The 57,671-nt window shown below is 52.9% G+C and carries 54 protein-coding genes and 2 tRNA genes (2 of these 56 cut by a window edge); 21 read left to right on the top strand and 35 right to left on the bottom strand.

Annotated features, from left to right (window positions below):
• From mtr to ACHHZ7_RS09750, 12 genes are all read right to left on the bottom strand, one after another.
• Nucleotides 1–522: the beginning of a tryptophan permease gene (gene mtr / locus ACHHZ7_RS09805; RefSeq protein ID WP_003828642.1), read on the bottom strand. The gene continues 723 nt to the left of window position 1, outside the view; the window shows 522 of its 1,245 coding nt (coding positions 1–522); the start codon lies at nucleotides 520–522; the stop codon falls past the left edge of the window.
• Between the two features lie 146 nt (nucleotides 523–668).
• Complete coding sequence (locus ACHHZ7_RS09800) at nucleotides 669–2,597, bottom strand: DEAD/DEAH family ATP-dependent RNA helicase (protein WP_057067629.1); 1,929 nt, start codon at nucleotides 2,595–2,597, stop codon at nucleotides 669–671.
• Nucleotides 2,590–2,670, bottom strand: a complete 81-nt coding sequence (gene yrbN, locus ACHHZ7_RS09795) for a protein YrbN (RefSeq protein WP_010723222.1) — start codon at nucleotides 2,668–2,670, stop codon at nucleotides 2,590–2,592. The genes ACHHZ7_RS09800 and yrbN overlap by 8 nt, the downstream gene beginning before the upstream one ends.
• A gap of 106 nt (nucleotides 2,671–2,776) precedes the next feature.
• Nucleotides 2,777–3,661, bottom strand: a complete 885-nt coding sequence (gene nlpI / locus ACHHZ7_RS09790) for a lipoprotein NlpI (protein ID WP_003024982.1) — start codon at nucleotides 3,659–3,661, stop codon at nucleotides 2,777–2,779.
• 109 nt (nucleotides 3,662–3,770) lie between these two features.
• A complete protein-coding gene (pnp, locus tag ACHHZ7_RS09785; RefSeq protein WP_008785911.1) occupies nucleotides 3,771–5,903 on the bottom strand; it encodes a polyribonucleotide nucleotidyltransferase in 2,133 nt (710 codons plus the stop codon).
• A 246-nt stretch (nucleotides 5,904–6,149) separates the two neighbouring features.
• Nucleotides 6,150–6,419: a 30S ribosomal protein S15 gene (rpsO, locus tag ACHHZ7_RS09780; RefSeq protein ID WP_000059465.1), complete on the bottom strand. Its 270-nt coding sequence runs from the start codon at nucleotides 6,417–6,419 to the stop codon at nucleotides 6,150–6,152.
• A 273-nt stretch (nucleotides 6,420–6,692) separates the two neighbouring features.
• On the bottom strand, nucleotides 6,693–7,637 hold the full coding sequence (gene truB, locus ACHHZ7_RS09775; RefSeq protein WP_060683135.1) for a tRNA pseudouridine(55) synthase TruB: 945 nt from the start codon (nucleotides 7,635–7,637) through the stop codon (nucleotides 6,693–6,695).
• Entirely contained in the window at nucleotides 7,637–8,041 is a 405-nt protein-coding gene (gene rbfA, locus ACHHZ7_RS09770) for a 30S ribosome-binding factor RbfA (RefSeq protein WP_003024988.1), read from the bottom strand. The genes truB and rbfA overlap by 1 nt, the downstream gene beginning before the upstream one ends.
• 149 nt (nucleotides 8,042–8,190) lie before the next feature.
• Entirely contained in the window at nucleotides 8,191–10,881 is a 2,691-nt protein-coding gene (gene infB / locus ACHHZ7_RS09765) for a translation initiation factor IF-2 (protein ID WP_032945099.1), read from the bottom strand.
• Nucleotides 10,882–10,905: 24 nt separating this feature from the next.
• Entirely contained in the window at nucleotides 10,906–12,393 is a 1,488-nt protein-coding gene (nusA, locus tag ACHHZ7_RS09760) for a transcription termination factor NusA (protein WP_003024992.1), read from the bottom strand.
• Nucleotides 12,394–12,421: 28 nt separating this feature from the next.
• Complete coding sequence (gene rimP / locus ACHHZ7_RS09755; RefSeq protein WP_003024996.1) at nucleotides 12,422–12,874, bottom strand: ribosome maturation factor RimP; 453 nt, start codon at nucleotides 12,872–12,874, stop codon at nucleotides 12,422–12,424.
• Nucleotides 12,875–13,081: 207 nt separating this feature from the next.
• Nucleotides 13,082–13,158 (bottom strand) — tRNA-Met (locus tag ACHHZ7_RS09750).
• Nucleotides 13,159–13,491: 333 nt separating this feature from the next.
• Between ACHHZ7_RS09750 and argG the strand changes: the two genes are divergently transcribed.
• Nucleotides 13,492–14,835 (top strand): argininosuccinate synthase, encoded by a 1,344-nt coding sequence (argG, locus tag ACHHZ7_RS09745; protein WP_005131837.1) that lies wholly within the window; start codon nucleotides 13,492–13,494, stop codon nucleotides 14,833–14,835.
• Between the two features lie 196 nt (nucleotides 14,836–15,031).
• On the opposite strand, the gene ACHHZ7_RS09740 is transcribed toward argG, so the two are convergent.
• From ACHHZ7_RS09740 to ACHHZ7_RS09730, 3 genes are all read right to left on the bottom strand, one after another.
• A tRNA-Leu gene (locus ACHHZ7_RS09740) sits at nucleotides 15,032–15,118 on the bottom strand.
• Nucleotides 15,119–15,127: 9 nt separating this feature from the next.
• Nucleotides 15,128–15,460, bottom strand: coding sequence for a preprotein translocase subunit SecG (gene secG / locus ACHHZ7_RS09735; RefSeq protein ID WP_003025000.1), 333 nt, complete (start codon nucleotides 15,458–15,460; stop codon nucleotides 15,128–15,130).
• A 167-nt stretch (nucleotides 15,461–15,627) separates the two neighbouring features.
• Nucleotides 15,628–16,521, bottom strand: a complete 894-nt coding sequence (locus ACHHZ7_RS09730) for a LysR family transcriptional regulator (RefSeq protein WP_060683134.1) — start codon at nucleotides 16,519–16,521, stop codon at nucleotides 15,628–15,630.
• 148 nt (nucleotides 16,522–16,669) lie between these two features.
• Here ACHHZ7_RS09730 and iadA point away from each other — a divergent pair, with 148 nt between their 5' ends.
• Nucleotides 16,670–17,803 (top strand): beta-aspartyl-peptidase, encoded by a 1,134-nt coding sequence (gene iadA, locus ACHHZ7_RS09725; protein WP_192463944.1) that lies wholly within the window; start codon nucleotides 16,670–16,672, stop codon nucleotides 17,801–17,803.
• Nucleotides 17,804–17,813: 10 nt separating this feature from the next.
• The gene (gene dcuC, locus ACHHZ7_RS09720) at nucleotides 17,814–19,280 is read left to right on the top strand and encodes a C4-dicarboxylate transporter DcuC (RefSeq protein ID WP_060683132.1); all 1,467 of its coding nucleotides are present in this window, start codon (nucleotides 17,814–17,816) and stop codon (nucleotides 19,278–19,280) included.
• A 44-nt stretch (nucleotides 19,281–19,324) separates the two neighbouring features.
• Here dcuC and glmM read toward each other — a convergent pair whose 3' ends face one another.
• The 4 genes from glmM to rlmE form a co-directional block, all read right to left on the bottom strand.
• Nucleotides 19,325–20,662, bottom strand: a complete 1,338-nt coding sequence (glmM, locus tag ACHHZ7_RS09715; RefSeq protein WP_008785919.1) for a phosphoglucosamine mutase — start codon at nucleotides 20,660–20,662, stop codon at nucleotides 19,325–19,327.
• On the bottom strand, nucleotides 20,655–21,503 hold the full coding sequence (folP, locus tag ACHHZ7_RS09710) for a dihydropteroate synthase (RefSeq protein WP_048225717.1): 849 nt from the start codon (nucleotides 21,501–21,503) through the stop codon (nucleotides 20,655–20,657). The genes glmM and folP overlap by 8 nt, the downstream gene beginning before the upstream one ends.
• 98 nt (nucleotides 21,504–21,601) lie before the next feature.
• Nucleotides 21,602–23,536 (bottom strand): ATP-dependent zinc metalloprotease FtsH, encoded by a 1,935-nt coding sequence (gene ftsH, locus ACHHZ7_RS09705; RefSeq protein WP_003025013.1) that lies wholly within the window; start codon nucleotides 23,534–23,536, stop codon nucleotides 21,602–21,604.
• A 99-nt stretch (nucleotides 23,537–23,635) separates the two neighbouring features.
• Entirely contained in the window at nucleotides 23,636–24,265 is a 630-nt protein-coding gene (rlmE, locus tag ACHHZ7_RS09700; protein ID WP_003025015.1) for a 23S rRNA (uridine(2552)-2'-O)-methyltransferase RlmE, read from the bottom strand.
• 125 nt (nucleotides 24,266–24,390) lie between these two features.
• On the opposite strand from rlmE, the gene yhbY reads away from it, so the two are divergent.
• Entirely contained in the window at nucleotides 24,391–24,684 is a 294-nt protein-coding gene (gene yhbY / locus ACHHZ7_RS09695) for a ribosome assembly RNA-binding protein YhbY (RefSeq protein ID WP_003025016.1), read from the top strand.
• 153 nt (nucleotides 24,685–24,837) lie between these two features.
• Here the strand turns inward: yhbY and greA are convergent, their stop codons facing one another.
• Nucleotides 24,838–25,314 carry a transcription elongation factor GreA gene (greA, locus tag ACHHZ7_RS09690; RefSeq protein WP_003025019.1) on the bottom strand — a complete coding sequence of 159 codons (477 nt, stop codon included), beginning with the start codon at nucleotides 25,312–25,314 and terminating at the stop codon, nucleotides 24,838–24,840.
• 248 nt (nucleotides 25,315–25,562) lie between these two features.
• On the opposite strand from greA, the gene dacB reads away from it, so the two are divergent.
• Entirely contained in the window at nucleotides 25,563–26,996 is a 1,434-nt protein-coding gene (gene dacB / locus ACHHZ7_RS09685) for a serine-type D-Ala-D-Ala carboxypeptidase (protein ID WP_032945109.1), read from the top strand.
• A gap of 100 nt (nucleotides 26,997–27,096) precedes the next feature.
• Here the strand turns inward: dacB and cgtA are convergent, their stop codons facing one another.
• From cgtA to rplU, 4 genes are all read right to left on the bottom strand, one after another.
• Nucleotides 27,097–28,269: an Obg family GTPase CgtA gene (gene cgtA / locus ACHHZ7_RS09680; protein WP_003828732.1), complete on the bottom strand. Its 1,173-nt coding sequence runs from the start codon at nucleotides 28,267–28,269 to the stop codon at nucleotides 27,097–27,099.
• A 15-nt stretch (nucleotides 28,270–28,284) separates the two neighbouring features.
• The gene (locus ACHHZ7_RS09675) at nucleotides 28,285–29,250 is read right to left on the bottom strand and encodes a DMT family transporter (protein WP_032945110.1); all 966 of its coding nucleotides are present in this window, start codon (nucleotides 29,248–29,250) and stop codon (nucleotides 28,285–28,287) included.
• A gap of 127 nt (nucleotides 29,251–29,377) precedes the next feature.
• Nucleotides 29,378–29,635 carry a 50S ribosomal protein L27 gene (rpmA, locus tag ACHHZ7_RS09670; protein WP_003025030.1) on the bottom strand — a complete coding sequence of 86 codons (258 nt, stop codon included), beginning with the start codon at nucleotides 29,633–29,635 and terminating at the stop codon, nucleotides 29,378–29,380.
• A gap of 19 nt (nucleotides 29,636–29,654) precedes the next feature.
• Nucleotides 29,655–29,966 (bottom strand): 50S ribosomal protein L21, encoded by a 312-nt coding sequence (gene rplU, locus ACHHZ7_RS09665; protein ID WP_003025032.1) that lies wholly within the window; start codon nucleotides 29,964–29,966, stop codon nucleotides 29,655–29,657.
• 258 nt (nucleotides 29,967–30,224) lie between these two features.
• Here rplU and ispB point away from each other — a divergent pair, with 258 nt between their 5' ends.
• Both ispB and sfsB read left to right on the top strand, forming a co-directional pair.
• Nucleotides 30,225–31,196, top strand: coding sequence for an octaprenyl diphosphate synthase (ispB, locus tag ACHHZ7_RS09660; protein WP_003839953.1), 972 nt, complete (start codon nucleotides 30,225–30,227; stop codon nucleotides 31,194–31,196).
• A gap of 220 nt (nucleotides 31,197–31,416) precedes the next feature.
• Nucleotides 31,417–31,701, top strand: a complete 285-nt coding sequence (gene sfsB, locus ACHHZ7_RS09655; RefSeq protein ID WP_003025035.1) for a DNA-binding transcriptional regulator SfsB — start codon at nucleotides 31,417–31,419, stop codon at nucleotides 31,699–31,701.
• Between the two features lie 56 nt (nucleotides 31,702–31,757).
• Here the strand turns inward: sfsB and murA are convergent, their stop codons facing one another.
• The 7 genes from murA to mlaF all read right to left on the bottom strand — a co-directional run bounded on the left by murA (nucleotide 31,758) and on the right by mlaF (nucleotide 36,606).
• Nucleotides 31,758–33,017, bottom strand: a complete 1,260-nt coding sequence (gene murA / locus ACHHZ7_RS09650; protein ID WP_032945112.1) for a UDP-N-acetylglucosamine 1-carboxyvinyltransferase — start codon at nucleotides 33,015–33,017, stop codon at nucleotides 31,758–31,760.
• 53 nt (nucleotides 33,018–33,070) lie between these two features.
• The gene (ibaG, locus tag ACHHZ7_RS09645) at nucleotides 33,071–33,325 is read right to left on the bottom strand and encodes a BolA family iron metabolism protein IbaG (RefSeq protein ID WP_003025040.1); all 255 of its coding nucleotides are present in this window, start codon (nucleotides 33,323–33,325) and stop codon (nucleotides 33,071–33,073) included.
• 169 nt (nucleotides 33,326–33,494) lie between these two features.
• Nucleotides 33,495–33,788 carry a lipid asymmetry maintenance protein MlaB gene (mlaB, locus tag ACHHZ7_RS09640; RefSeq protein WP_003025045.1) on the bottom strand — a complete coding sequence of 98 codons (294 nt, stop codon included), beginning with the start codon at nucleotides 33,786–33,788 and terminating at the stop codon, nucleotides 33,495–33,497.
• Nucleotides 33,788–34,423, bottom strand: a complete 636-nt coding sequence (mlaC, locus tag ACHHZ7_RS09635; protein ID WP_008785928.1) for a phospholipid-binding protein MlaC — start codon at nucleotides 34,421–34,423, stop codon at nucleotides 33,788–33,790. The genes mlaB and mlaC overlap by 1 nt, the downstream gene beginning before the upstream one ends.
• A gap of 18 nt (nucleotides 34,424–34,441) precedes the next feature.
• Nucleotides 34,442–34,999: an outer membrane lipid asymmetry maintenance protein MlaD gene (gene mlaD, locus ACHHZ7_RS09630; RefSeq protein ID WP_003828747.1), complete on the bottom strand. Its 558-nt coding sequence runs from the start codon at nucleotides 34,997–34,999 to the stop codon at nucleotides 34,442–34,444.
• Nucleotides 35,000–35,003: 4 nt separating this feature from the next.
• Complete coding sequence (gene mlaE, locus ACHHZ7_RS09625; protein WP_003025053.1) at nucleotides 35,004–35,786, bottom strand: lipid asymmetry maintenance ABC transporter permease subunit MlaE; 783 nt, start codon at nucleotides 35,784–35,786, stop codon at nucleotides 35,004–35,006.
• A 7-nt stretch (nucleotides 35,787–35,793) separates the two neighbouring features.
• Nucleotides 35,794–36,606, bottom strand: a complete 813-nt coding sequence (gene mlaF / locus ACHHZ7_RS09620; protein WP_003828749.1) for a phospholipid ABC transporter ATP-binding protein MlaF — start codon at nucleotides 36,604–36,606, stop codon at nucleotides 35,794–35,796.
• A gap of 215 nt (nucleotides 36,607–36,821) precedes the next feature.
• Here mlaF and ACHHZ7_RS09615 point away from each other — a divergent pair, with 215 nt between their 5' ends.
• From ACHHZ7_RS09615 to npr, 11 genes are all read left to right on the top strand, one after another.
• A complete protein-coding gene (locus tag ACHHZ7_RS09615; protein ID WP_060683131.1) occupies nucleotides 36,822–37,799 on the top strand; it encodes a calcium/sodium antiporter in 978 nt (325 codons plus the stop codon).
• A 13-nt stretch (nucleotides 37,800–37,812) separates the two neighbouring features.
• Nucleotides 37,813–38,799, top strand: a complete 987-nt coding sequence (gene kdsD / locus ACHHZ7_RS09610; RefSeq protein ID WP_020996354.1) for an arabinose-5-phosphate isomerase KdsD — start codon at nucleotides 37,813–37,815, stop codon at nucleotides 38,797–38,799.
• Nucleotides 38,800–38,819: 20 nt separating this feature from the next.
• The gene (gene kdsC / locus ACHHZ7_RS09605) at nucleotides 38,820–39,386 is read left to right on the top strand and encodes a 3-deoxy-manno-octulosonate-8-phosphatase KdsC (protein ID WP_032945113.1); all 567 of its coding nucleotides are present in this window, start codon (nucleotides 38,820–38,822) and stop codon (nucleotides 39,384–39,386) included.
• Entirely contained in the window at nucleotides 39,383–39,958 is a 576-nt protein-coding gene (gene lptC / locus ACHHZ7_RS09600; RefSeq protein WP_008785932.1) for an LPS export ABC transporter periplasmic protein LptC, read from the top strand. Before kdsC ends, lptC begins: the two co-directional genes overlap by 4 nt.
• Entirely contained in the window at nucleotides 39,927–40,475 is a 549-nt protein-coding gene (lptA, locus tag ACHHZ7_RS09595) for a lipopolysaccharide ABC transporter substrate-binding protein LptA (protein WP_032945118.1), read from the top strand. Before lptC ends, lptA begins: the two co-directional genes overlap by 32 nt.
• 6 nt (nucleotides 40,476–40,481) lie before the next feature.
• Nucleotides 40,482–41,207 carry an LPS export ABC transporter ATP-binding protein gene (gene lptB, locus ACHHZ7_RS09590; RefSeq protein ID WP_003828761.1) on the top strand — a complete coding sequence of 242 codons (726 nt, stop codon included), beginning with the start codon at nucleotides 40,482–40,484 and terminating at the stop codon, nucleotides 41,205–41,207.
• A 46-nt stretch (nucleotides 41,208–41,253) separates the two neighbouring features.
• The gene (gene rpoN, locus ACHHZ7_RS09585; RefSeq protein WP_008785934.1) at nucleotides 41,254–42,687 is read left to right on the top strand and encodes an RNA polymerase factor sigma-54; all 1,434 of its coding nucleotides are present in this window, start codon (nucleotides 41,254–41,256) and stop codon (nucleotides 42,685–42,687) included.
• 22 nt (nucleotides 42,688–42,709) lie between these two features.
• Complete coding sequence (gene hpf / locus ACHHZ7_RS09580) at nucleotides 42,710–42,997, top strand: ribosome hibernation promoting factor (RefSeq protein WP_003025078.1); 288 nt, start codon at nucleotides 42,710–42,712, stop codon at nucleotides 42,995–42,997.
• Nucleotides 42,998–43,080: 83 nt separating this feature from the next.
• Nucleotides 43,081–43,572 (top strand): PTS IIA-like nitrogen regulatory protein PtsN, encoded by a 492-nt coding sequence (gene ptsN, locus ACHHZ7_RS09575; RefSeq protein ID WP_003025083.1) that lies wholly within the window; start codon nucleotides 43,081–43,083, stop codon nucleotides 43,570–43,572.
• Nucleotides 43,573–43,617: 45 nt separating this feature from the next.
• The gene (gene rapZ, locus ACHHZ7_RS09570) at nucleotides 43,618–44,472 is read left to right on the top strand and encodes an RNase adapter RapZ (protein WP_003025085.1); all 855 of its coding nucleotides are present in this window, start codon (nucleotides 43,618–43,620) and stop codon (nucleotides 44,470–44,472) included.
• The gene (npr, locus tag ACHHZ7_RS09565; protein ID WP_003828770.1) at nucleotides 44,469–44,741 is read left to right on the top strand and encodes a PTS phosphocarrier protein NPr; all 273 of its coding nucleotides are present in this window, start codon (nucleotides 44,469–44,471) and stop codon (nucleotides 44,739–44,741) included. Before rapZ ends, npr begins: the two co-directional genes overlap by 4 nt.
• Before the next feature lie 66 nt (nucleotides 44,742–44,807).
• Here npr and mtgA read toward each other — a convergent pair whose 3' ends face one another.
• From mtgA to ACHHZ7_RS09545, 4 genes are all read right to left on the bottom strand, one after another.
• Nucleotides 44,808–45,527: a monofunctional biosynthetic peptidoglycan transglycosylase gene (gene mtgA / locus ACHHZ7_RS09560; RefSeq protein ID WP_060683130.1), complete on the bottom strand. Its 720-nt coding sequence runs from the start codon at nucleotides 45,525–45,527 to the stop codon at nucleotides 44,808–44,810.
• Entirely contained in the window at nucleotides 45,524–46,177 is a 654-nt protein-coding gene (gene elbB, locus ACHHZ7_RS09555) for an isoprenoid biosynthesis glyoxalase ElbB (RefSeq protein WP_003828774.1), read from the bottom strand. Before elbB ends, mtgA begins: the two co-directional genes overlap by 4 nt.
• Before the next feature lie 229 nt (nucleotides 46,178–46,406).
• A complete protein-coding gene (gene arcB / locus ACHHZ7_RS09550; RefSeq protein WP_020996355.1) occupies nucleotides 46,407–48,743 on the bottom strand; it encodes an aerobic respiration two-component sensor histidine kinase ArcB in 2,337 nt (778 codons plus the stop codon).
• A 201-nt stretch (nucleotides 48,744–48,944) separates the two neighbouring features.
• A complete protein-coding gene (locus tag ACHHZ7_RS09545; protein ID WP_122973815.1) occupies nucleotides 48,945–49,874 on the bottom strand; it encodes a TIGR01212 family radical SAM protein in 930 nt (309 codons plus the stop codon).
• A 684-nt stretch (nucleotides 49,875–50,558) separates the two neighbouring features.
• On the opposite strand from ACHHZ7_RS09545, the gene gltB reads away from it, so the two are divergent.
• The 3 genes from gltB to codB all read left to right on the top strand — a co-directional run.
• On the top strand, nucleotides 50,559–55,019 hold the full coding sequence (gltB, locus tag ACHHZ7_RS09540) for a glutamate synthase large subunit (RefSeq protein ID WP_123969743.1): 4,461 nt from the start codon (nucleotides 50,559–50,561) through the stop codon (nucleotides 55,017–55,019).
• A 12-nt stretch (nucleotides 55,020–55,031) separates the two neighbouring features.
• Complete coding sequence (locus tag ACHHZ7_RS09535) at nucleotides 55,032–56,450, top strand: glutamate synthase small subunit (protein ID WP_032945128.1); 1,419 nt, start codon at nucleotides 55,032–55,034, stop codon at nucleotides 56,448–56,450.
• Between the two features lie 247 nt (nucleotides 56,451–56,697).
• On the top strand, nucleotides 56,698–57,671 hold the 5' portion of the coding sequence (gene codB, locus ACHHZ7_RS09530) for a cytosine permease (RefSeq protein ID WP_048225726.1). It continues 277 nt past the right edge of the window; only the first 974 of its 1,251 coding nucleotides appear in the window; it begins with the start codon at nucleotides 56,698–56,700; its stop codon lies off the right edge, out of view.

Raw genomic sequence — 57,671 nt, 5'->3', positions numbered from 1 at the left:
GTGTCCCAATAAGCTGCCGAAGGTCAGGAAAAAGGTAATCACCTTCGCGCCCAGCACAATTGCCGTCATGCGGCTCACCGCTTTGGTACTTAACCACACCACAAACGCCACCAGTAACGCAAAGCCAAGACCTGCCGCACGCGCCGGAACGTTCAACGACATCTCGGAGAAGGTGTGATGCAGGATCGACCCGCTCGCCGAGATATACGCGTAGGTCAGAATATAGAGAACGAAAGCAATCGAGATGCCGTTCACCACGTTCCAGCCTTTGCCCAGCAGATCTTTGGTAATGGTGTCGAAACTGGAGCCAATGCGGTAATTGAGGTTAGCTTCAAGGATCATCAGCCCGGAGTGCAGCATGCAGAACCAGGTAAAGATCAGCGCCGCCATTGACCAGAAGAACCACGCCCCGGACATGACCACTGGCAGAGAAAACATCCCCGCGCCAATAATGGTGCCGCCGATGATCACCACGCCGCCGAGCAGCGAAGGTGACGTTTGGGTGGTGGTTAGTGTTGCCATTTAGCCATCTCTCCAGTCATTTATATTGTGACTACATCTCAATGTGCTGCACTGTACCAGTACACGAGTACAATTGAAATAAAAAAAGCCCCGATTGTTGAGATCGGGGCCGTATATTTTACTTTACAGCTATAAAGCTAAAAGGCTTATGCATCACCGCCGAAACGACGACGACCAGCAGAGTCATCACGACGCGGAGCAGAAGAATCGTCACGACGCGGACCGCGGTTGCCTTCACGACGTTCGCCGCTGAAACGACGACCATCGCCACGACCGCCTTCACGACGTTCGCCGCTAAAGTTACGACCTTCACCGCGACCGCCTTCACGACGCTCACCGCTGAAACGACCACCGCCACGACGCTCACCACCGGTGTGCGGAACTGCATCGCCAACCAGCTGCATGTTCATCGGCTTGTTCAGGATGCGAGTACGGGTAAAGTGCTGCAGCACGTCGCCCGGCATACCTTTCGGCAGTTCGATGGTGGAGTGGGAAGCAAACAGCTTGATGTTACCGATGTAACGGCTGCTGATATCACCTTCGTTAGCAATCGCACCAACGATATGACGAACTTCAACACCGTCATCACGGCCCACTTCAATGCGGTACAGCTGCATGTCACCAACGTCACGACGTTCACGACGCGGACGGTCTTCACCACCACGGTCATTACGGTCACGAGGGCCACGATCGTTACGGTCACGCGAACCACGGTCATCACGGTCGCGGAATTCGCGTTTCGGACGCATCGGCGCATCTGGCGGCAGGATCAGAGGACGTTCGCCCTGAGCCATTTTCAGCAGTGCAGCTGCCAGCGTTTCGATATCCAGTTCTTCTTCCGGCTGCATTTTCGCCAGCAGAGCACGGTACTGATCCAGATCGCTGCTTTCCAGCTGCTGCTGTACTTTAGCGGCGAATTTTTCCAGACGGCGTTTGCCCAGCAGATCTGCGTTCGGCAGTTCTACTTCCGGAATAGTCAGCTTCATGGTGCGTTCGATGTTACGCAGCAGACGACGCTCGCGGTTCTCAACGAACAGCAGCGCACGACCCGCACGACCCGCACGACCGGTACGGCCGATACGGTGAACGTAAGACTCGGAATCCATCGGGATGTCGTAGTTAACAACCAGACTGATACGCTCAACGTCCAGGCCACGGGCCGCAACGTCGGTTGCAATCAGAATATCCAGACGGCCATCTTTCAGACGCTCCAGAGTCTGCTCACGCAGGGACTGGTTCATGTCGCCGTTCAGTGCAGCGCTGCTATAACCGCTACGCTCCAGCGCTTCTGCTACTTCCAGGGTCGCATTTTTGGTACGTACGAAGATAATCGCCGCATCAAAGTCTTCTGCTTCCAGGAAACGCACCAGCGCTTCATTTTTACGCATGCCCCACACAGTCCAGTAGCTCTGGCTGATGTCAGGACGGGTAGTAACGCTGGACTGAATACGTACTTCCTGCGGCTCTTTCATAAAGCGGCGGGTAATACGACGAATCGCTTCCGGCATGGTTGCAGAGAACAGAGCGGTCTGATGACCTTCCGGGATCTGCGCCATGATGGTTTCAACGTCTTCGATGAAGCCCATACGCAGCATTTCGTCAGCTTCGTCCAGTACCAGACCGCTCAGTTTGGAAAGGTCCAGAGTACCGCGCTTCAGGTGATCCAGCAGACGACCCGGCGTACCGACGACGATCTGTGGCCCCTGACGCAGGGCACGTAATTGCACGTCATAACGCTGACCGCCGTACAGGGCAACCACGTTCACGCCGCGCATGTGTTTAGAGAAATCCGTCATGGCTTCTGCTACCTGAACCGCCAGTTCGCGGGTCGGTGCCAGCACCAGAATCTGAGGTGCCTTCAGCTCAGGATCAAGATTGTTGAGCAGCGGTAAAGAGAACGCTGCAGTTTTGCCGCTACCTGTCTGGGCCATACCCAGAACATCGCGGCCGCCCAGCAGATGCGGAATGCACTCTGCCTGGATTGGAGATGGTTTTTCGTAACCCAGATCGTTAAGGGCTTCAAGGATAGGAGCCTTCAGGCCCAGATCTGCAAAAGTGGTTTCGAATTCAGCCATGTAGTACGTGTGCCTCAAAATTAATGGCGGCCAGTCTACATAACTCATCATGAAATTGATCTGCAATTTTCATTGAAAAGTGTGAACCGGCTCAAAGTAGGTGTATTAACGAACAACAACGCCCTCACCCGTGAAGGTGATGGCAATCAAAAAAGATTACGGGCTGATGTGTACGTCAGCTATTGCTGGTCCGATTCTGCCAGGTCATCTTGGTCCTGGCCCAGGAGCGATAATTCCAACAATGCGTATCGGTGCTCAACAAAGTTATGAACGTTGTTAGCCACCGCCAGTTTGAACAATGCCGTAGCGTTGTCCAAATCCCCCAGACTTAGGTAGTACTTACCTAAATAGAAGTTGGTTTCACTGAGATGCTCAGCGAGCGAGGTGTTATCCGTTGCGTCCGCCTTCAGGCGTTCCATCAGCGTTGCTTCGCTAATGTTGCCCAGGTAGAACTCGACAATGTTCCATCCCCATTGCTCTTTATCCGATTTCTCAAAGCGTTGCTTCAACGCTTCTTTAGCCTGCTTCTCATCGAGCTTCTGCTCGGCAAGATAAAGCCACAGACTACGGAAAGGATCATTGGGATCGTCTTGATAAAACGCTAGCAGATCATCTTGCGCTAACTTGTCGCGACCGCCGTAATACAATGCGATACCGCGATTTAAGTGCGCGTAGTTGTAAGTTGGATCAAGCTCAAGTACAGAATCAAACGCTTCATAGGCAGCATCAAAATTGCCTGCCTGCGTTAAATATATACCTAAGTAATTGAATACTTCAGGCATATCTGGTCGGATTGCCAGCGCTTGTGAAAAATCATTTCGCGCCAATGCCCTCAGACCGAGACTATCATACAACACTCCGCGCTCATATAAAAGCTGTGCGCGTTCGTCATCGGTTAAAGCCCGACTGGCAAGAATTTGTTCCATACGTGCCAGAATCACTTCCTGCTGCAAAGTCGGTTGCAATGGTACTGCGAGGACTTCACTCTTTCGCCAGGCGGAATTACTGCATCCAGCCAGCGTGAGTGCTGTCGCAACGAAACACCAGCGCAAAAAAGGCTTCATTTCCCACTCCCGAAGACAACGATTGAATGAACGTCCAGGTTCCCCGGTTGCTAACAAGGCATCCTGCCGGGTTAAAGGCCCTCCGCTTTCACGGAGGGCAATGGCAACCTTACTCGCCCTGGCTTGCCGGAGCTTCCGGTTCGCCTGCAGGCTGAGACTGCTCAGTTGCTTCTTTAATGCTCAGACGCACACGGCCCTGGCGATCAACTTCCAGAACTTTGACCGGTACTTCCTGGCCCATCTGCAGGTAGTCGGTCACTTTCTCAACGCGCTTATCAGCGATCTGAGAGATGTGTACCAGACCTTCTTTACCGCCACCGATGGCAACGAATGCGCCAAAGTCAACGATACGGGTCACTTTACCATTGTAGATACGGCCTACTTCGATCTCTGCGGTGATCTCTTCGATACGACGGATAGCATATTTCGCTTTCTCACCGTCGGTCGCAGCAATCTTCACGGTGCCATCATCTTCGATTTCAATGGTGGTGCCGGTTTCTTCGGTCAGAGCACGGATAACAGAACCGCCTTTACCGATAACGTCTTTGATCTTGTCCGGGCTGATCTTGATAGTGTGGATACGCGGAGCGAACTGAGAAATATCGCCACGCGGAGCGTTGATCGCTTGTTCCATCACACCCAGGATGTGCAGACGCGCACCTTTAGCCTGGTTCAGAGCAACCTGCATGATTTCTTTGGTGATACCTTCAATTTTGATATCCATCTGCAGTGCAGAGATACCGTCGCGGGAACCCGCCACTTTGAAGTCCATATCGCCCAGGTGGTCTTCGTCGCCCAGAATGTCAGACAGAACAACAAAGTTGTCGCCTTCTTTCACCAGACCCATCGCGATACCCGCAACGGCTGCTTTGATCGGCACGCCTGCGTCCATCAGCGCCAGGGAAGCACCACATACGGAAGCCATGGAAGAAGAACCGTTAGATTCGGTGATTTCAGAAACCACACGCACGGTGTACGGGAATTTATCCAGTTCCGGCATTACTGCCAGTACGCCACGCTTAGCCAGACGGCCATGACCAATCTCACGACGCTTCGGAGAACCGACCATACCGGTTTCACCTACGCAGTACGGAGGGAAGTTGTAGTGGAACAGGAAGTTGTCAGTACGCTCGCCCATCAGTTCGTCGAGGTTCTGCGCATCACGCGTGGTGCCCAGGGTCGCAGTAACCAGCGCCTGAGTTTCGCCACGGGTGAACAGTGCGGAACCGTGGGTACGAGGCAGAACGCCAGTACGCACGTCCAGGCCACGGATCATGTCTTTTTCACGGCCATCGATGCGCGGCTCGCCTGCCAGTACGCGGCTACGAACAACGTTTTTCTCGATAGCGTGCAGGATTTCACCCAGTTCGTTAGCGTCCAGGGTTTCGTCTTCAGCCACCAGAGTCGCGATGGTTTCAGATTTGATCACGTCAACCTGAGCATAACGCTCTTGTTTGTCAGTGATACGGTAAGCATCGCTCAGGCGAGCTTCTGCCAGTGCGGCAACGCGTGCGTTCAGCGCTTCGTTGACGGCTTCTGGCTGCCAGTCCCAACGCGGTTTGCCAGCTTCTTTCGCCAGCTCGTTGATCGCCTGAATCACAACCTGCTGCTGTTCGTGGCCGAACACAACAGCGCCCAGCATCTGATCTTCGCTCAGCAGTTCAGCTTCGGATTCAACCATCAGTACGGCTGCTTCAGTACCTGCAACAACCAGGTCCAGCTTGCTTTCTTTCAGTTCGTCCTGAGTCGGGTTCAGTACGTACTGGTCATTGATGTAACCAACACGTGCAGCACCGATCGGGCCGTTGAATGGGATACCAGACAGAGTCAGCGCAGCAGATGCACCAATCATTGCCACGATGTCCGGGTTAACCTGCGGGTTAACGGAAACAACGGTCGCGATAACCTGAACTTCGTTAACGAAGCCTTCCGGGAACAGCGGGCGAACCGGGCGGTCAATCAGACGCGCGATCAGGGTTTCGCCTTCGCTCGGACGGCCTTCACGACGGAAGAAGCTACCCGGGATACGGCCAGCAGCGTAGGTACGCTCCTGATAGTTAACGGTCAGCGGGAAAAAGTCCTGGCCTGGTTTCGCTTTTTTCTGGCCAACAACGGTAACGAATACCGCGGTGTCATCCATGCTAACCATAACAGCGGCAGTCGCCTGACGCGCCATCATGCCGGTTTCCAGCGTAACGGTATGCTGACCGTACTGGAATTTACGAACGATCGGATTAAGCAAAATAATATCCTTTCTCTATTTTTTGACGGCACATTTTTGCGCCATCGTTAATACCCGATCTTCTGCGCATCCTCGCGACTAATGACAACCCTAACCCATAAGCATGAGTAAAGCCTCTCATTAGCCGCGCGAACCTCTGCAACGGAAGATCATTCATAGCAACAATACATTAGTTTCCAGCGAATTGCTGCCATCTGCTGGAAAAAAGGGGCCATGAAGGCCCCCTCTTTCTGAAACTCGAAAGAATTAGCGACGCAGGCCCAGACGCTCGATCAGCGCGGTGTAACGTGCAACATCTTTACGTTTCAGGTAGTCGAGCAGTTTACGACGCTGAGAAACCATGCGCAGCAGACCACGACGGCTGTGGTGATCTTTTTTGTGCTCTGCAAAGTGGCCCTGCAGGTGGTTAATCTGTGCAGTCAACAGAGCAACCTGAACATCGGTAGAACCGGTGTCGTTTGCATCACGACCAAACTCAGAAACGATTTTAGCGGTAGCTTCAGTACTTAGAGACATTTTAAAACTCCAAAGTGATAAGAATGAAAGGATGCCGATCTCTAATTCAGCTATCCCAGTGTATACACTTTATCCTTCAAACTGGCTCTGCGTTGGCTGCGTCCGCTCACCTCAGTCACTTACCTAAGTAATCTCCTGAGGATCCTCAGACTTGCCGCCTTGATGCAGCTCGAATGATTTTGTGTATACGCCACGCAGATTGTTAAACAATTCACGCGACGTTAAGCGGCAGTATTCTACTCGCAGCGCCCTTTTATCGCAAGACAGAGAGCGCTATGCAGGATACTCAACCACCAGGCGGCGGGGGGCGACACGACCTTCATCGTCCATCTCCCCCATGCCAATAAACTTGTCGTCATCGCCTTCCGTCACACGTACCAGCCCTTCCAGCGGGTCGCCTGTCGTCCGTACCGGATTACCATTTTTAAAGTAAACCGACGATGTTAAAGGCAAATTAACAACAGGATAGTCCGATGCCGGACTGTCCATTGGCATCAGCAAAGGATCAAGCAGTTGAGCCGCCGGAATGTTCTGCTGTTCTGCCTGTTCGACCAGCTCACGCAGGTGTTCCAGCGTGACCATACGATCCACCGGATACTTGCTGACCGTCAGACGACGCAGATACGTTACGTGCGCGCCGCAGCCCAGCTTCTCACCGAGATCGTCAACGATGGTACGAATATAGGTGCCTTTGGAGCAGTGAACTTCCAGCTCCAGTTCGTTACCCTCGTGACGGATAAACAGCAGCTCATAGACGGTAATCGGGCGCGCTTCACGCGGCACTTCAATGCCCTGACGCGCATATTCGTACAGCTTCTTACCCTGATACTTCAGCGCCGAATACATCGACGGAATCTGCTCGATATCGCCGCGGAAAGTCTCCAGCGCGCTCGCCAGTTGTTCTGCGGTGAAGGTTACCGGACGCTCCTGCACGATCTGCCCATCGGCATCGGAAGTGTCAGTACGCTGGCCCAGACGGGCAACCACGCGATAGCGTTTGTCAGAATCCAGCAAATACTGTGAAAACTTTGTCGCTTCACCAAGGCAGATAGGCAGCATACCTGTCGCCAGCGGATCCAACGCGCCGGTATGTCCCGCGCGGTTGGCATTGTAGATGCGCTTTACTTTTTGCAGCACGTCATTGCTGGACATGCCCTGCGGCTTATCCAGCAGCAGGACACCATGAATATCGCGACCACGACGACGAGGACGACTCATCAGTCCTCCTTGCTGTCGTCCGCTGGGTTCACACGACGCTCATCGTCATGTTTCACCACGCTGGTCACCAGGTTGGACATGCGCATCCCTTCAACCAACGAGTTGTCGTAGAAGAAGGTCAGCTCAGGCACGATACGCAGACGCATTGCTTTACCCAGCAGAGAGCGGATAAAACCAGAGGCTTCCTGCAGTGCCTTAATGCCGTTTTTCACGGCAGCTTCGTCCTGATCGTTGAGGAAAGTCACGAATACTTTGGCATATGCCAGATCACGGGACATCTCAACACCCGATACGGTGGTCATCATGCCAACACGCGGGTCTTTGATTTCGCGTTGCAGGATGAGTGCGATTTCTTTCTGCATCTCCTGCGCGACACGCTGCGGGCGACCAAATTCTTTCGCCATAATAAATTCTCCAGACAAAAAAGGGGCATTCAGCCCCTTTTGAAAATAATTCGGTGATTAGGCTGTAGGCCTGATAAGCGTAGCGCCATCAGGCATTACATTGCCGGATGTCGGCGTAAACGCCTTATCCGGCCTACACCCGAACAACCTTAAGCAATTGTACGTTTGATCTCGATGATCTCGAACACTTCGATCATATCGCCAACGCGAACGTCGTTGTAGTTCTTAACGCCGATACCACATTCCATACCGTTACGGACTTCGTTGACGTCATCTTTGAAGCGGCGCAGGGATTCCAGCTCGCCTTCATAGATAACCACGTTGTCGCGCAGTACGCGGATTGGGTTGTGACGTTTAATCGTGCCTTCGGTAACCATACAGCCTGCGATAGCGCCGAATTTCGGTGATTTGAACACATCACGAACTTCAGCCAGACCAATGATCTGCTGTTTCAGTTCCGGAGACAGCATGCCGCTCATCGCTGCTTTCACTTCGTCGATCAGATGATAGATGACGGAGTAGTAACGCAGATCCAGGCTTTCTGATTCGATAACTTTACGTGCAGAGGCATCAGCACGTACGTTGAAGCCAACCAGAATCGCGTTGGATGCCGCAGCCAGGGTCGCGTCGGTTTCGGTGATACCACCTACGCCAGAACCGATGATCTTCACTTTTACTTCGTCGGTAGACAGTTTCAGTAAAGAGTCGGAAATCGCTTCTACAGAACCCTGTACGTCAGCCTTCAGCACGATGTTCACTTCGTGAACTTCGCCTTCGGTCATGTTGGCGAACATGTTCTCAAGTTTAGATTTCTGCTGACGAGCCAGTTTAACTTCACGGAATTTGCCCTGACGGTACAGTGCAACTTCACGCGCTTTCTTCTCGTCACGAACGACGGTCACTTCATCACCGGCAGCCGGAACACCGGACAGACCGAGGATTTCCACCGGAATGGACGGACCGGCTTCCAGTACTTCCTGACCCAGTTCGTTACGCATCGCACGAACGCGGCCATATTCGAAGCCACACAGAACGATATCGCCCTTGTTCAGGGTACCTTCGCGAACCAGGACGGTAGCGACCGGGCCACGACCTTTATCCAGGAAGGATTCGATAACCGCACCGCTCGCCATACCTTTACGGATAGCTTTCAGTTCCAGTACTTCGGCCTGCAGCAGGATAGCATCCAGCAGTTCGTCGATACCGGTACCCGCTTTCGCAGAAACGTGAACGAACTGGCTCTCGCCGCCCCACTCTTCCGGCATGATGCCGTACTGGGACAGTTCGTTTTTAACGCGATCTGGATCCGCTTCCGGTTTATCGATTTTGTTGACTGCAACAACTACCGGCACACCTGCCGCTTTCGCGTGCTGGATAGCTTCGATAGTCTGCGGCATCACGCCGTCGTCTGCTGCAACAACCAGAACAACGATATCCGTCGCCTGAGCACCACGAGCACGCATGGAGGTAAACGCGGCGTGACCCGGGGTGTCCAGGAAGGTGATCATACCGTTGTCAGTTTCAACGTGGTACGCACCGATGTGCTGAGTAATGCCGCCCGCTTCGCCAGAGGCCACTTTCGTTGAACGAATGTAGTCCAGCAGAGACGTTTTACCGTGGTCAACGTGACCCATGATGGTCACTACCGGTGCGCGCGGTTCAGCCGCAGCGCCGGTGTCACGGTCGCTCATTACTGCTTCTTCCAGCTCGTTTTCACGACGCAGGATAACTTTGTGGCCCATCTCTTCGGCAACCAGCTGTGCGGTTTCCTGGTCGATGACCTGGTTGATGGTCGCCATTGCGCCCAGCTTCATCATCGCTTTGATGACCTGAGAGCCTTTAACCGCCATCTTGTTCGCCAGATCGCCAACGGTGATGGTTTCGCCGATCACAACGTCACGGTTAACAGCCTGAGCTGGCTTCTGGAAGCCCTGCTGCAGAGCGGAACCTTTACGCTGCTTGCCGCCTTTACCACCGCGAACCGCTGCACGTGCTTCTTCACGGTCAGCTTTAGATTCAGCGTGTTTATTGCCTTTCTTCGCCGGACGCGCGGCTTTAGTGCTGCGAGTACGACCACGACCGCCTTCAACTTCACGATCGTTCTCGTCTTCAGCCTGGCGAGCATGCTGAGAGGTGGTGACGTGATAATCACTGGTGTCTTCGACAGGTTCAGCGTTATTCACACCATTTTTCTCGTTTTCTTCCGCCATACGGCGAGCTTCTTCCGCTACGCGGCGCGCTTCTTCTTCAAGCTTGCGACGTGCTTCTTCTTCCGCTTTACGCTTCAGTTCTGCGGCTTCATTTTCACGGCGGGCTTTTTCGGCCTGGGCGGTTTTAGTCATATCGTCGGTCTGTTGATTGCTCACTTTGTCTTTTTCCGCAGCTTCACGTTTCGCTTTATCAGCGGCTTCACGCTTAGCTTGTTCTGCGGCCTCACGTTCGGCTTTTTGTTGCGCCTCGCGTTTGGCAGCTTCTTCTGCCTCACGACGGGCTTGCTCTTCCGCTTCACGCTGCGCCTGCTCTTCCGCGGCAAGGCGTTCAGCCTCTTGCGGATCGCGTTTCACAAAGGTGCGTGTCTTGCGGACTTCGATTTGTACCGATTTGCTTTTTCCACCGGTACCTGGAATATTGAGAGTACTGCGCGTTTTACGCTGCAATGTCAACTTATCCGGCGCTGAGCCGTTTTCACGGTTCAAATGCGCCAGTAAGGTTTGTTTCTCTTGTGCGGACACAGAGTCGTCAGCAGACTTCGGGATACCGGCATCAGCAAATTGCTGTACCAGGCGATCTACGGAAGTCTGTATCTCTGCAGCCAGCGTTTTTACGGTTACATCTGTCATACTGTTCCTTCCTGCTACAGTTTATTACGCTTCGTCGCCGAACCAGCAAATATTACGGGCAGCCATAATCAGCTCACCGGCTTTTTCGTCGGTCAACCCTTCGATATCAGCCAGATCATCAATGCCCTGTTCAGCGAGATCTTCCAGCGTACAAACACCACGGGCCGCCAGTTTGAAGGCCATCTCACGATCCAATCCTTCCAGATTCAGCAGATCGTCAGCCGGTTTGTTATCACCGAGGCTTTCTTCCTGGGCCAGTGCCAGAGTGGTCAGTGCGTTTTTAGCACGCTCGCGCAGCGCTTCAACGGTCTGTTCATCCAGGCCGTCAATTTCCAGCAGTTCTTTCATTGGCACGTAGGCCAGTTCTTCCAGCGTCGCAAAACCTTCTTCCACCAGAACGGTCGCGAAATCTTCATCGATATCGAGATATTTGGTGAAGGTATCGATGGCTGCATGTGCTTCAGCCTGATGCTTCGCTTGCAGGTCATCAACGGTCATCACGTTGAGTTCCCAACCGCTCAGTTGTGAAGCCAGGCGGACGTTCTGACCATTACGTCCAATCGCCTGAGCCAGGTTACCGGCTTCAACCGCGATATCCATGGTGTGTTTGTCTTCATCCACCACGATAGAAGCGACGTCTGCTGGTGCCATTGCGTTAATCACGAACTGCGCCGGGTTATCATCCCACAGGACGATATCGATACGCTCGCCGCCCAGTTCGGTAGAAACCGCCTGAACGCGCGCACCGCGCATACCAACACAGGCGCCGACCGGATCAATACGCTTGTCGTTGGTCTTAACGGCGATTTTCGCACGCGATCCCGGATCGCGAGCAGCCGCTTTAATTTCGATAACTTCTTCGCCGATTTCCGGCACTTCAATGCGGAACAGCTCAATCAGCATTTCCGGCTTGGAACGGGTTACGAACAGCTGTGCACCGCGCGCTTCCGGGCGAACTGAGTACAGAACACCACGAATACGGTCACCAGGACGGAAGTTTTCACGCGGCAGCATGTCTTCACGCAGGATCACAGCTTCAGCATTGCTGCCCAGATCCAGTGAAATGTTGTCGCGGTTTACTTTCTTCACCACACCGGTGACGATTTCGCCTTCATGTTCGCGGAACTGATCAACAACCATTGCGCGTTCAGCTTCACGTACTTTCTGTACGATAACCTGCTTCGCGGTCTGGGTAGTGATACGGTCAAAGGTGACAGATTCAATCTGATCTTCAACATATTCGCCCACGTTCAGACTTTCGTCTTCGAAGCGTGCCGCTTCCAGCGTAATTTCTTTGGTCGGCTGAGTAACTTCTTCTACGATTACCCAACGACGGAAGGTATCGAAATCACCGCTTTTACGATCGATTTCTACGCGAACGTCGATCTCTTGCTCATATTTTTTCTTTGTTGCTGTAGCCAGCGCACTTTCCAGCGCTTCAAAAATTTTCTCGCGTGGCAGCGCTTTTTCGTTGGATACGGCTTCAACAACAGCCAAAATTTCTTTGTTCATCGCGGGCTTTTCACCTCAATCCAGACTGTTAAAAGTGGGGAACCAGGTTCGCCTTCTGGATATTACTCAGCGCGAACACTTCATCTTTGCCTTCGACTGTGACCGTGATCATCTCACCGTCCACCGCTTTGATAACGCCCTGCCATTTACGACGGTTTTGTACCGCCATACGAAGAACCAGCGTGACTTCTTCACCCAGGAAACGCACGTAGTGTTCAGCTGTGAACAGAGGACGGTCGAGACCCGGAGAGGAGACTTCCAGGTTATAGGCAACGGTGATTGGGTCTTCGACATCCATCACGGCGCTTACCTGATGGCTCACATCAGCACAATCATCAACATTGATGCCATCTTCACTATCAATATAGATGCGCAGTGTGGATGTGCGACCACGAATAAATTCGATGCCGACCAGTTCGTAGCCCAGGGCTTCAACTGGCGCTGTAATCATCTCTGTTAATTTTTGCTCTAATGTGGACAAGCCCACCCCCAAGACATAAAAAAAGGGCCTAAAGCCCAGTTATTCTGTAGTCAGATAACAAAAAACCCCGATAAATCGGGGCTTTAGATAACTGAACCCTATAACCGCACCTGCGGTTCGGAGAACCTTCCGAAAGAATTTTTTTCAAATCCAGCTACGAAGGCCTAAGTCTTCACAGTATATTTGAAAAAGAACTCTAAGGGAAAGTGGTTGCGGGGGCCGGATTTGAACCGACGACCTTCGGGTTATGAGCCCGACGAGCTACCAGGCTGCTCCACCCCGCGCCTGAAACGTGGCAAATTTTACTCGTTTTGGGTAAAAAATGCAAATACTGCTGGGATTTGGTACCGAGACGGGACGTAAAATCTGCGCACAGTATATTGATTCACTATGCGTTATGTCAACCTTGTTACGACTATGCAAATCAATGAATGCTGCCCAGCGCTAGCCCAGCAAGATAAATATGCCGCCCACGCCGTTATTTAACGAAATTATCACTAAACTCTTCCTGTCATCCAGAAAAGATGATTAAATGAAAACTCATTTATTTTGCATAAAAATGCAATTAGTATAATAAGCCGACCTCTTCACCAGTCTATCAAGCAGGGTTTTATTTTATGACGACGATTCTCAAGCATCTCCCGGTAGGTCAACGTATTGGTATCGCTTTTTCCGGCGGCCTGGACACCAGTGCAGCACTGCTGTGGATGCGACAAAAAGGGGCTGTCCCATATGCATATACTGCGAATTTGGGCCAGCCGGATGAGGATGACTATGACGCCATTCCTCGCCGTGCAATGGAATATGGTGCTGAGAATGCTCGCCTGGTAGATTGCCGTAAGCAGCTGGTTGCCGAAGGGATCGCTGCCATTCAGTGCGGTGCATTCCACAACACCACTGGCGGACTGACCTATTTCAATACCACCCCGTTGGGCCGCGCCGTGACCGGCACCATGCTGGTTGCCGCAATGAAAGAAGATGGTGTAAACATCTGGGGTGACGGTAGCACCTATAAAGGTAACGATATTGAACGTTTCTATCGTTACGGTCTGCTGACCAACGCCGAACTGCAGATTTACAAACCATGGCTGGATACCGATTTTATCGATGAACTCGGCGGTCGCCATGAGATGTCCGAATTTATGATTGCCTGTGGTTTCGACTACAAAATGTCCGTTGAGAAAGCGTACTCAACAGACTCCAATATGCTCGGTGCGACTCACGAAGCAAAAGATCTGGAATTCCTGAATTCCAGCGTCAAAATCGTCAACCCGATTATGGGCGTGAAGTTCTGGGATGAGAGCGTGAAGATCCCGGCAGAAGAAGTGACCGTGCGTTTTGAACAGGGTCATCCGGTTGCTCTTAACGGTAAAACCTTCAGCGACGACGTTGAGATGATGCTGGAAGCCAACCGTATCGGCGGCCGTCACGGTCTGGGTATGAGCGATCAGATTGAAAACCGTATCATTGAAGCGAAGAGCCGTGGCATCTACGAAGCCCCGGGGATGGCATTGCTGCATATCGCCTACGAGCGTCTGCTGACCGGTATTCACAACGAGGATACCATCGAGCAGTATCACGCGCACGGTCGCCAGCTGGGTCGTCTGCTGTATCAGGGCCGCTGGTTCGACTCTCAGGCGCTGATGCTGCGTGACGGTCTGCAGCGTTGGGTTGCCAGCCAGATTACCGGTGAAGTGACGCTGGAACTGCGTCGCGGTAATGACTACTCAATCCTCAACACCGTGTCTGACAATCTGACGTACAAACCAGAACGTCTGACGATGGAAAAAGGCGACTCCGTATTCTCTCCGGACGACCGTATCGGTCAGTTGACCATGCGTAATCTGGATATCACCGATACCCGCGAGAAGCTGTTCGGCTATGCGCAGTCTGGCCTGCTGACCGCCTCTTCCGCAACCGGCCTGCCGCAGGTTGAGAATCTGGAAAATAAGGCGAAGTAAAGATTCACTATCTTAAGGCCGCGAAAGCGGCCTTTTTTATGCGCGGAATATAGGATGTCTGTAGGCCTGATAAGCGTAGCGCCATCAGGCGTTGTAATAATGTCGGATGGCGGCGTTAACGCCTTATCCGACCTACAGGATAGCCACAAATAACAGACGAAAAAAAGACGCTTTGCAGCGTCTTTTTTTTGGAATTTGGTACCGAGGATGGGACTCGAACCCACAAGCCCGTTAGGGCACTACCACCTCAAGGTAGCGTGTCTACCAATTCCACCACCTCGGTACAGAATACTTAGCGTGGGATATCGCTGGTCGGCTGAGCCGGAGCAGCTGGCTGAGTTTGCTCGGTTTTCGCCGGTGCGCTCAGATTTTCCCACTCACTTCCTTTATTGGTCTTATTGCTGTTCATGTTACCCAGCACCAGACTGATGATGAAGAACAAGGTTCCCAATACAGCTGTCATACGGGTCATGAAGTTACCAGAACCACTTGAACCAAACAGAGTACCAGAAGCGCCTGCGCCAAAAGAGGCTCCCATATCAGCGCCTTTGCCTTGCTGCAGCATGATCAAGCCTACCAGGCCAATTGCCACAATAAGGAAAACTACTAAAAGAGCTTCGTGCATAATCAACCTGTTCCTTGCGGAGTTGCCGCGTACAATGCTTCGACCATTAAAGCGGGAATATTTACTGTTTCCCACTGAAGCGGGTGTGAATACTAACCAAAGCGAATAACCTTCGCAAGGGCAATTTGTTAGCATTGTATCAACTGCGGAAAAAATCGCCATATCAATCAAAAACGCAGCAACTTCTCCCAGCATCTCTGCATAACGGCACGTTGATCTTCAAGATTCGCCCATACCACAACGGGGATTTCACAAATCAGGTCTGTATTTTCTGGCCAGCAGTGAATAATTTGCTGATTCACCAACTCTTCCGCCACCATCGATTCAGGTAACCAGGCCATTCCCATATGGCGCAGTACCATTTCTCGTATCGTTTCGCTTAAACCACTCTCAAATACTTTTTTTAGCCGTGGGCGGACGCGTTGTTCTGCCGACTCAATAATACGTCTGACAAAGGTGTAGTCGCTGTAGCATAGCCACGGAATCGGAGCATGCGGATCATTAAGCGCATCAGCCAACCGGGATGAAATAACCGGTATAAATCGCTCATACCGCCATAGTGAACGTTTTAACCCTCCGGCGATCTCCAGCCCCGGCTGGGCAGACGGTAAATCGTAGGTCACCAGTAAATCAATTTGCCGGTTCATCAGGGCATTGAAGTGGTTGTCTATCCCCTGGATACTGGCGTTAACCGTAAAGTTTAACTGCGGCTCACTCTGTCGCAGGTAGTTGATCATATCCGGCAGGATATTCACCGACAGCGTATGCAGGCTGACCATCACCAGCGTGTTATCCGTTGCTGGCGTCATCGCCGACAGCTCATGGCGTGCCTCTGTTAACGTGCTGAGAACGTGCCGGGCATAAGGTTCAAAGCGTTCACCATAGCGCGTCAGCGTGACAGGGGTCGTTGTCCGGTCAAACAAAGGCACGCCCAGCACCTCTTCCAGCGCCTTTATACGCCGACTCAACGCAGGTTGAGTAATATGCCGCTGCGCCGCGGCCTGAGAGTAGTTTCCATGCTGGCTCAAGGCCAGAAAATCTTCCAGCCACTTACAATCCACGTTGTGCTCTCCGCCATGCCATAACCGCATCCTCCAATAACAAATCGGTAATAGTCATAGTTATAGTAATGGCTTTATGGTGGGCATCATAACAACAATATTTCGTTTCACCTGCCGACTCTCACCCTCGACGTTTGACAGGACCGCTATGTTTACTTTATTGACCAATGCCCGTGTTTTTTCTCCTGAGGATTTAGGCCTCTGCTCCCTGCTCATTCATGCCGACCGAATTGTGGCGGTAGAAAAAGATATTTCATTGTTTGATGGCATCAACGAGGTCATCGATTGTCGGGGTAAATGGGTTATCCCTGGTATCATCGATCAGCATGTTCATCTTACCGGTGGCGGTGGTGAAGCCGGATTTGCCAGTCGGACGCCCGCCGTCAAGCTGCACGACCTAATTCAGGCAGGTATTACCACGGTGGTTGGCGTGTTAGGCACCGATGCCATTTCTCGTTCACCCAAAGATCTCTACGCTAAAATGCAGTCTCTCAACCTTGAGGGATTACGCGCGTTTATGCACACGGGAGCCTACGCCGTTCCCAGCCCAACCATTACGCGATCCATCCGCGATGATATGGCCTTCATTCCGGCAATTCTTGGTGTAAAAATCGCCCTCGCCGATCACCGTGGCTCTTACCCCTCTTTCCAGGAGTTGCTGAGGATAGTGAGCGATATTCGCGTCGCTTCCCTGCTGGCTGGGAAAAAAGGCTTGCTGCATGTGCACCTGGGGAATCTGCCGGAAGGGATGTCGCAACTTATTGAGCTGTGTGATGCGGGTATTCCGATTCACCATATTTCACCGACGCATGTTGCGAGAACTGAACCCTTGTTCGAACAGGCGATTGCTTTCGCCCATCGCGGCGGCCATATCGACGTTACGTCTGGCGGCAGCCGCTTTACACCTCAGGAACAGGCGATCCTCCACGCCCTGGAAGCGCAGGTTCCGGCGGATCGCATCACGATCAGTTCTGACGGCAATGGCAGCGTTCCGCGCTTTAACGCTCAGGGTATCGTTGAAGGTTTAAGCGCGGCACCGGTCGCAGGCAATCTTAACCTGCTTCCTCGCCTGATTGATGTCGGGATTCCGGTGTCACAGGCCATCGCGATGCTGACGGCAAACGTTGCGCGCTCGCTGGGTATTTCCGGGGGCGTGCTCTGCGCCGGGGAACGTGCCGATATCTGTGTACTCAATGATGACCTCTCGCTGGCCCATCTGTTTGCCGCGGGTAAACCGTTGCTGCGGGATGGCGAGTGCCTGGTTACCGGCAACTTCGAGTAAGGGGGCAAGAATGTCATTGCTACTGGCGCTAATCGCCATCATTTTTGCCGGACGTCTGATCCTCAAAAAATATCACCCCCAGTCGGTACTGTTATTGACCGGGATTGTGCTGTTGCTTATCGCGCATTTTAGCGGAATGACCTCACTCAGTGGCCTGGTGAAAAAGAGCACCGGATTTGGCCCCTTTGACGCCTTTGAGTTTATTCGCGATACCCTGAGCGCGCGTCTCGGCGGCCTCGGACTGCAAATTATGCTGATTGGTGGTTTTGCCACCTACATGTCAGCCATTGGCGCAAGCCAGGTACTGGTTCGGGTGACGTCTCGTCCTTTGCAACGGCTGAACTCGCCATATCTGCTGCTGGGGCTGGCACTGCTATTGGGTCAATTCCTGTCGCTGTTTATCAGCAGCGCCACCGGATTGGGTCTGCTGCTGATGGCGACGCTTTACCCGCTGCTAACCCGTCTTGGCTGTAGCCGCGCCGCGGTTGCCGCCGTTATCGCCAGTACCTGTGCGGTTGAGTTTGGCCCCGGCTCCGGCAACTCTGTTCTCGCCGCCAAAACCGCAGGCATCGAGGTCGTGAACTATTTCGTGCAGGATCAGTTGCCGATCGTTGTGCCCGTCATTCTTTTCATCGCCCTACTGCATATTGTTGTGCAACGCTTTTTTGACCGTCGGGAAAGTGGCGACAATGCAGCTCAGCAAATGCAGACATTAACGGCGACTGATGAAGCCGACGCACCTATCGCCTGGCTGTTTCTGCCTATGTTGCCGCTGGTATTGATGCTGGTGTGCAGCGATTTAGTATTCAGCTCACTCAAAATCACGCTGGATACCGCCGTACTGATAAGCCTCGCTATTACGCTGGTTTGTGAGTACTGCCGTCATCGCAAGGCGCGCGAGGTTATGGCTGGCGTACAAAAGGTTTTTGACAGCATGGGCAGCGTTTTTGCCACCGTCGTGACGCTGATTATCGCCGGTGAAGTCTTTTCCGCCGGACTGAAAGCCATTGGTGCCGTTGACGCACTGTTGTCACTTTCCGGTGAATTTGGCCTCAGCGCCGCCTCTATTATCCTGCTGATGACCCTGATCACCTTCGCAATTTCAGCGCTGATGGGCTCCGGGAATGCGGCATTTTTCTCCTTCGCACCCATGGTGCCGGACATCAGCCGTCATATCGGTAGCGATATCGCTGTCATGATGTTGCCTATCCAGATCTCGGCGGGTATTGGTCGTACACTATCGCCCATCGCCGGCGTAATCATTGCTATCGCAGGGATTGCAGGCGTCTCGCCTGTGGATATTGTTAAGCGTACCGCGATTCCGATGCTGGGCGGTTGGCTACTGATGATTGCGTTAACTTTTGCCCGGTCTGGGCATCTGCTGGCGGTTCTGCCGTGGCTGGCAGTCCTTGTGCTACTGATGGTCGGTGGTTACTTCTGGCAGCGCCGACGTAAACAGCCGCTTGCCGTACAGTAAAAAAAAGCCGGAGTCTCAGACTCCGGCTTTCACTTTCTTCGGAATTACGCCGCTTTCACAGCATCGGCAATACGGTGGGCGAATTCAGTCACCTGCGCTTCGTCTTCACCTTCAACCATCACACGAATTAACGGTTCGGTACCAGACTTACGCAGCAGGACGCGTCCACGGTTACCCAGCGCCGCTTCCACTTCCGCCATCACCGCTTTCACGTTTTCATGTTCCAGTGGATCGCCGCTACCTGCTGTGTATCGTACGTTAACCAGCAGCTGTGGGAACATTTTCATGCCGCTGCACAGGTCGTGCAGGCTCATATGGTTGCGTACCATCGCCGCCAGCACCTGCAGACCCGCCACGATACCGTCACCAGTAGTGGTTTTGTCCAGCAGGATCACATGACCAGAGTTTTCGGCACCGATACGCCAGCCTTTTTCCTGCATTTTTTCCAGCACATAACGGTCGCCAACTTTTGCACGGGCAAACGGAATACCCAGCTGTTTCAGCGCCAGCTCGAGGCCCATGTTGCTCATCAGCGTACCTACCGCGCCACCGCGCAGCTGCCCCTGACGCAGGGCTTCACGGGCGATGATGTACATGATCTGATCGCCATCGACCTTATTACCTTCGTGATCAACCATAATGACGCGGTCGCCATCGCCATCCAGTGCAATACCCAGATCGGCTTTTTCCGCAATCACGCGCGCCTGCAGGGCACGGACGTCGGTGGCGCCGACTTCTTCATTGATATTCACACCGTTTGGCTCACAGCCAATGGCAATCACGTTTGCACCCAGTTCACGCAGTACATTTGGCGCAATGTGGTACGTCGCACCGTTAGCGCAATCCACCACAATTTTAAGCTCATTCAGACTCAGTTCGTTCGGGAAGGTGCCTTTGCAAAACTCGATATAGCGACCGGCAGCATCAACGATACGCGTGGCTTTACCCAGTTCAGCGGAATCCACGCAGGTGATCGCTTTTTCCATCTCGGCTTCAATGGCTTCTTCCACTGCATCCGGCAGTTTAGTCCCGTCGGTAGAGAAGAATTTAATCCCGTTGTCATAGTACGGGTTGTGCGAAGCGGAGATAACAATCCCGGCCTCAGCACGGAAGGCGCGCGTCAGATACGCAACGGCGGGTGTTGGCATTGGCCCTGTGAATGAGGCTGAGAGTCCGGCGGCAGCCAGGCCCGCTTCCAGCGCAGACTCCAGCATATAGCCGGAAATACGCGTATCTTTACCGATAATAATTTTACGTGAACCATGACGAGCAAGCACTTTCCCTGCAGCCCAGCCCAGCTTGAGCACAAAGTCAGGAGTAATTGGGGCATCGCCTACGCGACCGCGGATCCCATCAGTGCCAAAATATTTACGATTACTCATAGCGTTTTTTTTCCTTTGCAGACAATGTGGCTTCCACCACACGCATCGCTTCTACGGTTTCTTTGACGTCATGGACACGAACGATCTGCGCCCCCTGCATTGCGGCAATCACCGCGCACGCAAGGCTACCGCTCAGGCGTTCAGATGGCCCCACATTCAGTAACTGGCCAACCATTGATTTTCGTGACATCCCAACCAGCAATGGCAGATTAAAATGATGAAACTCAGACAAACGTGCCAGTAATGTGTAGTTGTGAGTGAGATTTTTACCGAATCCGAATCCGGGGTCGAGCAACAATTTATCTTTTGTGATTCCAGCCCGCTCGCAACGTGCTATTTGCTCAACAAAGTAACGGTTTACCTCAGCAAAAACATCCTCATACTTTGGTGCTTCCTGCATGGTTTTCGGCTGCCCCTGCATATGCATCAGGCAAACCGGTAATCCGGTCTCCGCTGCGGCTTCCAGCGCTCCAGGCTCCGAGAGTGAGCGAATATCATTGATGATATGCGCGCCAACTCTGGCGCATTCGCGAATCACTTCGGGTTTTGAGGTATCGACCGAAATCCACACTTCAAAACGCTGAGCAATCGCCTCGACCACTGGGATCACTCGCTGCAACTCTTCTTCCACACTCACATCAGCCGCGCCCGGACGCGTGGACTCACCGCCCACATCAATGATAGTCGCCCCGGCGTTAATCATCAGGTTTGCGTGTTTTACCGCCTCAACCAGAGAGTTGTGCGCTCCACCATCGGAAAATGAGTCTGGCGTGACGTTCAAAATCCCCATGACGTGCGGATGGCTGAGATCCAGTGAAGAACCCTGAGCAAAGAGTTTCATAGTTTTATCCCTGGTAAAATCTTGAATATGCAGATAAGAAAAACCCCGGAGCAAGCCCCAGGGTTTTCAATTAAAACACGGTCATCATCAACGATAACTTATTTGTCGCCCAGTTGCTCTGACATAGTGCCAGAGTCCGGCGCACGCGGTTCATCAACCGGACGCGGTGCACTCGGCTTGCCGGTGCTGCCAGAGTTGTTGTTAGAAGAACCCGGTTCTTCCCAACCCGCTGGCGGACGCACGTCGCGGCGAGCCATTAGATCGTCAATCTGCGGCGCATCGATGGTCTCATATTTCATGAGCGCATCTTTCATCGAGTGCAGAATGTCCATGTTTTCGTTCAGCAAACGACGAGCACGGTCATAGTTACGCTCAATCAGCAACTTAACTTCCTGATCGATAATGCGAGCGGTTTCATCGGACATGTGTTTCGCTTTCGCCACAGAACGTCCCAGGAACACTTCGCCTTCTTCTTCAGCGTACAGCAACGGACCGAGTTTATCGGAGAAGCCCCACTGAGTAACCATGTTACGCGCCAGGTTAGTCGCGACTTTAATGTCGTTCGACGCACCGGTAGAAACATGTTCAGCACCGTAGATGATCTCTTCCGCCAGACGGCCGCCGTACAGTGTGGAGATCTGACTTTCCAGTTTCTGACGGCTGGCGCTGATTGCGTCGCCTTCAGGCAGGAAGAAGGTCACACCCAGCGCACGACCGCGCGGGATAATCGTTACTTTGTGCACCGGATCGTGTTCCGGTACCAGGCGACCGATAATCGCGTGGCCAGCTTCGTGATACGCGGTAGATTCTTTCTGCGCTTCCGTCATCACCATGGAGCGACGTTCCGCACCCATCATGATTTTGTCTTTCGCTTTTTCGAACTCAACCATCGACACTACGCGCTTGTTGCCACGAGCAGCAAACAGCGCCGCTTCGTTCACCAGGTTCGCGAGGTCCGCACCGGAGAAGCCAGGCGTGCCACGTGCAATGATTGCCGCATCGATATCCGGAGACAGCGGTACGCGACGCATATGCACTTTCAGGATCTGTTCACGACCGCGAACGTCTGGCAGACCAACCACAACCTGACGGTCGAAACGGCCTGGACGCAGCAGCGCAGGGTCAAGAACGTCCGGACGGTTAGTTGCTGCGATAACGATAATACCTTCGTTACCTTCGAAGCCGTCCATCTCAACCAGCATCTGGTTCAGCGTCTGTTCACGTTCATCGTGACCACCGCCCAGACCTGCGCCACGCTGGCGACCTACGGCGTCGATTTCATCGATGAAGATGATGCACGGTGCCGCTTTCTTGGCTTGTTCGAACATGTCACGCACACGAGATGCACCGACACCCACGAACATTTCCACGAAATCAGAACCGGAAATTGTGAAGAATGGAACCTTCGCTTCACCTGCGATAGCTTTCGCCAGCAAGGTTTTACCCGTACCCGGAGGACCAACCATCAGGACGCCTTTCGGGATTTTACCGCCCAGTTTCTGGAAACGGCTCGGTTCGCGCAGATACTCAACCAGCTCAGCGACTTCTTCTTTTGCTTCGTCACAACCCGCAACGTCAGCAAAAGTCGTTTTGATCTGATCTTCCGTCAGCATGCGCGCTTTGCTCTTGCCGAACGACATGGCACCTTTGCCACCACCGCCCTGCATCTGACGCATGAAGAAGATCCAGACACCAATCAGCAGCAGCATTGGGAACCAGGAAATGAAGATAGAAGCCAGCAGGCTCGGCTCTTCAGGTGGTTCGCCAACAACCTTGACGTTTTTGGTCAGCAGGTTATCAAGCAGCTTCGGATCGTTAACCGGGATGTAGGTCGTGTAACGGTTACTATCTTTCTTGGTAACGTTAATCTCACGTCCGTTGATCTTCGCTTCACGAACCTGGTCCTGATTGACCTCTTGCAGGAAGGTAGAGTAATCAACCTTACGGCCATTAGACTCGCTGGGCCCAAAGCTCTGGAATACTGACATCAGCACAACGGCAATGACCAGCCAGAGAATTAGGTTTTTCGCCATGTCACTCAAGGGATTAACCTCATATTACAACTGTGTTAAAAACAGCGTCAGGATACTCTATATCCAGTTTCTTTCAAACTTTCGTTTGAAATCTGCCGGTTATGGTTTACGCCCGGTCGCTACAATATACACTTCACGCGAACGGGCGCGAGAAGAGTCCGGCTTACGAACTTTGACCTTCGTAAACAGGGAGCGAATCTCTCTTAGATACTCATCGAAGCCTTCGCCCTGGAACACCTTCACTACAAAACTACCACCTGGCGCTAATACATCACGAGCCATTCCAAGCGCCAGCTCTACCAGATACATGGCCCGGGGAATATCCACCGCCGGTGTTCCACACATATTTGGCGCCATATCAGACATGACAACTTGTACTTTACTGTCACCTACGCGTTCAAGTAACGCTTTCAGGACTAATTCATCACGAAAGTCGCCCTGAAGGAAGTCCACACCAACGATTGGATCCATAGGTAAAAGATCGCAAGCGATAATGCGGCCGGTGTTGCCGATCTGCGTAACTGCATATTGCGACCAGCCACCGGGTGCAGCACCGAGATCAACTATCGTCATCCCCGGTTTAAAAATTTTGTCACTTTGCTGTATTTCATCAAGTTTAAACCAGGCACGGGAACGTAACCCCTTTTTCTGCGCCTGTTGAACATATTTATCGCTAAAGTGTTCCTGAAGCCAGCGACTCGAGCTGGCAGAACGCTTTTTACCTGTCATTTCACATTCCCAAAGGGCAGTTCATCGTAACCAATGGTGTAAATTTCTACACAGCTATTTGGTGATATATGGGAGATGGCGGTAGAATGACCCGTTTTCAATCCCAACGTAAGCAAAAATATACGATGAATCTGAGTACTAAACAAAAACAGCACCTGAAAGGTCTGGCACATCCGCTCAAGCCTGTAGTTATGCTTGGCAATAATGGTTTGACCGAAGGGGTACTGGCCGAGATTGAACAAGCGTTAGAGCACCATGAACTTATCAAGGTGAAAATCGCCTCGGAAGATCGCGATACTAAAACCTTGATCGTGGAAGCTATCGTACGCGAAACCGGCGCCTGCAATGTACAGGTCATCGGCAAAACGCTGGTACTGTATCGCCCGACTAAAGAACGTAAAATCTCGCTGCCACGCTAAGAATATCCCAAAGTTGCACACGAAGTTTGTGTAAAACGCGGGGTTTTCCGCTAGCAGGAGAGCAAAATGCCACGCTCTCTTCGTTGATAAAAGGCCGCTATGCGGCCTTTTTCCTTTCTTTACAATGTATCAACATCTTAACCAAGATGCGAATTACAGGTATTCTACCTTCGTCACTTCATATTCCACTTCGCCGCCCGGCGTTTTGATAACTACGACGTCATCCTGCTCTTTACCGATCAGGCCACGAGCGATAGGCGAGTTCACTGAAATCAGGTTCTGTTTAAAATCGGCTTCATCATCGCCGACAATACGCCATGTCTGCTCTTCATCGTTATCGAGATTCAGAACGGTAACCGTCGCACCGAAAACAACGCGGCCATTGTTCGGCATTTTAGTAACGTCGATTACCTGCGCGTTGGACAGTTTAGCTTCGATATCTTTAATGCGTCCTTCGCAGAAACCCTGCTGTTCGCGCGCCGCGTGATACTCCGCGTTCTCTTTCAGGTCACCGTGCTCACGCGCTTCAGCGATAGCGGCAATAATTTCAGGACGGCGCACAGATTTCAGAAAATCCAGCTCTTCGCGCAGTTTTTCAGCACCACGTAAGGTCATCGGGATAGCTTGCATTTGTTATACCTCTTGAACATTCCTGTAGGGGGTAGTTGCTCTCACCCCGGCTGCTAAGCCCACCCTGGCGTGTGTCATGCCAGAGTCAGAAGCAAAAAAATACCGACCCGGGGCTCAAGGTCCCAGGTCAGCTACAATTCTCTATTTGATGATCATTTTAACCTGGAGTTCCTTATGGGTCATCGTTTACTTTTTGGGGCGTTGCGCCGTAGTATGACGGCCTGTTTCCAGGTTGTTAGCGCGAGATTATGCGATTTTCCAGATTTACCATCGGATTGACTGCCAGTATAGCGTTCAGCGTTCAGGCTGCGAACGTCGACGAGTATATCAATCAGCTCCCTGCCGGGGCCAACCTCGCCCTTATGGTACAGAAGGTTGGCGCACCTGCACCCGCGATTGATTTTCATAGCCAGCAGATGGCGCTGCCCGCCAGTACCCAGAAAGTAATCACCGCGCTGGCAGCATTGATTCAGCTCGGGCCTGACTTTCGTTTTACCACCACGCTTGAGACCAAAGGCAGCGTGGAAGGCGGCGTATTGAAAGGTGACTTAGTGGCACGATTTGGTGCCGATCCGACGCTAAAACGCCAGGATATTCGCAATATGGTGGCAACCCTGAAAAAATCAGGTGTGACGCAAATTGCCGGAAATGTCCTGATCGACACCTCTATTTTTGCCAGTCATGATAAAGCGCCCGGCTGGCCCTGGAACGACATGACGCAGTGTTTTAGTGCACCGCCCGCAGCGGCTATTGTCGATAGAAACTGTTTCTCAGTTTCACTCTACAGCGCGCAAAAACCCAACGATCTCGCCTTTATTCGCGTGGCATCTTATTACCCGGTCACCATGTTCAGTCAGGTGCGAACTCTCGCCCGAGGTTCTGCGGAAGCGCAATATTGTGAACTGGATGTGGTTCCCGGTGATCTCAACCGCTATACGCTGACCGGATGCCTGCCACAACGTGCCGATCCGCTGCCGCTGGCGTTCGCCATTCAGGACGGTGCCAGCTATGCCGGGGCAATTATCAAAGATGAGCTAAAACAAGCAGGTATCACCTACAGCGGTACACTGCTGCGCCAGACGTTGGTCAACGAACCAGGAACGGTGGTCGCCAGTAAGCAGTCGGCACCTCTGCACGACCTGCTTAAGATTATGCTGAAAAAATCGGACAACATGATTGCCGATACCGTTTTCCGTATGATTGGTCATGCCCGATTTAACGTGCCGGGCACCTGGCGGGCGGGTTCTGACGCCGTGCGCCAGATTTTGCGTCAGCAGGCAGGCGTCGATATCGGCAACACCATTATTGCCGACGGTTCTGGCCTCTCCCGCCATAACCTGATTGCCCCAGCGACCATGATGCAGGTGCTGCAATATATCGCTCAACACGATAACGAGCTGAACTTTATCACTATGCTGCCGCTGGCGGGCCACGACGGCTCTCTGCAATACCGTGCGGGTCTGCATCAGGCTGGTGTGGATGGCAAAGTATCGGCGAAGACAGGCTCGCTGCAGGGGGTTTATAACCTCGCAGGTTTCATCACCACGGCAAGCGGCCAACGCATGGCATTCGTGCAGTATTTATCTGGTTATGCGGTAGAGCCAGCTGACCAGCGTAATCGCCGTATTCCGTTGGTGCGCTTCGAGAGCCGGTTGTACAAGGATATTTATCAGAATAACTGAGTGCATTATTGCCGGATGTCGACGCTAACGCGTCTTATCCGGCCTACGATATGATGCCGTCCGTAGGCCGGATAAGCGCTAGCGCCATCCGGCGACGAGATTAACGCTTGTAGATGAACTCAACGCCTTCTTCGTCGTCTTCGTCCCAATCGTCATCCCAGTCATCTTCCGCTTCGTCTTCGACTTCAGCGAGCTGCTGGCGGTGATAATCATCCCACATGAACTCAACTTTCTCTGGCTGTTTCGCTTCTTCAGCCTGAACAATCGGGTTCTCGATGATAAAGGTCATCACATCCCAGCAGAGATCTTTCACGCCCAGTTGGCTGGCGGCAGAGATCAGGTAATATTTACCTTCCCAACCCAACGCTTCGGCGATAGCTTTCGCTTTCTCTTCCGCTTCAGCCTTGTCCATCAAATCAATTTTGTTGAACACTAACCAGCGCGGTTTAGATGCCAGATCCTGACTGTATTTTTCCAGTTCGCCAATAATGATACGTGCGTTTTCAACTGGATCAGAGCCATCAATCGGATCGATATCGATGAGGTGAAGCAGTACACGGCAACGTTCCAGGTGTTTCAGGAAGCGGATGCCCAGGCCTGCGCCTTCAGCCGCGCCTTCAATCAGTCCCGGAATGTCGGCAACCACGAAGCTCTTTTCGTTGTCCATACGCACCACGCCCAGGCTCGGCACCAGGGTGGTAAACGGATAATCAGCGACTTTCGGCTTCGCCGCGGACACCGCACGGATAAACGTCGATTTCCCAGCGTTTGGCATGCCCAGCATACCCACGTCCGCCAGCAGCATCAGCTCCAGCATCAGATCGCGCTTATCACCCGGCGTACCCATTGTTTTCTGACGCGGAGTACGGTTAACCGAGGATTTGAAACGGGTGTTGCCCAGACCGTGCCAGCCACCTTTAGCGACCATCAGACGCTGACCGTGTTTGGTCATGTCGCCCATGGTTTCGCCCGTGCCCTGATCGATAACACGCGTACCAACAGGTACTTTAATGGTAACGTCTTTGCCACGCTTACCGGTGCAATCACGGCTCGCGCCATTCTGACCACGTTCCGCACGGAATGATTTTTCAAAACGGTAATCGATCAGTGTGTTCAGGTTTTCGTCGGCTTCCAGCCAAACGTCACCACCGTCACCACCATCACCACCGTCCGGACCGCCTTTTGGAATGTACTTTTCGCGGCGGAAGCTGACGCAACCATTACCGCCATCACCTGCAACGACCAGAATCGATGCTTCATCAACAAACTTCATTTTACTCTCCGTAAATCATTCGCCTGAGCGGGGTTGCGAAACCACCGTTTCATGCTTACGTAAACCGCCCCAAATTCGATGACCAATGGCGGAATACATCGCGCCCGCAACCACGATAAACGCACCGAGATAACCTAATAGGTTTAGCATCGGTCTGGCGAAGAAATCGGGCCAGGCCAGTGATAATAAATCTGAAAATAACAACGTAAACAGCGGTGTGAGCGTGATAAGAGCGCTCACCTGCGCCGCCTGCCAACGCGCCATCGCTTCCGCGAGAGCGCCATATCCTACCAGCGTATTCAGGCCGCAGAATACCAGGCATGCCAGCTGCCAGTCGCTGAGCTGCGTGATGACACCGGGTTTAGCCAGCGGCAACAACGCAATCGTACATAAAGTGTACAGTAAAAACAGGATCTGCGGTGATGCCAGGCGGCGCAATAACACCTTTTGCGCGACCCCATAGCTCACCCAGACCATCGCCGCACCGACACCAAAGATAACGCCCCAGGTGTAATCGGTGAGTCGGGTAAAAATTTCGATCAGACTGGTATTAAAAAACAGGACCAGGCCGCTCAGAAGCATAATGGCGCCAATCACCTGCGTGCCGCGCATCTTTTCTTTCAGGATAAAGACGCTGGCGATCATCATACCAACCGGTGACAGCTGACCGATAACCTGCGAAGCCGTTGGGCTCAAATACTGCAAGGATGAACTAAACAGAATGAAGTTACCGAACAACCCACCGGTTGCGATAGCCAGCAACACCAGCCAACGCGCTTTGCGAAAAATACGCAACGGAGGGAGCTTTTTTTTAACCGCAAGAATAGCGCCAAGGCCAACGCTTGCCATTAAAAAACGGTAGAACACCACGGTAGGAGGCTCCATCACCTCCAGCACTTGCTTCATTGCTATTGGCAAAGCGCCCCAACATACTGCCGTTGTGAGTGCTAACAGAATACCAATGCCTGCCTGCTGCTTCATGCCGTATTCCCTGCAAGGGCTCGTTTCCGGGTTGTCACGGCGCGACGAGCGTATTTACCGGCCGTCGAATGTAAAAAGCCCCGCAACGTGTTGCGGGGCTTTTATCCGTTACCGGGACGCGAAAAACTTATTCAGCAACGATGCTGATGAATTTACGGTTTTTCGGGCCTTTCACTTCAAATTTCACTTTACCGTCTGCTTTAGCAAACAGAGTGTGGTCTTTGCCGCAACCAACGTTGGAGCCAGCGTGGAATTTAGTACCACGTTGACGAACGATGATGCTACCAGCCAGAACTGTTTCACCGCCGAAGCGTTTTACGCCCAGACGTTTAGCTTCTGAATCGCGACCGTTACGAGTCGAGCCGCCAGCCTTTTTATGTGCCATTTAATCTGCTCCCCTTAACTTAAGCGCTGATGCCAGTGATTTTCACATCAGTGAACCACTGACGATGGCCCTGCTGCTTACGGTAGTGTTTACGACGACGAAACTTAACAATTTTAACTTTCTCGCCACGACCGTGAGCAACGACTTCAGCTTTGATAACGCCGCCATCAACGAAAGGAACGCCGATTTTGACTTCTTCACCGTTTGCGATCATCAGAACTTCTGCGAATTCAACAGATTCGCCAGTTGCGATGTCCAGCTTTTCCAGGCGAACGGTCTGACCTTCGCTTACTCGGTGTTGTTTACCACCACTTTGGAAAACCGCGTACATAAAAAACTCCGCTTCCGCGCACACCTTTTTGATGATTCAGAGTGCGCTATAAATATTCACAATAGGGCGCGAATATTACGCAAAACGCGAGCCTTTGACAAGTGCTACCGTCAATACATGAAGAAAAAAAACACAACACGTACGGTAACGTTTATCTACGGCGTTTTTTCAGTACAATCAGCATATATTTATAACCCTAAACCCGACGTTACCTTCCCACACAGTAAGGTAATCGGGGCGAGAAGCCCGGCTTTTGCGATGAATTTAGAAAAAATCAATGAGTTAACCGCGCAAGATATGGCGGGGGTCAATGCGACAATCCTTGAACAGCTCAATTCCGACGTTCAGTTGATCAATCAACTGGGGTACTACATCGTTAGCGGCGGCGGAAAACGCATTCGCCCAATGATCGCCGTCCTCGCCGCGCGGGCCGTTGGCTACCAGGAAAATGCGCACGTTACGATTGCGGCCCTCATCGAGTTTATCCACACAGCGACCCTACTGCACGACGATGTTGTGGATGAGTCAGACATGCGCCGTGGGAAAGCCACAGCAAATGCGGCGTTTGGTAATGCGGCCAGCGTGCTGGTTGGCGATTTTATCTATACCCGTGCATTTCAGATGATGACCAGCCTTGGCTCGTTGAAAGTGCTGGAAGTCATGTCGAAAGCAGTCAACGTCATTGCCGAAGGCGAAGTCTTGCAGTTGATGAACGTCAACGACCCGGACATCACCGAAGAAAACTATATGCGCGTCATCTACAGTAAGACCGCGCGTTTGTTTGAAGCGGCAGCCCAATGTTCAGGTATTCTGGCTGGCTGTAGCGAAGAACAAGAAAAAGGGTTGCAGGATTATGGCCGTTATCTCGGTACCGCTTTCCAGTTAATTGACGATTTGCTGGATTACAGCGCAGATGGCGAGCAGCTGGGTAAAAACGTCGGTGATGACCTCAACGAGGGTAAACCAACGCTGCCACTGCTGCATGCCATGCGCCACGGCACCCCAGAACAAGCGCTAATGATCCGCCAGGCCATTGAGCAAGGTAATGGTCGTCACCTTCTGGAACCGGTTCTGGAAGCGATGAACGCCTGTGGTTCTCTGGAATGGACCCGTCAGCGGGCAGAAGAAGAGGCTGATAAAGCCATCGCTGCGCTGCAGGTGCTGCCTGATACACCGTGGAGAGAAGCGCTGATTGGTCTGGCACATATTGCCGTACAGCGCGACCGTTAATTCCCTACAGCATCCTCCCTCATCCCGTGCCCTGCACGGGATTTTCTTATAAGCTCCAGTAATCATTTCCCCCTTCCAGATAATCACGAAGAACCTTGGCATATTCTGAATATACGCACACTTTACATGAACATTTTAGAACATTCGTTCTTCGGGCGTTATAGTGTCGGCACAACCGATCGCGAAACCGTAAGCCGTTAACCAAAGGAGAGATGAATTGATGGAAAGCAAGCTGATTGACTGGCATCCGGCCGACATCATCGCCGGACTGCGCAAGAAAGGGACCTCAATGGCCGCTGAATCACGTAAAAATGGATTGAGTTCATCAACGCTGGCCAATGCGTTAACGAGACCATGGCCAAAAGGTGAGTTGATTATCGCCCGGGCACTGGGAACTGACCCCTGGGTGATTTGGCCGTCACGCTATCACGATGCCAAAACGCATGAGTTCATCGACAGAACGCGGATGATGAGGAGTCGCAGAGAGAAAAAGAATCCGGAATGAACATTGAGCTGTAACCCCCGGCCAACTGAACTGGGGGTTACAAGAGACGTTGACGATTACTCGCCTTTCACGCGCTCAATGTTTGCGCCCAGCGCACGCAGTTTATCTTCGATGCGCTCATAGCCGCGATCGATGTGATAAATACGGTCGACTACCGTCGTACCTTCAGCAATACACCCTGCCAGCACCAGGCTTGCAGATGCGCGCAGATCGGTCGCCATAACCTGTGCGCCAGAGAGCGTTTCCACGCCGTGGCAAATCACGGTATTGCTTTCGATTTCTGCGTGAGCACCCATACGGCTCAGCTCAGGCACGTGCATAAAGCGGTTCTCAAACACGGTTTCCGTGATGAAGCCGGTCCCTTCAGCTACCAGGTTCAGCAACGTGAACTGGGCCTGCATGTCGGTAGGGAACGCCGGATGCGGTGCAGTACGCACATTGACGGCTTTCGGACGTTTACCGTGCATATCAAGGCTGATCCAATCATCACCCACTTCAATATCCGCACCCGCATCACGCAGCTTCGCCAGTACGGCATCCAGCGTGTCCGGCTGTGCATTACGGCAGATAATTTTGCCGCGAGAAATTGCCGCCGCCACCAGGAAGGTACCGGTTTCGATACGATCTGGCAGAACGCGATAAACACCACCGCCAAGACGCTCAACACCTTCGATGGTAATACGATCGGTGCCCTGACCAGTGATCTTCGCGCCCAGCGCAATCAGGAAGTTCGCGGTATCCACGATCTCCGGCTCGCGCGCGGCGTTTTCGATGATGGTAGTGCCTTCGGCAAGCGTTGCTGCGCACATGATGGTGACCGTCGCGCCGACGCTCACTTTGTCCATGACGATATGCGCGCCTTTCAGACGGCCCTCAACGGACGCCTTCACATAGCCTTCTTCCAGCTTAATAGTCGCGCCTAACTGCTCCAGGCCGGTAATGTGCAGGTCAACCGGACGTGCGCCGATGGTGCAGCCGCCCGGCAGTGAAACCTGGCCCTGACCAAAGCGGGCAACCAGCGGCCCGAGCGCCCAAATGGATGCACGCATGGTTTTCACCAAATCGTACGGCGCACAGAAGACGTTCACATCACGCGCATCGATGTGCACAGAACCATTACGCTCAACTTTCGCACCCAGCTGGCTCAGCAGCTTCATTGATGTGTCAACGTCCTTCAGTTTCGGGACGTTTTGGATCTCTACAGGTTCTTCAGCCAGCAGCGCCGCAAACAGGATCGGCAGTGCGGCGTTTTTAGCGCCTGAAATTGTGACTTCGCCCTGGAGCTTAGTTGGCCCCTGAACACGAAATTTATCCATTATTCTGTTCTCTGTTAAGAATTTATCTTCGCTACCGGCACATCACCCGTAGCTCAAAAACCGTTAAGTTTGCGATCGCGCGCCCATTCCGCTGGGGTAAACGCCTTAATCGACACGGCATGAATGCGGTTGTCCGCAATGTACTCCATCAACGGGCCATAGACCGATTGCTGCTTCTTGACCCGGCTCATGCCTTCAAACATCTCACCCACGGCAATAACCTGAAAGTGACTGCCGTCGCCAGAAACGTGGACTTCCTGGAGGGAGAGTGCATTCATCAGCACGCTCTGAATTTCATTATTTTCCATGGGCTCTTCATTCGTCAGATAGTGAAAACAGCCCAACATCTTAGAGCAAAGTGGCGCTGTCATAAATAAGCAAAAAGCCTCGCTGATAAATCAGACAAGGCTTTAGTGGCAGATCCCCCTCAGGGGTTTTGCCGGATAGCGGCACAAGACCTTATCCGGCCTGGAAAAATTAACGCGGAAGGACGTCGTCAGGCAGATTGTAAAGCTGCGCCAGCGTGTACACTTTATCGTTAACACCAGTGAGCGAAACGCTGTTTCCCTGCTGCTTGCCCTGATTAATCAGATGCAACAGTAACGCCAGACCGCCGGTATCTACCCGGGATACCTGGTTCAGGTCGATGCAGGATACCCCTTTCATCGCCTCAATTCGCGCATCCCATAATGGGTTTAACACGTCCTGATCCAGCTCCCCCACCAGCACCAGCTTGTCGCCTTCACGCGTCCAGGTGAGTGACTGCGTCATTATTTTTTCTCTTCCAGAGTGATTTTCTGCTGAGCAATAGATTTCAGCTGCGCCGTCAGGCCATCAATACCTTTGGTACGCAGCAGGTCGCTCCACTCATTTTGTTTGGTGGTGATCATACTTACGCCTTCAGCAATCATGTCATAAGCCTGCCAGTTACCGGTCTGGGAGTTTTTACGCCACTGGAAATCCAAACGTACCGGAGGGCGACCGTTTGGATCGATGATGGTTACGCGGATAGGCACGATGGTCGCATCACCCAGCGGTTGCTCTGGTGCAATTTCATAAGTCTGGCCATGGTACATCGCCAGAGCCTGGCCGTAGGCCTGCTTCAGATATTCACGGAATGCGGCAAAATAGGCTTCACGCTGAGCAGGGGTCGCATCTTTGTAGTAGCGACCCAGTACCAGCGCACCCGCATATTTAACCTGCACGTATGGCAATAGTTCCTGATCGACAACCTGACGCAGGTAATCCGGGTTTGCGCGGATTTTAGGTTGTTCATTCTTCAGACGGTCAAATGTCTTCTGCGCCGCCTCATTCATCTGTTTGTACGGGTTCGTTTGGTCGGCTGCAGTTGCTGCGCTAAGCGGGGCAATCACCAGCATAGCCACCATCATCAATCGTTTAAACATACGTCGATTCTCCTGAGATTATTTCGTTGCGCCCGCAGGCGTAGTGGCTTCATTATTGCCGTCAGTTGCGGCTGGCGCATCGCCAGAATTCTTATTGTCATCACCTTTACTGTTGCTGTTGTAAAGGAACTGACCAATCATATCTTCCAGCACCATCGCGGATTTCGTGTCCTGAATCGTACCGCCATCTTTGAGGATAGACGTTCCCAGCTCAGGATCTTCAAAACCCACATTCAATGCCAGATACTGTTCGCCCAGCAGACCGGAAGTACGGATGCTCAGAGAACTGGTGTCAGGAATATGGTTAAAACGCGATTCGATTTCCAGCGTCACGCGCGGCAGGTACGTTTTCGGATCTAACGAGATGTCCGATACGCGTCCAACTACCACTCCGCCAATCCGCACCGGAGAACGCTCTCTCAGGCCGCCAATATTATCAAAGGTCGCATAAATCGTGTAAGTCGGCTCAGTACGCATTGAGGTAACGTTCGCCGCCTTCAGGCAAACAAACAGCGCTGCCAGCAGCGCAACCAGCAGGAATAACCCGACCCAAATTTCATTCTTTTTCGTTTGCATGAACTCAATTCCCAAACATCAGTGCGGTCAGCACAAAATCCAGCCCCAGAACGGCAAGAGAGGCGTGCACAACGGTGCGTGTCGTTGCCCGGCTAATCCCGGCAGAGGTCGGGATCGCATCATAACCATTGAACAATGCAATCCAGGTGACCGTAATGGCGAACACCACGCTCTTAATCAGACAGTTAACCAGGTCCAGACGCCAGTCGACGGCATTTTGCATAGCCGACCAGAAGAAGCCTGCATCAATACCCTTCCAGCTTACGCCAACCAGTGAACCACCCCAGATACCCACTGCGACAAAAATAATCGTCAGCAGCGGCAATGAAATGACGCCAGCCCAAAAACGTGGGGAAATCACCCGGCGCAGTGGATCGACGGCCATCATCTCCAGACTGGAAAGCTGTTCGGTCGCCCGCATCAGGCCAATTTCTGCGGTTAAGGCCGACCCGGCCCGCCCGGCAAACAGCAGCGCCGCAACAACCGGTCCCAACTCACGTAACAATGACAGTGCCACCAGCATACCGAGGCTGGTTTCCGCGCTGTAGGTGGTCAGCACCAGGTATCCCTGCAACCCCAGCACCATACCGATGAACACGCCAGAAACAATAATGATCAGCATCGATAAGACACCGACATTATAGAGCTGGCGTATCAGCAGCGGCGCATGTTTGCGAAACTCCGGCTTGCCGACAACCGCATTGAACAACATTAATCCGGCTCGCCCGAACGTCCTGAGGGTTTTTATTCCCCGATGTCCGAGTGATGCCAGCGCATTTAACAACATGGGTGGCTTAACTCCCTGTTTTGAGTAAATCGATGTGGTAGTCGCCCGCCGGGTAACGGAACGGAACCGGTCCATCGGCAATGCCGTCCAGGAACTGGCGTACGCGCGGATCGGCATTTTCTTGTAGTGCCTGAGCACTACCGTAGGCCACTATTTTTTTGTCCGCCATTATATAGGCGTAATCCGCAATACTCAGTACCTCAGGCACATCATGGGATACCACCACACAGGTGACGCCCAGCGCGCTGTTCAGTTCTGAAATCAGCTTCACCAGAACGCCCATGGTGATGGGATCCTGGCCGACGAACGGCTCATCAAACATGATGAGGTCTGGCTCCAGCGCGATAGCACGTGCTAACGCGGCGCGACGCGCCATCCCACCGGATAATTCAGAAGGCATTAATTTGGCCGCACCCCGCAGGCCGACGGCCTCGAGCTTCATCATCACCGTGCTCTTCAGCAACGGCGCTGGCAACGTCGTATGCTCGCGCAGAGGGTACGCGACGTTGTCAAACACATTCATGTCGGTAAATAGCGCACCAGACTGAAACAGCATACTCATGCGCTTTCTCACGGTAAATAAACGCGAACGGGACATGGCCGGGACGTTCTCACCGTCAAACAGGATCTCGCCCTTATCCGGGGGGATCTGTCCGCCAATCAGACGCAACAGCGTCGTTTTGCCGATGCCTGATGGCCCCATGATCGCCGTCACCTTACCGCGCGGTACCGTCAGGGAAATATTATCAAAGATGCAGCGGTCACCCCGGGAAAAGCTGACATCGCGCATATCGACTAGATTCGCCACAGACTGCCCCATTGATTCATCCTTTACTATTGCCTCGTTGATCGAAGAGTTTGGCGCTCAATTCAGCCATGAACTCAACATATTTACAGATTATTGCCTGTCCTGGTTAGCGAAAGCTGGCATTTGTTTTACTTTTTAGCCGCATAAAGTCAAAATTAAGACTTCGTTACGGCTTCCAGAAGATCCTTCAAGTGGACCGGCGAGTATACCTGAAGAAAGGACTTTAGATGCTTTTAGCGACGGCGCTGTTAATAATTGGTTTACTTCTGGTGGTCTACGGTGCCGACCGTCTGGTATTTGCCGCATCCATTTTATGTCGAAATTTCGGTATTCCTCCCATTATCATTGGAATGACCGTGGTCAGCATGGGTACGTCGTTACCCGAGATAATTGTCTCCATTGCCGCATCGATGAATGGGCAACTCGATCTGGCTGTCGGGACCGCCATAGGTTCTAACATCACCAACATTCTGCTTATTTTAGGCCTGTCGGCGCTGATTCATCCTTTTACCGTGCATTCTGATGTTCTGCGTCGTGAATTACCGCTAATGTTGCTGGTAAGTATTTTAGCTGCATCCGTCCTGTATGACGGGCAGTTAAGCCGCAGCGACGGTTTCTTTCTTCTGCTTCTGGCCGTGCTATGGCTGCTATTCATTGTTAAAATCGCCCGTCTGGCCGAGCGACAAGGCAATGACAGCCTGACACGTGAGCAGATAGCTGAGCTGCCGCGCGAAGGCGGATTGCCAGTCGCATTTTTGTGGTTGGGCATTGCGCTGATTATCATGCCAATGGCAACACGTATGGTGGTGGACAACGCGACCGTACTGGCGAACTATTTCGCCATGAGCGAACTTACTATCGGGCTGACAGTGGTCGCCATTGGTACCAGCCTGCCGGAGCTGGCAACAGCGATTGCGGGTCTGCGTAAAGGTGAAAACGATATTGCCGTCGGTAACATTATCGGCGCAAACATTTTTAATATCGCTATCGTCCTCGGGCTACCGGCGTTGATTACGCCAGGTGAAGTCAATCCAATGGCCTTCACCCGTGACTATAGCGTCATGCTGCTGGTGAGCGTGATTTTTGCACTACTCTGCTGGCGACGTCCGCGCCAGATTGGTCGCGGCGCAGGTGCGCTGCTGACCGGCGGTTTTATCATATGGCTGGCGATGCTGTATTGGTTATCGCCACTTCTCGTTGGATAACTGGAAACGCATTATGTCGCACTTAGAGTTGCAACCGGGTTTTGACTTTCAGCAAGCAGGCAAGGAAGTCCTGGCAATTGAACGTGAAGGCCTGGCGGAGCTTGATCAGTACATCAACCACAATTTTACCCTCGCATGCGAGAAAATATTCAGCTGCCCGGGCAAAGTGGTGGTGATGGGAATGGGGAAATCCGGCCATATCGGGCGGAAAATGGCAGCCACATTTGCCAGCACCGGCACCCCCTCATTTTTTGTACACCCAGGCGAAGCCGCACATGGCGATCTGGGTATGGTCTCGCCGCAGGATGTGGTCATCGCCATCTCTAACTCCGGTGAATCCAATGAGATAGCGGCGCTGATCCCGGTATTAAAACGTCTTCATGTACCGCTGATCTGCATGACCGGTCGTCCTGAAAGCAGTATGGCGCGTGCGGCAGATGTGCATCTGTGTGTTAAAGTGCCCAAGGAAGCTTGTCCGTTAGGCCTGGCGCCGACCAGCAGTACGACAGCAACACTGGTGATGGGCGATGCCCTCGCGGTGGCATTATTAAAAGCGCGCGGCTTTACCGCGGAAGATTTTGCGTTGTCTCACCCCGGTGGCGCACTGGGCCGTAAGCTTTTACTGCGCGTTAACGATATTATGCATACGGGCGACGAGATCCCGCATGTGACCAAAAACGCCAGCCTGCGTGACGCCTTAATTGAGATCACGCGTAAAAATCTCGGCATGACCGTCATTTGCGATGATGCCATGAAGATTGACGGTATTTTCACCGATGGCGATTTACGTCGTGTCTTCGATATGGGCGTTGATGTACGCCAGTTAGGCATTGCCGATGTGATGACCCCTGGAGGCATTCGCGTGCGTCCGGGTATTCTTGCCGTCGATGCCCTGAACTTAATGCAGTCCCGCCATATCACCTCGGTAATGGTTGCTGATGGCGACCAGTTACTCGGTGTGTTACATATGCATGATCTGCTGCGTGCAGGTGTAGTGTAAGAAACTCAAGGATAACGAAAATGAGTAAAGCAGGTGCGTCGCTTGCGACCTGTTATGGACCCGTCAGCGCAGACGTTATCACCCGGGCAGAAAACATCCGTTTGCTGATCCTGGATGTGGATGGCGTACTGTCTGATGGTCTGATTTATATGGGCAACAACGGTGAAGAGCTGAAGGCTTTTAACGTCCGTGATGGTTACGGTATTCGCTGTGCGCTCACTTCCGGTATTGAGGTTGCCATTATTACCGGACGAAAGGCTAAACTTGTAGAAGATCGCTGTGCCACTTTGGGGATCACCCACCTGTATCAGGGGCAGTCAGACAAACTGGTTGCCTTTGGCGATCTCCTTAGCAAACTGGCGATCGCGCCGGAGAATGTCGCCTACGTTGGCGATGACCTGATCGACTGGCCGGTGATGGCTAAAGTGGGATTAAGCGTCGCGGTGGCAGATGCCCACCCTTTGCTGATCCCGCGAGCTGATTATGTCACCCACATTGATGGGGGACGTGGCGCTGTGCGTGAAGTCTGCGATTTATTACTCCTGGCGCAGGGCAAACTGGACGAGGCCAAAGGGCAATCGATATGAGCAAAACCAGACGTTGGGTTATCATTCTACTGTCGCTGGCTGTCCTTGTGATGATTGGTATTAATCTGGCAGACAAAGATGACACCACTCAGGTCGTCGTCAATAACAACGAGCCAACCTATAAGAGCGAACATACTGATACCGTCGTGTATAGTCCGGAAGGCGCGCTGAGCTATCACTTGATCGCACAACACGTTGAATATTATTCGGAACAAGCGGTTTCGTGGTTTACTCAACCGGTATTAACCACGTTTGATAAGGATAAAGTACCGACCTGGACGATCAAGGCCGACAAAGCCAAATTGACCAACGATCGGATGCTGTATCTGTACGGCCATGTTGAGGTTAACGCCCTGGTGCCTGACTCTCAACTACGCAGAATTACGACCGATAACGCGCAGATTAACCTGGTGACACAAGACGTCACTTCCGATGATCTGGTGACGTTGTATGGCACAACATTTAACTCCAGCGGACTGAAGATGCGCGGCAACTTACGCAGCAAGAACGCCGAGCTGATTGAAAAGGTTAGAACCTCATATGAAATCCAAAACAAACAAACTCAGCCTTAATCTTGTACTTGCCAGCTCACTTCTGGCCGCCAGCATCCCGGCATTGGCCGTCACCGGCGATACCGAGCAGCCGATTCACATTGAGTCGGACCAGCAGTCCCTGGATATGCAGGGCAACGTGGTGACGTTTACTGGTAACGTGATTGTGACTCAGGGCACCATCAAAATTAACGCCGATAAAGTCGTCGTGACCCGCCCTGGCGGTGAAGACGGTAAAGAAGTGATTGATGGTTACGGTGATCCCGCCACCTTTTACCAGATGCAGGACAACGGTAAGCCGGTGAAAGGCCGCGCCTCACACATGCACTATGAACTGGCGAAAGACTTTGTCGTTCTCACCGGCAAGGCATATCTGGAACAACTCGATAGCAACATCACGGGCGATAAGATCACTTATCTGGTAAAAGAGCAGAAAATGCAGGCCTTCAGCGATAAAGGCAAACGCGTCACCACCGTTCTGGTTCCGTCGCAGTTGCAGGACAAAAACAAGGCTCCGGCAGAGAAAAAAGGTAACTGATTCGTTATGGCAACATTAACTGCAAAGAACCTTGCAAAAGCCTATAAAGGCCGTCGTGTGGTTGAAGATGTCAGTCTGACCGTCAACTCCGGGGAGATCGTCGGTCTGCTCGGTCCTAACGGTGCAGGCAAGACAACAACCTTTTACATGGTAGTCGGCATTGTCCCGCGCGATGCGGGCAACATTATCATTGATGACGAAGACATCAGTCTGCTGCCTCTGCATGCGCGCGCGCGTCGCGGCATCGGCTACTTACCGCAGGAAGCGTCTATTTTCCGTCGCCTGAGCGTGTTTGATAACCTGATGGCGGTGCTGCAAATTCGTGACGATCTGACCAGCGAGCAGCGGGAAGATCGCGCCAACGAGCTGATGGAAGAATTCCACATCGAGCACCTGCGTGACAGCTTAGGTCAGTCGCTCTCCGGTGGTGAACGACGCCGCGTGGAGATCGCTCGCGCACTGGCCGCTAATCCGAAATTTATCCTGCTGGATGAACCGTTTGCCGGTGTTGACCCGATTTCTGTTATTGATATTAAACGGATCATCGAACACCTGCGCGACAGCGGCCTTGGCGTGCTGATTACCGACCACAACGTCCGCGAAACGCTGGCAGTGTGTGAGCGCGCCTATATCGTAAGTCAAGGACACCTGATCGCGCACGGCACGCCAACAGAAATACTGCAGGATGAGCACGTTAAGCGCGTATACCTTGGGGAAGACTTCAGACTCTGATAGGGTAGAAGACTTCACGTCACTGCAGGAGAAAACAACTCTGAACATGAAGCAAGGTTTGCAACTCAGGCTTAGCCAACAACTGGCGATGACGCCTCAGCTACAACAGGCTATCCGTCTGTTGCAGCTGTCCACGCTGGAACTTCAGCAAGAACTTCAGCAAGCGCTGGAAAGTAACCCACTGCTCGAGCAAACCGATCTTCACGACGAAATTGATACCCAGGAAAAACAGGACAGCGAAACCCTCGACACCGCAGATGCACTCGAACAAAAAGAGATGCCTGAGGAGTTGCCGCTTGACGCCAGTTGGGATGAAATTTACACCGCCGGGACGCCTTCGGGCACCAGCGGAGATTACATCGACGACGAGCTGCCTGTGTATCAGGGTGAGACCACGCAATCACTACAGGATTACCTGATGTGGCAAGTGGAACTGACCCCGTTCTCGGATACCGATCGCGCCATTGCGACATCCATTGTAGATGCGGTAGACGAAACCGGTTATCTCACCGTGACCCTGGACGATATTCTCGAAAGCATGGGTGATGACGACGTCGGTATGGACGAAATCGAAGCTGTGCTTAAACGCGTTCAGCGCTTTGATCCCGTTGGCGTGGCCGCCAAAGATCTCCGCGACTGCTTACTGATCCAACTTTCGCAGTTTGATAAAGCCACGCCGTGGCTGGAAGAAGCGCGCCTGATCATCAGCGATCACCTCGATCTGTTAGCCAACCATGACTTCCGCACCCTGATGCGCGTGACCCGGCTGAAAGAAGACGTGCTGAAAGAAGCCGTCAATCTTATTCAGTCGCTGGATCCAAGACCTGGGCAATCGATCCAGACCGGCGAGCCGGAGTACGTCATTCCGGATGTGCTTGTGCGTAAGCATAACGATCGTTGGGTGGTCGAACTCAACGGCGACAGCATTCCGCGCTTACAGATTAACCAGCACTACGCCGCCATGTGCAATAGCGCGCGCAACGATGCCGACAGCCAGTTTATTCGTAGCAATCTGCAAGATGCGAAGTGGCTGATTAAAAGCCTGGAAAGCCGCAATGATACGTTGCTGCGCGTCAGTCGCTGCATCGTGGAGCAACAGCAAGCCTTCTTTGAGCAAGGCGAAGAGTATATGAAACCGATGGTACTGGCGGATATCGCCCAGGCCGTCGAGATGCACGAATCGACCATTTCCCGTGTGACCACGCAAAAGTATCTGCACAGTCCGCGCGGCATTTTTGAATTGAAGTATTTCTTTTCCAGTCACGTTAACACTGAAGGCGGAGGTGAAGCCTCATCCACAGCTATCCGTGCGCTGGTGAAGAAATTAATTGCTGCGGAAAACCCCGCGAAACCGCTGAGTGACAGCAAGTTAACCTCTATGCTGTCAGAACAGGGTATCATGGTGGCGCGCCGCACCGTTGCGAAGTACCGAGAGTCTTTATCCATTCCGCCGTCTAACCAGCGCAAACAGCTGGTGTGACCCAACCGATAAGGAAGACACTATGCAGCTCAACATCACTGGAAACAACGTCGAAATCACCGAAGCCCTGCGCGATTTTGTGAATACAAAATTTGCCAAGCTCGAACAATATTTCGACCGGATTAATCAGGTCTATATTGTGTTGAAAGTGGAGAAGGTTACACATATCTCGGATGCAACACTGCATGTGAACGGTGGCGAAATTCATGCCAGCGCGGAAGGTCAGGATATGTACGCCGCCATTGACGGTTTAATTGATAAACTGGCTCGGCAGTTAACAAAACATAAAGATAAACTGAAACAGCACTAACTTGTCCGGGCAGTTAGCGGGTGCAGGACGGCCTGTTGTGTAGCACAACGGGCCATTTGTACAGTTAGCGCTTAGGTGAAATTATGACAAATAACGATACGACTCTACAACTGAGCACTGTTCTTAACCAGGAATGTACACGCGCAGGCGTTCACTGCCAAAGCAAGAAACGCGCACTGGAAATCATCAGCGAACTTGCGGCAAAACAGCTTAGCTTGCCTTCTCAGGTGGTATTTGAAGCCATTCTGACGCGTGAAAAAATGGGCAGTACCGGCATCGGTAATGGTATTGCTATCCCGCACGGAAAGCTGGAAGAAGACACGATGCGCGCGGTTGGTGTGTTTGTTCAACTCGAAACACCTATCGCCTTCGACGCCATTGATAATCAACCTGTCGATCTGCTTTTCGCCCTGCTGGTCCCGGCAGACCAAACCAAGACGCATTTGCATACGTTGTCACTGGTCGCAAAACGTCTGGCAGATAAAACCATCTGTCGTCGTCTGCGCGCCGCGCAGAGTGACCAGGAGTTGTATCAAATCATCACGGACACCGAAGGTGGACAGGATGAAGCATAACAACCCAATGGCATCCTTTTTTGTCGTTGTGAGGAGAAACAGTACATGGTACTGATGATCGTCAGCGGCCGTTCAGGGTCAGGTAAATCTGTCGCCCTGCGTGCGCTGGAAGATATGGGTTTTTACTGCGTGGATAACCTTCCCGTAGTGCTGTTGCCCGATCTGGCTCGTACACTGGCCGATCGCCAGATTTCTGCGGCCGTCAGCATTGATGTGCGCAACATGCCTGAGTCCCCGGAAATTTTTGAGCAGGCAATGAATAATCTGCCCGAGGGTTTCTCACCACAGCTGCTGTTCCTTGATGCAGACCGTAACACGCTGATTCGTCGCTACAGCGACACGCGCCGTTTACACCCGCTCTCCAGCAAGAACTTGTCTCTGGAAAGCGCTATCGATAAGGAAAGCGATTTGCTGGAGCCACTGCGCTCTCGCGCTGACCTGATCGTTGATACCTCCGAAATGTCCGTACACGAACTGGCGGAAATGTTACGTACCCGACTGCTGGGTAAACGTGAACGTGAATTGACGATGGTATTCGAATCCTTTGGTTTCAAACACGGTATCCCGATTGATGCGGATTACGTCTTTGACGTGCGCTTTCTGCCTAACCCACACTGGGATCCAAAGCTGCGCCCAATGACCGGTCTTGACCGCCCCGTCGCCGCATTCCTCGACAGGCACACAGAAGTACACAATTTTATTTACCAGACTCGCAGCTATCTTGAGCTATGGTTACCCATGCTGGAGACCAACAACCGTAGCTACCTTACCGTAGCCATCGGCTGTACCGGCGGGAAACACCGTTCGGTGTATATTGCTGAGCAGTTGGCAGACTACTTCCGCTCACGCGGTAAAAACGTGCAGTCACGCCATCGTACGCTGGAAAAACGTAAATCATGACCGTGAAGCAAACCGTTGAAATCACCAATAAGCTGGGCATGCATGCCCGCCCAGCGATGAAACTGTTTGAATTGATGCAGGGTTTCGAAGCAGAAGTTTTGCTGCGTAATGATGAAGGAACGGAAGCCGAGGCCAACAGCGTTATCGCTCTGCTGATGCTGGATTCAGCCAAAGGGCGTCAGATAGAAGTCGAAGCCACGGGACCACAGGAAGTAGAAGCCCTGGCCGCAGTGATTGCCCTGTTTAATTCAGGGTTTGATGAAGATTAATCGAGTACACAGAACGTAGCCAGTAGGCCGGATAAGGCGTTTACGCCGCATCCGGCAATAACTACGCTAATACAGATTATTTTCCCGCATAAACGACTCACCACCTAACTGGCGCATTTGGCGCATAATCCAGGCCTGGCGGTTACGCACATAACCAGAAGGCGCATTCGCCTTAAAACGCAAAGGATTGGGCAATACTGCCGCCAGCAAGGCCGCTTCAGACAGGCTCAACCGACTGGCCGGTTTATGAAAATACCGTTGCGCCGCCGCCTCCACGCCAAATATCCCATCGCCAAACTCGGCGATATTCAAATAGACGGTCAGAATACGTTTCTTACTCCAGACGGTTTCCATACCCAGCGTTAGCCCGGCTTCGAGACCTTTACGCACCCAGCTACGTCCATCCCACAAAAAGAGGTTTTTCGCCGTCTGTTGCGATAACGTTGACGCCCCGCGAATGCGGTTTTCATTGCGTTCATTGTGCGCCAGCGCTTTCTCTATGGCGGTGACGTCAAACCCCCAGTGGTCTGGAAACTTCTGGTCCTCCGCAGCAATCACCGCCAGTCCCATCCACGGTGAGATCCCATCCATGCTCACCCAGTCCGAGTGCGCCACATAGCCGAAATCACCGGACAGCCATGCGCCCAGCTGTCGCTCGACCATTACCGCCGAGAAAGGCACAGGCATCACGCTGAAAAGTGCGATGCCTCCGCCCCAGAATACGGCGAGGACAACCACCACCCGCAGAAAAATACGTCGCAGAAAGGCGGTTACTCCTTTTCTCATTCAGTCAGCACCAGCACACGCGATACCAGTTTATCGATGCCACTCGCAGCCTGAGCGATGTCCTGCGCCAGCATATAGGCAGGCGTGGTAACGATTTTGTTGTCTTCATCGACGACAATGTCATCAACCGGACAAGGCACATGCTCAGCGCCCATCTCTTCCAGCACCTCTGCCGTGTCGATATCAGTGCCGATGGTCAGACGCAGCGGGAAGTCAAAAATTTTAGGTAACATGGCAGGCGCAATGCACATAAACCCCAACGGCTTACCCGCCTGATGCATGGCCACCGCCAGCGCGGCTAAATCGCTGTCAACCCGGCATTCGCTGCCCTGACTGGCAAAATTGCTCAGATTTTTGGCCGCACCAAACCCACCCGGCACGATCAACGCATCCAGTTCCGATGAGACTGCCTGCGCAAGTGGGCGAATATCGCCACGTGTGATACGCGCGGCTTCAATCAGCACATTGCGAGTTTCCAGCATCGGCTCGCCGGTCAGATGATTAATCACATCCGCTTGTTGTTTATCTGGTGCGAAACAGACAGCCTGAGCGCCGTTGCGGGCAATGGCCAGAAGCGTGAGAACAGTTTCATGGATCTCTGCACCGTCATACACGCCGCATCCGCTGAGCACTACACCCACTTTTTTCATCGCAATACTCCTTTCTCAACTGGCTGAAACATATTAGTTATTATGATTTAAATGCTACGCTTCACACATTTAACTGATTCATGTAACAAATTATTTAAGATTTGCTATCTTAACTGCGTGCGGCCTGAAAATTAGGGCTGCGCCCTTGTAAACAATGATAATAATTTACGGCGCAGCCACGATTTCCCTGGTGTTGGCGCAGTATTCGCGCACCCCGGTCAAGCCGGGGTCATTTTTTTTCCACGCTCGCCACCCAGGCTTTTAATACTGCCACGTCGTGCTGCCACTCCTGCTTCATCTCTTCAATCCATTCAGCAACGTTATCTTCCCAAGCAGGAAGATCCGGCGACTGGATTTGCTGACCTAGCTGTTGCAGGTGACGCAGCCCCACTGAACCTGCTGCGCCTTTAATTTTATGGCCTTCCTCAACAACACCTTTTTTATCCCGTGCCGTCAGGTTGGACTCCAGCACGCTCAAATATCCCGGCATCATCTTCTCAAACACCGCCAGCCCGTCGGTAATTAACTTCGGTCCCACCAGCTCGAGGTATTGTTCCAACATAGGAATATCTAACAGCGCTTGCGATTTACTGCTTTCTTCAGATGTCACAGTGCTCTCCTCTTCGTTTCGGGTATCCCAGTATTTTTTGATCATGGCGGTTAGCGCCGGAACCGACAGCGGCTTACTCAGCACGTCGTCCATGCCTGCGTCCAGATACTCTTTTTTATCTTTCAGTACGTTGGCGGTGAGTGCAACCAGCGGTGGCAGATCTTCACGGGCGTATTTTTGCGTGAGCTCCCGCGAGATATCCAGACCGGTCATATCCGGTAGCTGAATATCCAACAGCACCAGGTCATATTCACCCGGCGTAAACATTTCCAGCGCGGCTTTCCCGGTCATCGCGACATCCACGCTGTTGCCTAATTTTTCCAGCACGGAGCGCGCAACAATAACGTTCAGCTCAATGTCTTCTACCAGCAGCACATTCAGGGCTGGCAGCGGCATTTCATCGTCTTCAAAAGCATCTTCAATCTCTTCCGCTACCGCAGGCGCATGCACAGTCAGCGTAAAGATGGACCCTTTTCCTGCCTGGCTGGAAACCGTAATATCACCGCCCATGTTTTTCGCCAGACGCTTCGACACGGCCAAACCAATCCCTGTCCCCGTAGCCGGTTTACCGCCGTTGCTGTCCTTCACCTGATAATACATAGCGAAGATTTTATCCTGCTCATCCTGCGGAATGCCGATGCCGGAATCTTCAACTTCGAAATGCAGCATATTCCCCTGGTCATAGCGCGCCCGCACGGTCACCTGCCCCTGCTGGGTAAACTTCACGGCGTTGCTGATCAGATTCCACAGGATCTGACGCAGACGCGTTCCGTCGGTAATGACCTTATGCGGCAGCGGTAACGTCGGCTCAAGCACAAAACGCAGCCCCTTTTGCTGCGCCTGTAGGCCAGAGAGGTTTTCCAGATCCGCCATAAAACTGGTGAAATCGATCGGCTGGTTATCGAGCTGGACTTTACGTCGCTCCATCTTATCCATGTCGATAATATCGTTGAAAATATTCCCCAGCGTCACAGCAGAGACGTGGATTGTTTTAAGGTATTTTTCCTGCTCCGCAGTCAGATCCGTATCCAGCAGGATCCGGCTTAAGCCGACAATGCCGTTAAGCGGGGTGCGCAACTCGTGGCTGATGGTAGAAATAAAGGTGGTCTTATCGCGGCTGGCGCGCTCAAGCGCATCCTGATAACGCTTACGCTCGGTAATATCGCGCCCAAAGCCCATCAGACCATGTCGCTTACCTACGCGGTCATAGTAAGGCACTTTGCGAATTTCAAAGCAGGCTTTGCGCCCGTCCGGGTAGTCCAGCCACTGTTCGTAGGTGAGCGAAACATTATGGCGGAACACCTTCTCGTCGGTCTCAATCACCTTTTCAGCCGCTTCAGGAGAGTAAACGTCAGCCGGTTTTAAGTTCACCAGCTGCTTTTCGCTTTTGCCAGTCAGCAGCTCCATAGCACGGTTACAGCCGGAAAACTCTTTATCTTCATTGCGATAAAAAACCAGATCCGGCGAGGCATCAAGGAAAGAGCGTAAAAAGGAAGACTGTTGCTCAAGCTGGATCTGCGCCTCTTCGCGCTCTTTGATTTCAACCTTCAGTTGCTCGAATGTTTCCTGGCGCTCTGCTTCGGCTTTTTCACGCTCAACAATTTCCTGATTGAGCTGGGCAATATTATCCTTCAACTGCACATTGAGCTTCAGATCGCGCTCGCGCATCTCTTCCAGCTTTTGTACCAGTCGTGACAGGCGTTGCCGGGACTCCTCAAGTTGCTCCACCACCACAGACAAGAAATAGACGGCCCAGGGGGTAATTAACAGACCAAAAAAGATAGAACGGATGACATCAATGCTTTCTACCTGGCCATGCAGCACCATGGTGACAGCCATCTGCACCACAATTGCCAACACGACCAGAGCCAGCGCCAACAGCAGCGAAAAGCGCACCAGACCTAACTTCATCATCAGGTCGACGTAATATTGCGCCAGCATACGGATTTGCTTCATAGAGGGTTCCTTCACGACAACTTGGCACAATAATACTCAATTCTCAGCGTGACGTTGAAGATTGTGCAAGAAATGCGGAGGTTATCGGTGAAATGACCGCGGAGAGGCCATCGTAGGCCTGATAAGCAACGCGCCATCAGGCAATGTGCGCCGGGCCGCCTGATGGCGCGTTGCTTATCAGGCCTACATGACTACGGAGAGTTAGTTCTCAGGCAGCACCCATGGCGTACCGAGCGCCGAGCCTTGCACACCGTACTTGTTAAGGTACTTATCCAGTTCGACCATGCCGGTCCAGCGGTTTTCACACCATAGCGGTGCCAACAGCGTTGGGCGACGCGCGCTGGCGGAAATTCGATGATAAATCACCTCTGGCGGCGTATGACGGATCATCTCCCCGGCGGTAACCGTATAGTCGTCCAGTTCAATTCCGTTCAGCCGCCCGGCTTCCCAGGCTTTCGCCATCGTACTGCCTTTCACAATATGCAGCGGGTGCAGCTTAATACCGTCAACACCCGTCTCCACTACACGTTCCACGGTTTGCAGGCATTCTGCCTGCCCTTCTCCCGGCAGACCGACAATCAGGTGCGAGCACACTTTCAGCCCACGCTCGCGTGCCAGTCGCGTAGTGCGTTGGTAGCAGGCAAAATCATGGCCGCGGTTAATACGATGCAGGGTTTTGTCATGCGCGGTTTGCAAACCGAGTTCCAGCCATACCTCATAGCCGAGGTCTTTATACTCGCAAAGCAGATCGAGTACCGCATCCGGCACGCAGTCGGGGCGCGTCCCAACGCATAACCCGACGATACTGGCCTGGCTGACCGCCTGCTGATACATCGAACGCAGCACCTGCACTTCAGCAAAGGTGCTGGTATAGGCCTGGAAATAGGCCAGATAGCGTTTCGCGCGATTGACCAGATGCGCCTGATGCTCAAGCTGCTCGGCAATAGAATGGTGCTGCTGTGCTTCATCGGCAAACGAGGCGACATTGCAGAAAGTACATCCACCACGTCCGATGGTGCCATCACGATTTGGACAGCTAAAGCCGCCGTGAAGCGTGAGTTTATGAACCTTTTGCCCATAACGGCGAGAAAGATCCCCACCAAACATATTGACTAATTTCTGTAACTGCATAATCTGGTAGACCGCGCCTTGAAAAGAGGCCAAAGCCTGCCATTTTTTGCCCCAGTCGGCGATGACCTGGATCAATCGCCCTGGCGTGCCTTTATTCATTGCATAACAAATCAAAATAATCGAAATTTCATTCATTCAAAATGAAATTACTTTTCCTTATATCCGACTGTTTTTTTTATCTTCTTATACTCTCAGCATAAAAACAGTATCTTTAAGACGCCAAAACTCCAAAAACCAGCATAAAATGCCAAGCATAGCGATAAACAAAGGGAGGACGGGGGATATACAGCCTTTCTGACAGTGAGACAGATCACACTTCGCTCCCCATTCTCCTTGCGTTAAATCAATGTAAAAAAGCCTTAAATTTCAACATATTCATAAAGTTAATCGCCCTATAGCACATTTTTGCATAAATAAGATTGCCATTTGACCTGTGTGTGGATTCCCGATAACGTGGAAATCCGCTGGAAGCTTTCTGGATGAGCAGCCTGCTCATCATATTTATGCAGTAATTGAGATTCCCTCTGAAGCAAGTCCTCAAACTTGTTTGACCTATGCGAAAAGGATAAAGAGGGCGAATGCGAGGTAAGCGTATGACACGCAAACCCCGTCGCCATGCTCTTGGTGTGCCCGTGCGCAACGGTCCAGATGGGAATCCCGCAGAGCCTGGGGAGGTTCACTGATATGTTGTACGATAAATCCCTTGAGAGGGATAACTGTGGTTTCGGCCTGATCGCCCACATAGAAGGCGAACCTAGCCACAAGGTAGTGCGTACCGCCATACACGCACTGGCCCGCATGCAGCACCGTGGCGCAATTCTAGCCGATGGTAAAACCGGCGATGGTTGCGGTTTGCTGTTACAAAAACCTGACCGCTTTTTCCGCATCGTGGCGCAAGAGCGCGGCTGGCGTTTAGCTAAAAACTACGCCGTCGGCATGATCTTTTTAAATAAAGACGCTGAACTGGCTGCGGCTTCTCGTCGCATTGTCGAAGAAGAATTACAGCAGGAGACCCTGTCGATTGTCGGCTGGCGCGACGTGCCGACCAACGAAGGTGTTCTCGGTGAAATCGCCCTCTCCTCCCTGCCTCGTATCGAGCAAATTTTTGTCAACGCCCCTGCGGGCTGGCGTCCGCGTGATATGGAGCGCCGCCTGTTCATCGCGCGCCGTCGCATCGAAAAACGCCTCCAGGACGATAAAGACTTCTACGTGTGTAGCTTGTCGAACCTGGTCAATATCTATAAAGGTCTGTGTATGCCGGCGGATCTGCCGCGCTTTTACCTGGACCTGGCGGACCTGCGTCTGGAATCGGCCATCTGCCTGTTCCACCAGCGCTTCTCCACCAATACCGTACCGCGCTGGCCGCTGGCGCAACCGTTCCGCTACCTGGCGCATAACGGTGAAATCAACACCATCACCGGCAACCGCCAGTGGGCACGCGCACGTACCTATAAATTCCAGACACCGCTGATCCCTGACCTGCACGACGCCGCACCGTTCGTTAACGAAACCGGCTCCGACTCCAGCTCAATGGATAACATGCTGGAACTGCTGCTGGCTGGCGGGATGGACATTATTCGCGCCATGCGTTTACTGGTGCCGCCGGCCTGGCAGAACAACCCGGATATGGACCCGGAGCTGCGCGCGTTCTTTGACTTTAACTCCATGCACATGGAGCCGTGGGATGGCCCGGCGGGCATTGTTATGTCCGACGGCCGCTTTGCCGCCTGTAACCTTGACCGTAACGGCCTGCGTCCGGCGCGCTACGTCATCACCAAAGACAAGCTGATTACCTGCGCTTCTGAAGTCGGGATCTGGGATTATCAGCCGGATGAAGTGGTTGAGAAAGGTCGCGTCGGCCCTGGCGAGCTGATGGTTATCGATACCCGCAGCGGGCGCATTCTGCACTCCGCCGAAACCGATGACGATCTGAAAAGCCGCCATCCGTACAAAGAGTGGATGGAGAAGAACGTCCGCCGTCTGGTGCCGTTCGAAGACCTCGCAGACGATCAGGTCGGCAGCCGCGAACTGGACGATGACACGCTCGCCAGCTATCAGAAACAGTTTAACTACAGCGCCGAAGAGCTGGATTCCGTGATCCGCGTGCTAGGTGAAAACGGTCAGGAAGCGGTCGGCTCAATGGGTGATGATACCCCGTTTGCCGTGCTGTCCAGCCAGCCGCGCATCATTTATGACTACTTCCGCCAGCAGTTCGCGCAGGTGACTAACCCGCCGATCGACCCGCTGCGTGAAGCGCACGTTATGTCGCTGGCCACCAGCATCGGTCGTGAGATGAACGTCTTCTGCGAAGCCGAAGGTCAGGCACACCGCCTGAGCTTTAAATCGCCGATCCTGCTGTACTCCGATTTTACCCAGCTCACCACCATGAAAGAGGAGCATTATCGCGCCGACCGCCTGGATATCACCTTCGACGTGACCGAAACCACGCTCGAAGAGACCGTCAAAGCATTGTGCGATAAGGCGGAACAGATGGTGCGTAACGGTACTGTGCTGCTGGTGCTCTCTGACCGTAACATCGCGAAAAACCGCCTGCCGGTTCCTGCACCGATGGCCGTAGGCGCAGTGCAAACGCGTCTGGTAGAACAAAGTCTGCGTTGCGACGCCAACATCATCGTTGAAACCGCCAGTGCCCGCGACCCGCACCATTTTGCTGTCCTGCTTGGCTTTGGCGCGACGGCCATTTATCCGTATCTCGCGTATGAAACGCTGGGACGACTGATCGACACTCAGGCGATTGCCAAAGATTACCGGACCGTGATGCTGAACTACCGTAACGGCATCAACAAAGGTCTGTACAAAATCATGTCCAAAATGGGCATTTCGACCATCGCCTCTTACCGCTGCTCGAAGCTGTTTGAAGCTGTTGGTCTGCACGATGATGTCGTGGCGCTGTGCTTCCAGGGCGTGGTCAGCCGTATTAGCGGCGCAGGGTTTAGCGACTTCCAGCAAGATCTGCTGAACCTCTCCAAACATGCATGGCTGGCACGTAAACCTATCAGCCAGGGCGGTTTGCTCAAATACGTCCACGGCGGCGAATACCATGCCTACAACCCGGACGTGGTGCGCACGCTGCAACAGGCGGTACAAAGCGGCGAGTACAGCGACTATCAGGAATATGCCAAGCTGGTCAATGAGCGTCCGGCGGCCACGCTGCGCGATCTGTTGGCGATTACGCCTGGCGATGAAGCCGTAAGCATTAGCGAAGTAGAACCCGCAACCGAACTGTTTAAACGCTTTGATACCGCAGCTATGTCCATCGGCGCATTAAGCCCCGAAGCACACGAAGCGCTGGCCGAAGCCATGAACAGCATCGGCGGCAACTCGAACTCCGGTGAAGGCGGTGAAGACCCGGCGCGCTATGGCACCAATAAAGTGTCGCGCATTAAGCAGGTTGCTTCCGGTCGCTTTGGCGTAACCCCGGCGTATCTGGTCAACGCCGATGTCATCCAGATTAAAGTCGCTCAGGGCGCGAAACCTGGCGAAGGCGGTCAGTTACCGGGTGATAAAGTCACCCCGTACATCGCCAAACTGCGCTATTCGGTGCCGGGCGTGACGCTGATCTCCCCGCCGCCGCACCACGATATTTACTCTATCGAAGACTTAGCGCAGCTGATTTTCGACCTCAAACAGGTCAACCCGAAAGCGATGATCTCCGTGAAGCTGGTTTCCGAACCAGGCGTTGGCACCATCGCCACAGGCGTGGCGAAAGCCTATGCGGATCTGATCACCATTGCTGGCTACGATGGCGGTACCGGCGCAAGCCCGCTCTCCTCGGTGAAATATGCGGGCTGCCCGTGGGAACTTGGTCTGGTGGAAACCCAGCAGGCGCTGGTCGCTAACGGTCTGCGTCACAAGATTCGTCTGCAGGTTGATGGCGGTCTGAAAACCGGTGTCGATATCATTAAAGCGGCGATTCTGGGTGCGGAAAGCTTCGGCTTCGGTACCGGTCCAATGGTGGCGCTGGGCTGTAAATACCTGCGTATTTGCCACCTGAACAACTGCGCAACCGGCGTGGCGACTCAGGATGACAAACTGCGTAAGAACCACTATCACGGCCTGCCGTTCAAAGTGACTAACTACTTTGAATTTATCGCCCGCGAAGTCCGTGAGCTGATGGCGCAACTGGGTGTGAAGCGTCTGGTGGATCTGATTGGTCGTACCGACCTGCTCAAAGAGCTGGAAGGGTTTACCGCCAAGCAACAGAAACTGGAACTGTCTCGTCTGCTGGAAACCGCAGAACCGCATCCGGGTAAAGCGCTGCATTGCACCGAGAACAACCCGCCGTTTGATAACGGCGTGCTGAACGCTCAGTTGTTACAGCAAGCGAAACCGTTTGTCGACGAGCGCCAGAGCAAAACCTTCTGGTTCGATATCCGCAACACCGACCGTTCTGTTGGCGCGTCGCTGTCGGGCTATATCGCGCAAACGCATGGCGATCAGGGGCTGGCATCTGACCCAATCAAAGCGCACTTCAGCGGTACCGCAGGCCAGAGCTTCGGCGTGTGGAACGCGGGCGGCGTGGAGTTGTATCTGACCGGTGATGCCAACGACTATGTCGGTAAAGGTATGGCGGGCGGTCTGCTGGCAGTGCGTCCTCCGGTTGGCTCTGCTTTCCGTAGCCATGAGGCGAGCATCATTGGTAACACCTGTCTGTATGGCGCCACCGGTGGCCGCCTGTTTGCCGCGGGTCGTGCGGGTGAGCGCTTTGCAGTACGTAACTCCGGCGCAATCACCGTGGTTGAAGGTATTGGCGACAACGGCTGCGAATATATGACCGGCGGCATCGTCTGTATTCTCGGAAAAACGGGCGTCAACTTCGGAGCGGGTATGACGGGTGGATTCGCCTACGTGCTCGACGAAGATGGTGAGTTCCGCAAACGCGTGAACCCGGAACTGGTAGAAGTGCTGAGCGTGGACTCGCTGGCTATCCACGAGGAACACCTGCGCGGTTTGATTACCGAGCACGTACAGCATACCGGCTCTTCACACGGCGAAGAGATCCTGGCTAACTGGCCAGCATTCTCGGCGAAATTCGCGCTGGTAAAACCAAAATCCAGTGATGTGAAAGCACTGTTGGGTCACCGTAGTCGTAGCGCAGCAGAGCTGCGTGTGCAGGCGCAGTAAGGGGTAGCAGCAATGAGTCAGAACGTATACCAATTTATCGACCTGCAGCGCGTTGATCCGCCTAAGAAGCCGCTGAAGATCCGTAAGATCGAGTTTATCGAGATCTACGAGCCGTTTTCCGAAGGCCAGGCCAAAGCACAGGCAGACCGCTGCCTGTCCTGCGGTAACCCGTACTGCGAGTGGAAGTGTCCGGTGCATAACTACATCCCGAACTGGCTGAAACTGGCGAACGAGGGGCGTATTTTTGAAGCAGCAGAACTGTCGCACCAGACCAACACTCTGCCGGAAGTCTGTGGCCGCGTGTGCCCGCAGGATCGTCTGTGTGAAGGATCCTGTACGCTGAACGATGAGTTCGGCGCGGTGACTATCGGTAACATCGAGCGCTATATCAACGATAAAGCATTCGAAATGGGCTGGCGCCCGGATATGACCGGCGTGCGTCAAACCGACAAGCGCGTGGCGATCATCGGTGCCGGTCCGGCAGGCCTGGCCTGTGCTGATGTGCTGACCCGCAACGGCGTGAAGGCGGTGGTATTTGACCGCCACCCGGAAATCGGCGGTCTGCTGACCTTCGGTATTCCAGCCTTCAAACTGGAAAAAGAGGTGATGACCCGCCGTCGTGAAATCTTCACCGATATGGGCATTGAGTTCAAATTGAACGTGGAAGTGGGCCGCGATGTACAGCTTGACGATCTGCTGAAAGATTATGACGCCGTGTTCCTTGGCGTAGGTACCTATCAGTCGATGCGCGGTGGGCTGGAAAACGAAGACGCTTCCGGTGTGTTTGATGCCCTGCCGTTCCTGATCGCCAATACCAAACAGTTGATGGGCTTTGGCGAAAGCAGCGACGAGCCGTACATCAGCATGGAAGGCAAACGCGTCGTCGTTCTCGGCGGTGGCGATACCGCGATGGACTGCGTGCGGACCTCGGTTCGCCAGAACGCAGCACATGTCATCTGCGCTTATCGTCGTGACGAAGAGAACATGCCGGGTTCCAAACGCGAAGTGAAAAATGCGCGTGAAGAAGGCGTCGAATTCCAGTTCAACGTCCAGCCTTTAGGCGTGGAAGTGAACGCTAACGGTAAGGTATGCGGAGTGAAAATGGCGCGTACCGAAATGGGTGAACCGGATGCGAAGGGCCGTCGCCGTGCGGAGATCGTCGCCGGTTCCGAACACGTTGTTCCGGCAGATGCGGTGGTACTGGCATTTGGCTTCCGTCCGCACAGTATGGAGTGGCTGGCAAAACACAGCGTCGAACTGGATTCTCAGGGCCGCATTATTGCTCCAGAGCGCAGCGACAACGCCTTCCAGACCAGCAACCCGAAAATCTTCGCCGGTGGCGACATCGTGCGCGGTTCGGATCTGGTAGTCACCGCGATTGCCGAAGGTCGTAAAGCGGCAGACGGTATCCTGAACTACCTGGAAGTGTAATACAGCCTCTTAAGGCATCTCATCTGCCCTGGTGGGTGAGATGCCAAATTCCTGCCGCAATACCGCCAAACCTGCCGATTAAGCCAGTCTGACAACACGTTTAGTAAACAGGGCAAATAACCTTAACACCCCAAACAGATCAACATCATGAATAATAACCATGTAAAAACCAGACGAAAACGTTTGCTTTACGTTGAGAACTGTATATTATGCGGCGGATTTTTTGGGCAAAATTCATGGAGGCGTTGTGTCGCAAGACAACAATTATAGCCAGGGCCCCGTCCCTCTGGCGGCGCGAAAAGGCGTAGTTCCACTAACATTTGTCATGTTGGGACTCACATTCTTTTCCGCCAGTATGTGGACCGGTGGCACACTCGGTACCGGTCTTTCTTATAATGATTTCTTCCTGGCAGTTCTCTTCGGTAATCTTCTCCTCGGTATTTACACTGCATTTCTCGGTTTTATCGGCGCAAAAACAGGGCTCTCAACCCACCTTCTGGCACGTTACTCATTTGGTGTGAAAGGTTCATGGCTTCCCTCTCTGCTGTTAGGCGGCACACAAGTAGGCTGGTTTGGCGTTGGTGTGGCCATGTTTGCTATCCCGGTTGGCAAAGCGACGGGAATTGACGTCAATATCCTGATTGCGATTTCCGGTCTGTTGATGACCCTGACCATCTTTTTTGGCATCTCAGCGCTGACCGTTTTATCTATCATCGCCGTGCCTGCCATCGTCGTACTTGGCAGCTACTCCGTCTGGCTGGCAGTGAGCGATGTCGGCGGTTTGGAGCATTTAAAAGCGATAGTGCCGCAAACGCCGCTGGATTTCTCCACCGCACTGGCGCTGGTAGTCGGCTCGTTTGTCAGCGCAGGGACATTAACCGCTGACTTCGTCCGTTTTGGCCGCAACGCCAAAGGCGCGGTGCTGATCGCCATGGTGGCGTTTTTCCTTGGCAATTCGCTTATGTTCATCTTCGGCGCTGCGGGCGCGGCTGCGGTTGGACAGGCGGATATCTCTGACGTGATGATTGCCCAGGGACTGCTGCTGCCCGCGATCATCGTTCTCGGCCTGAATATCTGGACCACCAACGATAATGCGCTGTACGCATCGGGCCTGGGATTTGCCAATATTACCGGCCTTTCCAGCCGTACGCTGTCGGTGGCTAACGGTATTATTGGCACACTGTGCGCGCTGTGGCTTTACAATAACTTTGTCGGCTGGCT

Source organism: Citrobacter freundii complex sp. 2024EL-00216, from assembly GCF_043945515.1.
Lineage (GTDB): Bacteria > Pseudomonadota > Gammaproteobacteria > Enterobacterales > Enterobacteriaceae > Citrobacter > Citrobacter portucalensis.
This window is presented reverse-complemented; position numbering and strand designations above follow the sequence as displayed.

Bases quoted from the DNA above. Each gene is read 5' to 3' on its own strand.
- ACHHZ7_RS09675 (WP_032945110.1), bottom strand. From the start codon at position 29,250: ATGAAGCAGCAGGCAGGCATTGGTATTCTGTTAGCACTCACAACGGCA.
- dacB (WP_032945109.1), top strand. From the start codon at position 25,563: ATGCGATTTTCCAGATTTACCATCGGATTGACTGCCAGTATAGCGTTC.
- nlpI (WP_003024982.1), bottom strand. From the start codon at position 3,661: ATGAAGCCTTTTTTGCGCTGGTGTTTCGTTGCGACAGCACTCACGCTG.
- lptC (WP_008785932.1), top strand. From the start codon at position 39,383: ATGAGCAAAACCAGACGTTGGGTTATCATTCTACTGTCGCTGGCTGTC.
- mlaF (WP_003828749.1), bottom strand. From the start codon at position 36,606: ATGGGGCAGTCTGTGGCGAATCTAGTCGATATGCGCGATGTCAGCTTT.
- rbfA (WP_003024988.1), bottom strand. From the start codon at position 8,041: ATGGCGAAAGAATTTGGTCGCCCGCAGCGTGTCGCGCAGGAGATGCAG.
- mlaB (WP_003025045.1), bottom strand. From the start codon at position 33,788: ATGACGCAGTCACTCACCTGGACGCGTGAAGGCGACAAGCTGGTGCTG.
- elbB (WP_003828774.1), bottom strand. From the start codon at position 46,177: ATGAAAAAAGTGGGTGTAGTGCTCAGCGGATGCGGCGTGTATGACGGT.
- ACHHZ7_RS09545 (WP_122973815.1), bottom strand. From the start codon at position 49,874: ATGCAGTTACAGAAATTAGTCAATATGTTTGGTGGGGATCTTTCTCGC.
- infB (WP_032945099.1), bottom strand. From the start codon at position 10,881: ATGACAGATGTAACCGTAAAAACGCTGGCTGCAGAGATACAGACTTCC.
- mlaE (WP_003025053.1), bottom strand. From the start codon at position 35,786: ATGTTGTTAAATGCGCTGGCATCACTCGGACATCGGGGAATAAAAACC.
- cgtA (WP_003828732.1), bottom strand. From the start codon at position 28,269: ATGAAGTTTGTTGATGAAGCATCGATTCTGGTCGTTGCAGGTGATGGC.
- rlmE (WP_003025015.1), bottom strand. From the start codon at position 24,265: ATGACAGGTAAAAAGCGTTCTGCCAGCTCGAGTCGCTGGCTTCAGGAA.
- ACHHZ7_RS09535 (WP_032945128.1), top strand. From the start codon at position 55,032: ATGAGTCAGAACGTATACCAATTTATCGACCTGCAGCGCGTTGATCCG.
- ptsN (WP_003025083.1), top strand. From the start codon at position 43,081: ATGACAAATAACGATACGACTCTACAACTGAGCACTGTTCTTAACCAG.
- npr (WP_003828770.1), top strand. From the start codon at position 44,469: ATGACCGTGAAGCAAACCGTTGAAATCACCAATAAGCTGGGCATGCAT.
- yhbY (WP_003025016.1), top strand. From the start codon at position 24,391: ATGAATCTGAGTACTAAACAAAAACAGCACCTGAAAGGTCTGGCACAT.
- mlaC (WP_008785928.1), bottom strand. From the start codon at position 34,423: ATGTTTAAACGATTGATGATGGTGGCTATGCTGGTGATTGCCCCGCTT.
- rplU (WP_003025032.1), bottom strand. From the start codon at position 29,966: ATGTACGCGGTTTTCCAAAGTGGTGGTAAACAACACCGAGTAAGCGAA.
- hpf (WP_003025078.1), top strand. From the start codon at position 42,710: ATGCAGCTCAACATCACTGGAAACAACGTCGAAATCACCGAAGCCCTG.
- ftsH (WP_003025013.1), bottom strand. From the start codon at position 23,536: ATGGCGAAAAACCTAATTCTCTGGCTGGTCATTGCCGTTGTGCTGATG.
- mlaD (WP_003828747.1), bottom strand. From the start codon at position 34,999: ATGCAAACGAAAAAGAATGAAATTTGGGTCGGGTTATTCCTGCTGGTT.
- ispB (WP_003839953.1), top strand. From the start codon at position 30,225: ATGAATTTAGAAAAAATCAATGAGTTAACCGCGCAAGATATGGCGGGG.
- sfsB (WP_003025035.1), top strand. From the start codon at position 31,417: ATGGAAAGCAAGCTGATTGACTGGCATCCGGCCGACATCATCGCCGGA.
- kdsD (WP_020996354.1), top strand. From the start codon at position 37,813: ATGTCGCACTTAGAGTTGCAACCGGGTTTTGACTTTCAGCAAGCAGGC.
- lptB (WP_003828761.1), top strand. From the start codon at position 40,482: ATGGCAACATTAACTGCAAAGAACCTTGCAAAAGCCTATAAAGGCCGT.
- kdsC (WP_032945113.1), top strand. From the start codon at position 38,820: ATGAGTAAAGCAGGTGCGTCGCTTGCGACCTGTTATGGACCCGTCAGC.
- rapZ (WP_003025085.1), top strand. From the start codon at position 43,618: ATGGTACTGATGATCGTCAGCGGCCGTTCAGGGTCAGGTAAATCTGTC.
- greA (WP_003025019.1), bottom strand. From the start codon at position 25,314: ATGCAAGCTATCCCGATGACCTTACGTGGTGCTGAAAAACTGCGCGAA.
- rpoN (WP_008785934.1), top strand. From the start codon at position 41,254: ATGAAGCAAGGTTTGCAACTCAGGCTTAGCCAACAACTGGCGATGACG.
- folP (WP_048225717.1), bottom strand. From the start codon at position 21,503: ATGAAACTCTTTGCTCAGGGTTCTTCACTGGATCTCAGCCATCCGCAC.
- murA (WP_032945112.1), bottom strand. From the start codon at position 33,017: ATGGATAAATTTCGTGTTCAGGGGCCAACTAAGCTCCAGGGCGAAGTC.
- glmM (WP_008785919.1), bottom strand. From the start codon at position 20,662: ATGAGTAATCGTAAATATTTTGGCACTGATGGGATCCGCGGTCGCGTA.
- rpmA (WP_003025030.1), bottom strand. From the start codon at position 29,635: ATGGCACATAAAAAGGCTGGCGGCTCGACTCGTAACGGTCGCGATTCA.
- mtgA (WP_060683130.1), bottom strand. From the start codon at position 45,527: ATGAGAAAAGGAGTAACCGCCTTTCTGCGACGTATTTTTCTGCGGGTG.
- ACHHZ7_RS09800 (WP_057067629.1), bottom strand. From the start codon at position 2,597: ATGGCTGAATTCGAAACCACTTTTGCAGATCTGGGCCTGAAGGCTCCT.
- lptA (WP_032945118.1), top strand. From the start codon at position 39,927: ATGAAATCCAAAACAAACAAACTCAGCCTTAATCTTGTACTTGCCAGC.
- ACHHZ7_RS09615 (WP_060683131.1), top strand. From the start codon at position 36,822: ATGCTTTTAGCGACGGCGCTGTTAATAATTGGTTTACTTCTGGTGGTC.
- nusA (WP_003024992.1), bottom strand. From the start codon at position 12,393: ATGAACAAAGAAATTTTGGCTGTTGTTGAAGCCGTATCCAACGAAAAA.
- truB (WP_060683135.1), bottom strand. From the start codon at position 7,637: ATGAGTCGTCCTCGTCGTCGTGGTCGCGATATTCATGGTGTCCTGCTG.
- argG (WP_005131837.1), top strand. From the start codon at position 13,492: ATGACGACGATTCTCAAGCATCTCCCGGTAGGTCAACGTATTGGTATC.
- dcuC (WP_060683132.1), top strand. From the start codon at position 17,814: ATGTCATTGCTACTGGCGCTAATCGCCATCATTTTTGCCGGACGTCTG.
- rpsO (WP_000059465.1), bottom strand. From the start codon at position 6,419: ATGTCTCTAAGTACTGAAGCTACCGCTAAAATCGTTTCTGAGTTTGGT.
- secG (WP_003025000.1), bottom strand. From the start codon at position 15,460: ATGCACGAAGCTCTTTTAGTAGTTTTCCTTATTGTGGCAATTGGCCTG.
- iadA (WP_192463944.1), top strand. From the start codon at position 16,670: ATGTTTACTTTATTGACCAATGCCCGTGTTTTTTCTCCTGAGGATTTA.
- ibaG (WP_003025040.1), bottom strand. From the start codon at position 33,325: ATGGAAAATAATGAAATTCAGAGCGTGCTGATGAATGCACTCTCCCTC.
- gltB (WP_123969743.1), top strand. From the start codon at position 50,559: ATGTTGTACGATAAATCCCTTGAGAGGGATAACTGTGGTTTCGGCCTG.
- yrbN (WP_010723222.1), bottom strand. From the start codon at position 2,670: ATGAAAATTGCAGATCAATTTCATGATGAGTTATGTAGACTGGCCGCC.
- arcB (WP_020996355.1), bottom strand. From the start codon at position 48,743: ATGAAGCAAATCCGTATGCTGGCGCAATATTACGTCGACCTGATGATG.